General features: G+C 46.5%; 57 protein-coding genes (1 of these 57 running past the window's edge). 15 read left to right on the top strand and 42 right to left on the bottom strand.

Going from position 1 to position 57,671, the window contains the following annotated elements; all coding sequences use genetic code 11:
* The 5 genes from CXF70_RS03695 to acpS form a co-directional block, all read right to left on the bottom strand.
* A protein-coding gene (locus tag CXF70_RS03695; protein WP_101801591.1) for an RsbT co-antagonist protein RsbRA crosses the window boundary here: on the bottom strand, window positions 1-672 show its 5' portion. The gene continues 159 nt to the left of window position 1, outside the view; 672 of the gene's 831 nt are visible here — the first part of the coding sequence; its start codon is at window positions 670-672; its stop codon lies off the left edge, out of view.
* 212 nt (window positions 673-884) lie between these two features.
* Window positions 885-1,235 carry a type II toxin-antitoxin system PemK/MazF family toxin gene (locus CXF70_RS03690; RefSeq protein ID WP_033543552.1) on the bottom strand — a complete coding sequence of 117 codons (351 nt, stop codon included), beginning with the start codon at window positions 1,233-1,235 and terminating at the stop codon, window positions 885-887.
* Between the two features lie 4 nt (window positions 1,236-1,239).
* Entirely contained in the window at window positions 1,240-1,524 is a 285-nt protein-coding gene (locus CXF70_RS03685; RefSeq protein WP_084243029.1) for a transcriptional regulator, read from the bottom strand.
* A gap of 101 nt (window positions 1,525-1,625) precedes the next feature.
* Complete coding sequence (alr, locus tag CXF70_RS03680) at window positions 1,626-2,741, bottom strand: alanine racemase (protein ID WP_101801590.1); 1,116 nt, start codon at window positions 2,739-2,741, stop codon at window positions 1,626-1,628.
* The gene (acpS, locus tag CXF70_RS03675; RefSeq protein ID WP_084243031.1) at window positions 2,725-3,111 is read right to left on the bottom strand and encodes a holo-ACP synthase; all 387 of its coding nucleotides are present in this window, start codon (window positions 3,109-3,111) and stop codon (window positions 2,725-2,727) included. The genes alr and acpS overlap by 17 nt, the downstream gene beginning before the upstream one ends.
* A 68-nt stretch (window positions 3,112-3,179) precedes the next feature.
* Between acpS and CXF70_RS03670 the strand changes: the two genes are divergently transcribed.
* A complete protein-coding gene (locus CXF70_RS03670; RefSeq protein WP_084243032.1) occupies window positions 3,180-3,788 on the top strand; it encodes a rhomboid family intramembrane serine protease in 609 nt (202 codons plus the stop codon).
* A gap of 26 nt (window positions 3,789-3,814) precedes the next feature.
* On the opposite strand, the gene CXF70_RS03665 is transcribed toward CXF70_RS03670, so the two are convergent.
* The 7 genes from CXF70_RS03665 to CXF70_RS03635 form a co-directional block, all read right to left on the bottom strand.
* Window positions 3,815-5,344: a PH domain-containing protein gene (locus CXF70_RS03665; RefSeq protein ID WP_101801597.1), complete on the bottom strand. Its 1,530-nt coding sequence runs from the start codon at window positions 5,342-5,344 to the stop codon at window positions 3,815-3,817.
* A complete protein-coding gene (locus CXF70_RS03660; RefSeq protein WP_101801589.1) occupies window positions 5,337-5,816 on the bottom strand; it encodes a PH domain-containing protein in 480 nt (159 codons plus the stop codon). Before CXF70_RS03660 ends, CXF70_RS03665 begins: the two co-directional genes overlap by 8 nt.
* A 171-nt stretch (window positions 5,817-5,987) precedes the next feature.
* A complete protein-coding gene (cshA, locus tag CXF70_RS03655; protein WP_101801588.1) occupies window positions 5,988-7,493 on the bottom strand; it encodes a degradosome RNA helicase CshA in 1,506 nt (501 codons plus the stop codon).
* A 334-nt stretch (window positions 7,494-7,827) separates the two neighbouring features.
* Window positions 7,828-8,526, bottom strand: coding sequence for an alpha/beta hydrolase (locus CXF70_RS03650; protein WP_101801587.1), 699 nt, complete (start codon window positions 8,524-8,526; stop codon window positions 7,828-7,830).
* 14 nt (window positions 8,527-8,540) lie between these two features.
* Window positions 8,541-9,902, bottom strand: a complete 1,362-nt coding sequence (locus CXF70_RS03645; RefSeq protein ID WP_101801586.1) for a UDP-N-acetylmuramoyl-tripeptide--D-alanyl-D-alanine ligase — start codon at window positions 9,900-9,902, stop codon at window positions 8,541-8,543.
* A gap of 13 nt (window positions 9,903-9,915) precedes the next feature.
* The gene (locus CXF70_RS03640; protein ID WP_101801585.1) at window positions 9,916-10,986 is read right to left on the bottom strand and encodes a D-alanine--D-alanine ligase; all 1,071 of its coding nucleotides are present in this window, start codon (window positions 10,984-10,986) and stop codon (window positions 9,916-9,918) included.
* 150 nt (window positions 10,987-11,136) lie between these two features.
* Window positions 11,137-11,907, bottom strand: a complete 771-nt coding sequence (locus CXF70_RS03635) for a hypothetical protein (RefSeq protein WP_084243037.1) — start codon at window positions 11,905-11,907, stop codon at window positions 11,137-11,139.
* A 159-nt stretch (window positions 11,908-12,066) separates the two neighbouring features.
* Here CXF70_RS03635 and CXF70_RS03630 point away from each other — a divergent pair, with 159 nt between their 5' ends.
* Entirely contained in the window at window positions 12,067-13,254 is a 1,188-nt protein-coding gene (locus CXF70_RS03630; protein WP_084243038.1) for an FtsW/RodA/SpoVE family cell cycle protein, read from the top strand.
* Window positions 13,255-13,786: 532 nt separating this feature from the next.
* On the opposite strand, the gene CXF70_RS18310 is transcribed toward CXF70_RS03630, so the two are convergent.
* Window positions 13,787-13,927 carry an Lmo0850 family protein gene (locus tag CXF70_RS18310; RefSeq protein ID WP_165850170.1) on the bottom strand — a complete coding sequence of 47 codons (141 nt, stop codon included), beginning with the start codon at window positions 13,925-13,927 and terminating at the stop codon, window positions 13,787-13,789.
* A 293-nt stretch (window positions 13,928-14,220) separates the two neighbouring features.
* Here CXF70_RS18310 and CXF70_RS03625 point away from each other — a divergent pair, with 293 nt between their 5' ends.
* Window positions 14,221-15,396, top strand: a complete 1,176-nt coding sequence (locus CXF70_RS03625; protein ID WP_084243039.1) for an MFS transporter — start codon at window positions 14,221-14,223, stop codon at window positions 15,394-15,396.
* Between the two features lie 24 nt (window positions 15,397-15,420).
* Here the strand turns inward: CXF70_RS03625 and CXF70_RS03620 are convergent, their stop codons facing one another.
* The gene (locus CXF70_RS03620; RefSeq protein WP_084243040.1) at window positions 15,421-16,278 is read right to left on the bottom strand and encodes an SDR family oxidoreductase; all 858 of its coding nucleotides are present in this window, start codon (window positions 16,276-16,278) and stop codon (window positions 15,421-15,423) included.
* A gap of 96 nt (window positions 16,279-16,374) precedes the next feature.
* Window positions 16,375-17,673, bottom strand: a complete 1,299-nt coding sequence (locus CXF70_RS03615; protein ID WP_101801584.1) for an MFS transporter — start codon at window positions 17,671-17,673, stop codon at window positions 16,375-16,377.
* Between the two features lie 118 nt (window positions 17,674-17,791).
* Between CXF70_RS03615 and CXF70_RS03610 the strand changes: the two genes are divergently transcribed.
* Window positions 17,792-19,012: a helix-turn-helix domain-containing protein gene (locus tag CXF70_RS03610; protein ID WP_101801583.1), complete on the top strand. Its 1,221-nt coding sequence runs from the start codon at window positions 17,792-17,794 to the stop codon at window positions 19,010-19,012.
* Between the two features lie 25 nt (window positions 19,013-19,037).
* Here CXF70_RS03610 and CXF70_RS03605 read toward each other — a convergent pair whose 3' ends face one another.
* Together CXF70_RS03605 and CXF70_RS03600 are read right to left on the bottom strand one after the other, a co-directional pair.
* Window positions 19,038-20,573 (bottom strand): aminotransferase class V-fold PLP-dependent enzyme, encoded by a 1,536-nt coding sequence (locus tag CXF70_RS03605; RefSeq protein WP_101801582.1) that lies wholly within the window; start codon window positions 20,571-20,573, stop codon window positions 19,038-19,040.
* A 15-nt stretch (window positions 20,574-20,588) separates the two neighbouring features.
* On the bottom strand, window positions 20,589-21,707 hold the full coding sequence (locus tag CXF70_RS03600; protein WP_101801581.1) for an NAD(P)/FAD-dependent oxidoreductase: 1,119 nt from the start codon (window positions 21,705-21,707) through the stop codon (window positions 20,589-20,591).
* Between the two features lie 153 nt (window positions 21,708-21,860).
* On the opposite strand from CXF70_RS03600, the gene CXF70_RS03595 reads away from it, so the two are divergent.
* From CXF70_RS03595 to cls, 5 genes are all read left to right on the top strand, one after another.
* Window positions 21,861-22,703 carry an MBL fold metallo-hydrolase gene (locus CXF70_RS03595; protein WP_101801580.1) on the top strand — a complete coding sequence of 281 codons (843 nt, stop codon included), beginning with the start codon at window positions 21,861-21,863 and terminating at the stop codon, window positions 22,701-22,703.
* A gap of 208 nt (window positions 22,704-22,911) precedes the next feature.
* Window positions 22,912-24,174, top strand: coding sequence for a glycosyltransferase (locus CXF70_RS03590; RefSeq protein ID WP_084243045.1), 1,263 nt, complete (start codon window positions 22,912-22,914; stop codon window positions 24,172-24,174).
* Complete coding sequence (locus CXF70_RS03585; protein ID WP_233208531.1) at window positions 24,119-24,838, top strand: HAD-IIB family hydrolase; 720 nt, start codon at window positions 24,119-24,121, stop codon at window positions 24,836-24,838. Before CXF70_RS03590 ends, CXF70_RS03585 begins: the two co-directional genes overlap by 56 nt.
* Window positions 24,839-25,041: 203 nt before the next feature.
* Window positions 25,042-25,872, top strand: coding sequence for a squalene/phytoene synthase family protein (locus tag CXF70_RS03580; protein ID WP_101801579.1), 831 nt, complete (start codon window positions 25,042-25,044; stop codon window positions 25,870-25,872).
* A gap of 139 nt (window positions 25,873-26,011) precedes the next feature.
* Window positions 26,012-27,466 (top strand): cardiolipin synthase, encoded by a 1,455-nt coding sequence (cls, locus tag CXF70_RS03575; RefSeq protein WP_101801578.1) that lies wholly within the window; start codon window positions 26,012-26,014, stop codon window positions 27,464-27,466.
* A 174-nt stretch (window positions 27,467-27,640) separates the two neighbouring features.
* Here cls and CXF70_RS03570 read toward each other — a convergent pair whose 3' ends face one another.
* Window positions 27,641-28,516, bottom strand: a complete 876-nt coding sequence (locus CXF70_RS03570) for a M15 family metallopeptidase (RefSeq protein WP_101801577.1) — start codon at window positions 28,514-28,516, stop codon at window positions 27,641-27,643.
* A 120-nt stretch (window positions 28,517-28,636) separates the two neighbouring features.
* Here CXF70_RS03570 and CXF70_RS03565 point away from each other — a divergent pair, with 120 nt between their 5' ends.
* A complete protein-coding gene (locus CXF70_RS03565) occupies window positions 28,637-29,788 on the top strand; it encodes a 3-phenylpropionate MFS transporter (RefSeq protein ID WP_101801576.1) in 1,152 nt (383 codons plus the stop codon).
* A gap of 511 nt (window positions 29,789-30,299) precedes the next feature.
* Here CXF70_RS03565 and CXF70_RS03560 read toward each other — a convergent pair.
* The 4 genes from CXF70_RS03560 to CXF70_RS03545 form a co-directional block, all read right to left on the bottom strand.
* Window positions 30,300-30,545, bottom strand: coding sequence for a hypothetical protein (locus CXF70_RS03560; protein WP_101801575.1), 246 nt, complete (start codon window positions 30,543-30,545; stop codon window positions 30,300-30,302).
* Window positions 30,546-30,599: 54 nt separating this feature from the next.
* Complete coding sequence (gene yidC, locus CXF70_RS03555; protein WP_084243051.1) at window positions 30,600-31,400, bottom strand: membrane protein insertase YidC; 801 nt, start codon at window positions 31,398-31,400, stop codon at window positions 30,600-30,602.
* Window positions 31,401-31,573: 173 nt separating this feature from the next.
* Window positions 31,574-32,359: a helix-turn-helix domain-containing protein gene (locus CXF70_RS03550; RefSeq protein ID WP_101801574.1), complete on the bottom strand. Its 786-nt coding sequence runs from the start codon at window positions 32,357-32,359 to the stop codon at window positions 31,574-31,576.
* A gap of 282 nt (window positions 32,360-32,641) precedes the next feature.
* Entirely contained in the window at window positions 32,642-33,547 is a 906-nt protein-coding gene (locus tag CXF70_RS03545) for a diacylglycerol/lipid kinase family protein (protein ID WP_084243053.1), read from the bottom strand.
* Window positions 33,548-33,652: 105 nt separating this feature from the next.
* Between CXF70_RS03545 and CXF70_RS03540 the strand changes: the two genes are divergently transcribed.
* Window positions 33,653-34,780 carry an MFS transporter gene (locus tag CXF70_RS03540; protein WP_101801573.1) on the top strand — a complete coding sequence of 376 codons (1,128 nt, stop codon included), beginning with the start codon at window positions 33,653-33,655 and terminating at the stop codon, window positions 34,778-34,780.
* A 35-nt stretch (window positions 34,781-34,815) separates the two neighbouring features.
* Here CXF70_RS03540 and CXF70_RS03535 read toward each other — a convergent pair whose 3' ends face one another.
* Window positions 34,816-35,202: a hypothetical protein gene (locus CXF70_RS03535; protein WP_084243055.1), complete on the bottom strand. Its 387-nt coding sequence runs from the start codon at window positions 35,200-35,202 to the stop codon at window positions 34,816-34,818.
* Between the two features lie 58 nt (window positions 35,203-35,260).
* A complete protein-coding gene (locus tag CXF70_RS03530; RefSeq protein ID WP_101801572.1) occupies window positions 35,261-35,734 on the bottom strand; it encodes a GNAT family N-acetyltransferase in 474 nt (157 codons plus the stop codon).
* A gap of 94 nt (window positions 35,735-35,828) precedes the next feature.
* Here CXF70_RS03530 and CXF70_RS03525 point away from each other — a divergent pair, with 94 nt between their 5' ends.
* Window positions 35,829-36,320 (top strand): GNAT family N-acetyltransferase, encoded by a 492-nt coding sequence (locus tag CXF70_RS03525; RefSeq protein ID WP_084243057.1) that lies wholly within the window; start codon window positions 35,829-35,831, stop codon window positions 36,318-36,320.
* 23 nt (window positions 36,321-36,343) lie between these two features.
* Here CXF70_RS03525 and CXF70_RS03520 read toward each other — a convergent pair whose 3' ends face one another.
* The 6 genes from CXF70_RS03520 to mntR form a co-directional block, all read right to left on the bottom strand.
* On the bottom strand, window positions 36,344-37,036 hold the full coding sequence (locus CXF70_RS03520) for a DUF4064 domain-containing protein (RefSeq protein WP_101801571.1): 693 nt from the start codon (window positions 37,034-37,036) through the stop codon (window positions 36,344-36,346).
* Window positions 37,037-37,460: 424 nt separating this feature from the next.
* On the bottom strand, window positions 37,461-37,742 hold the full coding sequence (locus tag CXF70_RS03515; RefSeq protein WP_101801570.1) for a GNAT family N-acetyltransferase: 282 nt from the start codon (window positions 37,740-37,742) through the stop codon (window positions 37,461-37,463).
* A gap of 16 nt (window positions 37,743-37,758) precedes the next feature.
* Window positions 37,759-38,730 (bottom strand): ring-cleaving dioxygenase, encoded by a 972-nt coding sequence (locus tag CXF70_RS03510; RefSeq protein ID WP_101801569.1) that lies wholly within the window; start codon window positions 38,728-38,730, stop codon window positions 37,759-37,761.
* Between the two features lie 697 nt (window positions 38,731-39,427).
* Window positions 39,428-40,312 (bottom strand): DUF1002 domain-containing protein, encoded by an 885-nt coding sequence (locus CXF70_RS03505; RefSeq protein WP_084243061.1) that lies wholly within the window; start codon window positions 40,310-40,312, stop codon window positions 39,428-39,430.
* Window positions 40,313-40,364: 52 nt separating this feature from the next.
* Entirely contained in the window at window positions 40,365-41,228 is an 864-nt protein-coding gene (locus tag CXF70_RS03500) for a CvfB family protein (RefSeq protein ID WP_084243062.1), read from the bottom strand.
* A gap of 20 nt (window positions 41,229-41,248) precedes the next feature.
* Window positions 41,249-41,671, bottom strand: coding sequence for a transcriptional regulator MntR (mntR, locus tag CXF70_RS03495; protein WP_084243063.1), 423 nt, complete (start codon window positions 41,669-41,671; stop codon window positions 41,249-41,251).
* A 163-nt stretch (window positions 41,672-41,834) separates the two neighbouring features.
* On the opposite strand from mntR, the gene CXF70_RS18050 reads away from it, so the two are divergent.
* The gene (locus tag CXF70_RS18050; RefSeq protein ID WP_117313425.1) at window positions 41,835-41,990 is read left to right on the top strand and encodes a lmo0937 family membrane protein; all 156 of its coding nucleotides are present in this window, start codon (window positions 41,835-41,837) and stop codon (window positions 41,988-41,990) included.
* Window positions 41,991-42,047: 57 nt separating this feature from the next.
* Here the strand turns inward: CXF70_RS18050 and CXF70_RS03490 are convergent, their stop codons facing one another.
* From CXF70_RS03490 to CXF70_RS03480, 3 genes are read right to left on the bottom strand one after another with little or no spacing between them, the layout of a single operon-like run.
* On the bottom strand, window positions 42,048-43,166 hold the full coding sequence (locus CXF70_RS03490; protein WP_101801568.1) for a GNAT family N-acetyltransferase: 1,119 nt from the start codon (window positions 43,164-43,166) through the stop codon (window positions 42,048-42,050).
* Between the two features lie 25 nt (window positions 43,167-43,191).
* Complete coding sequence (locus tag CXF70_RS03485; protein WP_145990702.1) at window positions 43,192-45,288, bottom strand: heavy metal translocating P-type ATPase; 2,097 nt, start codon at window positions 45,286-45,288, stop codon at window positions 43,192-43,194.
* Window positions 45,254-45,610, bottom strand: a complete 357-nt coding sequence (locus CXF70_RS03480) for an ArsR/SmtB family transcription factor (protein WP_084243066.1) — start codon at window positions 45,608-45,610, stop codon at window positions 45,254-45,256. Before CXF70_RS03480 ends, CXF70_RS03485 begins: the two co-directional genes overlap by 35 nt.
* A gap of 175 nt (window positions 45,611-45,785) precedes the next feature.
* Between CXF70_RS03480 and CXF70_RS03475 the strand changes: the two genes are divergently transcribed.
* Window positions 45,786-46,205, top strand: coding sequence for a universal stress protein (locus CXF70_RS03475; protein WP_084243067.1), 420 nt, complete (start codon window positions 45,786-45,788; stop codon window positions 46,203-46,205).
* A 50-nt stretch (window positions 46,206-46,255) separates the two neighbouring features.
* Here CXF70_RS03475 and CXF70_RS03470 read toward each other — a convergent pair whose 3' ends face one another.
* The 5 genes from CXF70_RS03470 to murB all read right to left on the bottom strand — a co-directional run bounded on the left by CXF70_RS03470 (window position 46,256) and on the right by murB (window position 51,923).
* A complete protein-coding gene (locus CXF70_RS03470) occupies window positions 46,256-46,591 on the bottom strand; it encodes a fluoride efflux transporter FluC (protein WP_084243068.1) in 336 nt (111 codons plus the stop codon).
* Window positions 46,588-46,932: a fluoride efflux transporter FluC gene (locus tag CXF70_RS03465; protein ID WP_233208532.1), complete on the bottom strand. Its 345-nt coding sequence runs from the start codon at window positions 46,930-46,932 to the stop codon at window positions 46,588-46,590. The genes CXF70_RS03470 and CXF70_RS03465 overlap by 4 nt, the downstream gene beginning before the upstream one ends.
* A 44-nt stretch (window positions 46,933-46,976) precedes the next feature.
* Window positions 46,977-49,343 carry a penicillin acylase family protein gene (locus tag CXF70_RS03460; RefSeq protein WP_101801566.1) on the bottom strand — a complete coding sequence of 789 codons (2,367 nt, stop codon included), beginning with the start codon at window positions 49,341-49,343 and terminating at the stop codon, window positions 46,977-46,979.
* Between the two features lie 91 nt (window positions 49,344-49,434).
* Window positions 49,435-50,913: a potassium/proton antiporter gene (locus tag CXF70_RS03455; RefSeq protein ID WP_101801565.1), complete on the bottom strand. Its 1,479-nt coding sequence runs from the start codon at window positions 50,911-50,913 to the stop codon at window positions 49,435-49,437.
* Between the two features lie 92 nt (window positions 50,914-51,005).
* A complete protein-coding gene (murB, locus tag CXF70_RS03450) occupies window positions 51,006-51,923 on the bottom strand; it encodes a UDP-N-acetylmuramate dehydrogenase (protein WP_101801564.1) in 918 nt (305 codons plus the stop codon).
* Window positions 51,924-52,127: 204 nt separating this feature from the next.
* Here murB and CXF70_RS03445 point away from each other — a divergent pair, with 204 nt between their 5' ends.
* On the top strand, window positions 52,128-52,652 hold the full coding sequence (locus tag CXF70_RS03445) for a YceI family protein (RefSeq protein ID WP_101801563.1): 525 nt from the start codon (window positions 52,128-52,130) through the stop codon (window positions 52,650-52,652).
* A 662-nt stretch (window positions 52,653-53,314) separates the two neighbouring features.
* Here the strand turns inward: CXF70_RS03445 and CXF70_RS03440 are convergent.
* The 4 genes from CXF70_RS03440 to CXF70_RS03425 all read right to left on the bottom strand — a co-directional run bounded on the left by CXF70_RS03440 (window position 53,315) and on the right by CXF70_RS03425 (window position 57,471).
* Window positions 53,315-54,856, bottom strand: a complete 1,542-nt coding sequence (locus tag CXF70_RS03440; protein ID WP_101801562.1) for an FAD-dependent oxidoreductase — start codon at window positions 54,854-54,856, stop codon at window positions 53,315-53,317.
* Between the two features lie 115 nt (window positions 54,857-54,971).
* Window positions 54,972-55,601, bottom strand: coding sequence for an FMN-dependent NADH-azoreductase (locus CXF70_RS03435; RefSeq protein WP_101801561.1), 630 nt, complete (start codon window positions 55,599-55,601; stop codon window positions 54,972-54,974).
* A 104-nt stretch (window positions 55,602-55,705) separates the two neighbouring features.
* A complete protein-coding gene (locus CXF70_RS03430; protein WP_101801595.1) occupies window positions 55,706-56,416 on the bottom strand; it encodes a DsbA family oxidoreductase in 711 nt (236 codons plus the stop codon).
* 128 nt (window positions 56,417-56,544) lie between these two features.
* Window positions 56,545-57,471 (bottom strand): manganese-dependent inorganic pyrophosphatase, encoded by a 927-nt coding sequence (locus tag CXF70_RS03425; RefSeq protein WP_084243076.1) that lies wholly within the window; start codon window positions 57,469-57,471, stop codon window positions 56,545-56,547.
* Window positions 57,472-57,671: the final 200 nt, after the last annotated feature.

Here is a 57,671-nt window from a genome sequence, read left to right as displayed (position 1 = left end):
CGCTCCGACCAAGCGGACAGCGTCAGCAGCCTGAATAATATGGTGGGCAACCATTGTATCAACTACAGGTACACCGGTGATATCAAGCAGAATCACTTCTGCCCGATGCTTAACTACACCCTCCAGAAGATTCTCCATGATGAGGCGGGCCCGTTCCGTATCAATTGTCCCTACAAGCGGCATAACCGAAACTTTATCAAAAACCGGAATTAATGAAGCGGAAAGTTCCTGTAAAGCGATCTTCTGAAGGCTTACTGTACGTTCCCAAGTTTTCGAATATGTATCGATGGTGCTGTCGCGGATAGGTGTGATCCACTTATTGAACTCTTTTACAAAAGCGCGCAGATTGTCGCTATTGATAACACCGTCTCTTTCCATTCCAGCAAAAACAATTTCACCGAAGTGATTGATCGCTTTAGTGACGAATGTGATCGACCAGCCATAACGGACAACTTTTTCTGCAAAATCATTTAAGCGGCTTTCGTATGCCTGGTGGCTCTCCAATAGATTGGACGTCATCAGTTCTGCAAATTCACGGCTTGTTTGATCCATCAATTCCGCAGGCATCACTTCGAATGAACGCTCGCCTTTTTCGTTTTTCATCATTTCTTGCCAGTTGGAAATAATTTCAGTCATGTTCTCTTGAATATATCTTGCCATTTGCTTATTCATGTTTTTAAGGATCCTCCTTGGACTCTTGCAACTCTCTTTTAAGTTCCCCTGCATTGCCAACTCTTCTATTTTAAAGTTCTCTATCTTTTATTGTATCGGAAATATGCATTTTGCACATCTTTTTTATATCCCCGACCGGTTTTGAGCAGGCGATATTGCAAAAAACATCCGAAGAATAGGACTCTTCGGATGCTTTCATGGTGTATGTATACTTAGAACTTAACAAGTCCAACACTGATTTCTAATGCTTCATCCACTTTTTCCATCAATGCTTCATCAAGTTGGGTAATTTTATCCGTCAGCCGGGATTTGTCGATCGTCCGCAATTGCTCAAGCAATATTACCGAGTCCCGCTCGAAGCCATATTTCTTGGCATCGATTTCCACATGGGTAGGAAGTTTGGCTTTTTGGATCTGAGCTGTAATCGCCGCTATGATGACGGTCGGACTGAACCGGTTTCCTATATCATTTTGTATTACCAGCACCGGCCGGGTGCCACCCTGCTCTGACCCGACCACTGGTGATAATTCAGCAAAAAAAACGTCTCCGCGTTTTACAATCAAGTTGTCACCCTCCGCTTACGAGTCGCACGGTCATATGCTCCGCTTCGTACTCCGCATGAGAACATTCACAGGAAATCGAAAGATTGATCTGTGACATCTCGACGTAGCCCTTGATCATTGCTTCCCGAATATGATTTGAATCATACATGTTCTTCATGACACGCTGAGTGGAAACGTAAATATAATCTCCGTCTTCCTGAACCCGTTCATCTGAATGTGTAGTAAGTTCTGAAATCAATTGTTTCGGCAGTTTCACGACTACCTCTTTTGTCTTGGATCTCTCGTACACAGCTGACACCTCCGGAATACCGTTGTTCTCTCTGTTCTATATTTCTATTCTATAATCTTAACATCCCTGATGCCTTAAGGAAAGACAATTCTAGAAGTTCTTTATACCCCAATATAGAGTCTGGGCACCCGTTTTGTCAGGATACAGGGGATTTCATAAGGAATTGTCCCTAGTTTTTCTGCCCATTCATCTATTAGAATTGCTGTGCCTTTTTGGGAACCGAGCAGCTGCACTTTTTCTCCCACAGGTAATTCGCCGGACAGTCTGATCATACATTGATCCATGCAGATGCGCCCAACTATCGGCATACGCTTGCCGTCCACCAGCACTTCCTGTCCTTGAAGGCCACGGATCAGCCCATCCGCATAGCCGATCGGCAAAGTGCCAATCCACTCATCTTCAGAGCAGGTGTAAGTTGCGCCGTAACTGAGTGTTTCGCCTTTCATCACTTTTTTCACGTGGACGATTTCCGTCTCGAGGCTCATCGCCTGCTTCAATTCGAAGGGCATTTCATGTTTCACAAAGCCTGACGGGGCAATTCCGTACATAGAAATACCGATTCGCACGGCATCGTATGCCAATTCCGGGTGCATGATTGCCGCGGCACTGTTTGAAACGTGAAAAATCAAGTTGCCGCCATTCCATTTTTCTTTAATCGCATTAATCCTTTCGACCTGTTTCAGAAATAAAGGATTCTGAGCTTCATCTGCCGTGGCGAAATGGGTATACAGCCCTTCCACTTCAAACGGATGCCCCCCGACAAATTCAAAAGCCGCTTCAGCCTCTTCCGGCTGAATACCGATCCGCCGCATTCCTGTATCAAATTTCAAGTGGATTTTCAGCGGACTGCTGCCGATAATCGCTCCAAGCTCCTGTGCGGCTGTGTTTAGCCATTCCATTGAATAGGCAGTCAGGTTCACATCGTGCTTTATCGCCGCTTCAATGAAATTCACCGGCGATGCGCCCAGCACCAAAAGTTCGGCGTCGATATGATTCTGCCGCAGATATAGTGCTTCGTCCGGCGTTGCCACAGCAAGCATGGAAGCACCGCTCTTCAATGCCTGGCGCGCAACTTCCAGCACGCCGTGGCCATAAGCATCCGCTTTGACGACAGCCATCAGGGCTGCACCGTTCGCCCGCTCTTTTAAATTACGCAGATTATGGTCGATTGCTGTTAAATCAATTATCGCTTTTGTCGGTCTATAGTTGGTCTCCATCTTTTTCCTCCGCCTGTATCTTTGACTGCAGCAGAATTTGCGCTGCCGCGTATTCTTTCGTATGTGTAATGGAAATCAAACCTTCTTCTTCATCTTTAAAATAAACGGAAGGCTTGCCATTCAAGTCTTTTCTTATCTCGATGTCCTTGAAAGAACAAATTTTACCGATTCCTGTCCCTTTCGCTTTTCCGAAAGCTTCTTTTGCAGCAAAACGTCCGGCAAGGAATTCTGTTTTCCTGTTGACTGATAAAAGTTCATATTCCACCAATTCGTTGTCCGTCAAAACGCGTTCACGAAATTTCGCGGACTTGCCGTCCAGCCGCCTGATGCGACCGAGTTCGACAATATCCAAGCCGATTCCAGTAATCATAGATGCTTCTCCTTTCAATCATAAACAGGAAAAAGGTATAATATTCAGTATGAAACAGAGGTGACGAAATGTTTATTCGCAGAGAAAGTTTTTCAGAGTATTTACGCTTGTATCCTGTTGTATCCACATTGATCGCGATTAATGTTTTGATACATATTTTATCATGGATTCCTATTCTCGGCCCTACTATCTTCAATTACGGCGTCGGTTACAACCGATTGATTGCAGAAGGTGAATGGTGGCGCTTCATCACACCGATGTTCTTGCACGGCGGCCTGATGCACTTGCTGTTCAATATGTTCTCGCTGTTCCTGTTCGGACCGGAGCTTGAGCGATTGACGGGCAAAGTCCGCTTCATCACAGTCTATGGGCTGGCTGGCCTATTTGCGACTGTTGCAACATACTTCCTTCAGCCGCTTGATTATCTGCATGTCGGCGCCAGCGGAGCAATCTTCGGCGTGTTCGGAGCTTACGGCGCATTATTGTATTACGGCGGCCGCGCACTGCCGCAATTAAAGCAGATCATTCTGCCGATTCTGGTCATCAGTGTCATCATGACGTTCCTGACACCGAACATAAATGTTACGGCGCACATAGCCGGGATGATCACAGGCTTCCTGATCGGACTTGGATTCTTCCACCCGAAACGGATAGTCAGCTGGAAAAATAAAAGATAGACAAAAGGAAAAAAGGTCAGCCGGAATCATTCCGGCTGACCTTTTTGTTTAACTGAAATCGGCAATGGATGATACCAGTCGAGAATGCGGGTGGCATCATCTTTCTCCATATAATTGATGCGGGCTGAATAGCCAAGCATTCCGGATTTGATCGTCGCCTGGATGGAGGCGAGATCTTTCTTCCGCTGAAAATATGTTTGCAGCACATTGACCGCCTGCACTCTTTTTTTCCATACGTAGAATGTATGCTTGCTGAAGCCCCGGAACTCCATCGTCAATTGCCGGCCCGTGAGCGCATAACCTGTTGTGCGGTGCTGCCAAACGCCAATTGCAATAACCGGCGGCACAATCAGCAGCGACAGCAGCCCGTACGGGAAAAAGAAGTAACTCATGAGGCAGATCACCGGCAGCAGCCATAGAAAATCAAGCCGATAGTAAAAATGGACGCTTCGTTTTGGCGCTTTCGTCAGTTCGGGCTGAAATTGCATATCAGGGAATAAATCCGCCAAAATCGGCAGCATGTGGGCTTGTTTGACCAGCGGGAACAAGCGGATCTTTTCATCTTTTCCGCCCATAGACCCTCCTGCACTTTCAACTGTCACCACAGCGTAGCCAAATAATTCCCGCAGCGGATTTCTTGAAACTTTTATTCCTTGGATGCGCTTGAAAGGCACTGAGATTTTCTTCTTCTCAAGGAGGCCTCTTGTAATGTAAATGTGGTCGTCATCCACCTGGATGGTGAATTGATAATTCGCCAGCACGGTCAGGATCACGGAAATGATCCAGGCGACCAGAAGTCCGGCGAACACCGCCAGAGCTGCGATAAGATAACCGAAACGCAGAAACAGCATCACTTCTTCATAGATTGTTTCATAAGGGATCAAATCGCTGAACTGTGATAAAAAAACAGCCACAGCTGAAATCACGACGCCTATTCCACCTGAAGTGGTCGCAAGAATCAATAACTCCTTCATCGACATGCGGTAAAGAGTCTTCACTTCTTTTTTCGCCTCACCAATTTCTTCAACGAATTCTTCAACCGCTTCATGCGGGCCCATAGTGGGTACAACCCGATGTTTAGCATGCTCCATTTCCTTTTCGATGCGATCCGCATCTTCACGGTTGATTGCCGTAAGTTCCGCTTCCGCCTCACCGATTTTGCCGGATCCCGCAGTTTCAACGCGGACCTTTACTAGATTGAACGGCCGGTGGAAAATTCCTTCTGTATAATTCAGGCTTTGAATCCGTTCAAATGGTATGTACCTCTTCTTCTTCACAAAAAGACCATATTCGATGCGCAATTCCCCGTCTTCAAACCAGTAGACAAATCTCTTCCACTTGATGATCCCGATAATCAGCGAGAATAATACAACTACCAGCCCGATCAAAAGAGGCAGCAGACCGATCCATCCCTGACTGAACATGGCGCTCATGCCGCCGTCTCTGAAAATATTGACACCAAAAATCACGATGAACGGAATGATTAATTCCTTCAGGCTTTTCATGAAATTAATAAAAGCGGAAACCGGATGAAGTTTATAGCGAGTATCAGACATCATCTTCCGCCACCCTTGCCAAAGCCGAAATCATTCCACGCAGTTCATCGGCTTCAGCCGTAATCAAAGCTGGAATCGTATGTGTGGTTGCAGCTGTGGAAATGGAAATTTCAGCCAAATCATATCGTCGCAAAATCGGTCCCTGCTCCGTATCCACGTGCTGTACGCGCACCATCGGAACTAAAGTGCGTGTAACGATAAAAAGGCCATGCTGCAATTCGATTTCCTGTTCCCGCACTTCATAACGCCAGCGCTGCCAACGGATTTTCGGGAAAAGGTATATCAGCAAAAAAGCGAATAACAGGAGCGCGCCGCCATAAGCAGCATAAAGCCACACCGGCCATTCAAAGAAATAAGTGAGCGCCGCGGCACCACCCGCCAATAATGCCAGAACAGCGGTTTCCATTATTCCATAAAGCCGCCAAACCGTTAGCCCTTTTCTTGAAATCCTGTTTTTAGGCTGATTATCCATATCCGATTCCCCATTCCATTCTTCTTATTCACAGTCTTTCATATTCTTCTATACGTTTCAATAGCAGGAAAGATTCGGGAGGTTTTATTTTCCGCCAAACTCTTTGCTGGGACAACGTAAAAAATAGCCCGCCAGCAGTTTCCTGCTGACGGGCTATTTGAAAAGTTGATCTTAAGATTCGTGACGGCGAGTGCGTCCTGGACGTCCTCCGCCAGAACCGCCTTCACGGCGGCGGCTAGCGCCTGAGCTTGCGCCGCGGCTTGCCGGACGGCCTGAGCCTGAAGAACGGTTGCCTTTATAACCGCCGCCTCCACTGCTGCGTCCGCCTTTTCCTTTGTAGCCTCCGCCACCGCGTGATGGCAATGGACGCTCTTCGGAAATTTGAACTGGAACATCTTCCGGTTCTTTCGTCAAAGTTTTAAGAGCTGCTGCGATCAAGTCAACTGCATCATGCTTTTCAAGCATTTGCGTCGCGAAATCACGGTAGTCTCCAAGATTGTTATTGTCTGTCATTTCAATCAATTGTTCCATAGCGACACGCTTTTGGCCAAGTACGGCTTCATCAGCAGTCGGTGGGACCAATGCTTCCATTTTCTTCTTAGTCGTGCGTTCAACGATGCTCAAGTAGCCCATTTCACGTGGTGTTACGAACGTGACCGCGACTCCTTTTTTACCTGCACGGCCAGTACGGCCGATACGGTGAACATAGCTTTCCGGATCTTGAGGAATATCAAAGTTGTATACGTGTGATACGCCTGAGATATCAAGTCCGCGGGCTGCTACATCAGTTGCAACCAGAATATCGACTTTTCCTGCTTTGAATTGCTTCAATACAGACATACGTTTCGCTTGGCTCAAATCGCCGTGAATTCCTTCAGCTACATAGCCGCGGATATTCAAAGCTTTCGCCAACTCATCAACACGGCGTTTAGTACGGCCGAAGATGATTGCAAGTTCCGGTTGCTGCACATTCAAAAGGCGTGAAAGAACGTCGAATTTTTCGCGTTCAACAGATTTAACATAGAATTGCTCGATGTTTTCAACTGTCATTTCTTTTGATTTGATCTTAACGATTTCCGGTGTTTTCATGAATTTCTCAGCAATGCGGCGGATTGCATCCGGCATAGTTGCTGAGAACAATAATGTCTGGCGTGTTTCAGGAACACTTGACATGATTGTCTGGATGTCTTCGATGAAGCCCATGTTCAACATTTCGTCAGCTTCGTCAAGGATCAATGTGTTGACATTGTCCAATTTCAGCGTGCGGCGGTTGATATGGTCCAAAAGACGTCCTGGCGTACCAACGATAATTTGCGGGCGGTTTTTAAGCGCGCGGATTTGACGTCCGATTTCCTGTCCGCCATAAACGGAAAGAATACGTACGTTTTTGTCCTGTCCGAGTCTGTAAAGCTCTTCAGAAACCTGAATAGCAAGTTCACGAGTTGGCGCAATGATCAATCCCTGTACGTTACCATCTTTAGTGTCGATCTTTTCGATCAACGGAATACCGAAGGCAGTTGTTTTACCAGTACCTGTCTGTGCCTGGCCGATGATGTCCTTGCCTTCCATACCAAGACGGATCGTACCTTCCTGGATTGGTGTTGCTTCTTCAAACCCCATGCGTCTTACGGACTTTAAAGTTGTTTCGCTGATATTTAACTCTGAAAATTTAACCAAATTTTTTCAATCTCCTTTTGTCTTCATCTTATTTACAAATGGTACACATTTTAGATGAATTCGTGACAAGGTCGAGCCTTTATGAGGAAGTTTCACGTCGAAAATCATACTCTGTAGTTTTAAGTTCAGAGGGATGTGTGAACAGAAAAAGCTCGGGCTTTGCCGAGCGGTCTGATCGGCGGGTGTTTCATGCCCAAAATATAGAACAAACCGTTTTGCTCAAAAAAATACTCTTCACAGGGAAGAGTGTTTCAAAAATGTATCCATTGCTCTAAATAGAATAACACGCTTCATATGCACTTGCAATCAATACGCAAAGGTTCCATTAATCAGTTTATTCATGTTCTTTTGCCATAAAAGCCAAAACATGGGCAAACCATTCTTCACAATCGTCACTGTAGCATATGAGGTGCTTGCCGTTATCGGAATGGTAAATCTCCTTTTCCACAGAACCGATTTGATTGTAAATATGTTCAGCGGCGCTCAGGGGCACGATGCCGTCTTTTTTCCCCTGAACAATGCAAACCGGCAGCGTCAGTTTGTCGTAGTAAGGCTCGACCATCTTCACTACGCGCAAAAATTCGAAAGCCGAGCTTACCGGGGTATTCAATAATTTATATTCATATAAATGAAATAACGGATTCTGTGCAATCTGGCCTTTTACGGCATCCGCAGCTGCCAGCCTGATTTCCTCAAGCATCTGGCCCGCGCTGATGTACTTTACGGCTGCGCTCAATAAAACGATCTTCTCGATTTTATAGCGCATCGCCAAGTACATGGCAATAAGGCCGCCCATCGAAAAACCGACAATCATCACTTTGTCGGTCTGCTTCTTCAATTCCTTTAAAGCCAGTTCAGCAGCCATCATCCACGACTCCGCAGTCTTATTGCGGAGATCGAGACTCTCTCCGTGGCCAGGCAAAGTCGGAATTTTTACCACCCAATCCGTTTTTTCTTCTATATAATCAGCAAACGGCTGCACTTCGAAAGGGCCCCCAGTAAAACCATGGATCATCAATACTCCGATTTTCAAAGTGCTTCCTTCTTTCAATCAGTTTCGATAAAGGGTTCGATAATATTTTCGAGAGCCATGCCGCGCGATCCTTTTACTAAAATGACGGATTTCGCGGATATCGATTTGTCGAGAAAATCGATAATCGGCTGATAATCATCTTTGCTCCAAATCAGCTTCCCTTCAAACGTATCCTGAAGTTTGGTGTAAAGCCATTCCATACGCGGACCATATAAGCAGACGCCATTGATCTCCGAATTGATGGATTTGGCGATCGCTTCATGGTATTCCTGTTCCTGGTCGCCGAGTTCAAGCATGTCTCCAAGTACGATCCACTTATCGTCTTTCATCGTTGTTTCGCGGATGAAGTTCAATGCCGCTTTCATGGAAGAAGGCGCGGCGTTATAGGCGTCGTTGATGAAAGTGGCTCCGTCTTTCGCGGGAACCATCTGCATGCGCATATCAGTCAGCGCGGCATCTTTCAGAGACTTTCGGATATCTTCCTCCGTCAATCCTGCCTCGAGCGCTATCAAAATTGCCGATAATGTATTTTTCACCTGGTGGTCTCCGAGAACCGGAATGGTGAATGTCGCGTCAATAATGCCGCTCACCATGAATGTGCTGCCGTTCTCCGTCGCCCGTATATCCGTCACTGTCAATTCATTATTATCATCAAAGCCGAATGAAACAGCTTGCGGGAAATTCTCGACAAAAGGTTTCAGCAGCGGCTCATCACCGTCATAGAATAATTTGCCGTGCGTTTCAAGGCCGGCTGTAATTTCGAATTTCGCCTGGGCGATTCCTTCTCGGGAACCCAGATCCTGCATATGCGCTTCACCAATATTAGTGATGACCGCATAGTCAGGACGCGCCAATTCCGACAAGAACTCGATTTGCCCATATCCGCTCATTCCCATTTCAAGGACAGCGAATTTCGTATCTTCTTCAAGGGACAGTATCGTAAGCGGCAAGCCCAGTTCATTATTGAAATTACCTTGGGTTTTCTGCACTTTGAAATAAGGCTTAAGCACGCTTGCCACCAGATCCTTAGTCGAAGTTTTGCCGTTCGATCCAGTAATCCCGATCACTGTCACAGGCAATTCGTCACGGTACGCCCGCGCCATTTCCTGCAGCGCTTTTTGACAATCATCGACGATCAGAATCGGCAGGTCGTCCGGAGGCGAAGGTTCATCGCGCTGCCATAGAGCCGCAGACGCGCCAGCTTCGATCGCATGGCGTACATATTGATGGCCATTGACTTTTTCGCCGAGGAACGGCACAAAAAGATCGCCTTTTTTAAGCGTCCGGGTGTTGATCGAAACGCCGGTGATTTCAATGCCTTTTAAATTTGTTTTAACATCCAGCCATTTGGCTACTTGTTCTATCTTCTTTTTCATTAGGTTTCTCCACTCAATCCATTTTTACTTGTAGTAATTGTTTTTCCTCATAGCGTTCTATTGCAAGTTCGATCAGCTTTTCAATTAAATCCGGATACGCCAGACCGGTGTTTTCCCACAATAACGGGAACATGCTGAAAGGCGTGAATCCCGGAAGGGTGTTGACTTCATTGATCAGGATCTCGTTGTCCGCTGTCACAAAGAAGTCTGCGCGCACAAGACCCGAACAATCCAATATCTTGAATGCCTTCTTCGCCGAAACCACCAATTGTGCGTAGACTTCTTCCGGAAGTTCAGCCGGGATGATCATCGCCGTATTGCCGTCTTTATATTTCGCCTGGTAATCGTAGAATGCTTTTAATGGCTTGATCTCACCGGCAACTGAACATTCCGGTGCATCATTGCCCAGTACGCCGATTTCAATTTCGCGTGCAACGACTCCTTGCTCAACGACGATTTTACGGTCGAATTTCAAAGCTTCGTCGATTGCCGCAATCAGTTCCTCTTCGGTTTCAGCTTTGTTGATGCCTACGCTCGATCCCAGATTGGCCGGTTTTACGAATACTGGCCATTCCAGTTCAGACGTGATTTTTTTTACTAATGCCGCCTGGCCGTTTTTCCACTCTCTTCTTATAAAATACACGTAAGGCGTTTGTTTCAAACCAGCGATCTCGAATAATTGCTTCATCACCACTTTATCCATGCCGGCAGAAGAAGCCAGTACACCATTTCCAACATATGGAAGGTTCATCACTTCGAGCATGCCTTGCACTGTTCCGTCTTCGCCATTTGGTCCGTGAAGAAGCGGAATGATGACATCAAGGCCTTTTTCAGATTCCGCCGGAAGAAAACCGGAGATGTCGTTAGGTGCCGAGCCGCCTTGTTCGAGCTGCAATTGCTCGATGCTTCCTGCCGGTCCTTCAAGAGAAGCGCCTTTACGCCATTCCCCTTCCTGTGTAATGTAAACCGGATAGACTTCGTATTTTTCAAAATTCAAGGCTTTCGTTACCGCCTGTGCCGTTGAAAGGGAAACTTCATGTTCCGCTGATTTTCCACCATATAATAAACCGATTCTTTTTTTCATCCCAATAAACCTCATTTCGTTTTCCAATATGCTCTAGTTTATCACGAACAGGATTAGACGAAAAATTTTTACCTGCATGTATCGAAAGAATTTACACTTCAGCAAAATGAAAAAGCTGCCGATATCGATCGGCAGCACCAGGCATTACTTTTACTTCCACTGTTTCAGTTTACGGTCATAAACCACTTTCCGTTCAATCTTCTGCTTGGTGTATTCACTGATGTCCGTCCAGAAATCATCCATAAAAGAGACCTCTTCTATCTGACGGATATGCAATTCCACCGTGTTCTTGGTTTTTTCAGGATCAGCCAGGGAAATCAGGATCCCTTCGCGGTAATACCCCTTCATTTCCTTCAGGATATCCACCGGCAATTCAGGAATCATATCTTTCGATTTCCGCCGCCAGAAATTCTGGCCGTGATCTTCGCGTCGAATCGATTGGATAAAGTAATTGCCCACCAATTCGTTCAGACGCTCCATGTTTCGGAAATAGATTTTGGTGGTCTGCTCATCTTCACTCGATAAGTATACGAAATCATTCAATAAAGTTGAGTAAAAAGGCGGCCGCATCGGTTCTTTCTTATGGCCTATATATAGGAGTTCGGCCTGTTCCTGCGGGGTCAGAGAATTGACTTGTTTCTCACTGCGGAAATCAATCCAGCAGAATTCACCTGTTTTAGCGGCCCGGGACTTGCGCAGTTCCGGAAATTCCTCCTGAGAAGCAAACTCCATTTGAGTGTGCATATTATAGGAAGCATCCTGATACGAATGCTTCAGTAACAGCAGATTCTTGGGCATCCGGACAGCATCCATAAACTGGGCGAAGGTCAGGCCACTGAACAAGGCAAATTGGTCAGCATCGTTTAGATAGATGTAAAGATGCTGAACATAATGTTCTGTATTATTCACTTTCTTCACCATTTCCTTCACTCCATTCTTCCCTCATTATACGGGCAGTCATATTAAATATGAAACATCTAAGCTCGAGCGGCGTCATTACTTTTGTAATGCGCATAAACTGTAAGAATAAGTTATAATGTAAATCGACTCTCAATAATAAAAAAGTACAGGTGAATCTAAATGCAGACAAATAAAAGCTTTGCCGACCGGATCGACTGGTCGCTCGCTTTCATATTATTCCTTTTTTTCATTGTCAGCCTGATTGCGATCTCTTCCGCGCAGACTTCAGGCCAATACGCTGTTAATTTTGTGCCAAGACAAGGTTTATTCTATATTATTTCCATCGGCATGATCGGTGTCCTTATGTATTTCGATCCGGAACAGTATAAGAAAATGGCTTATTACCTCTACGGCTTCGGTATTCTTTTACTGATCCTCTTGATGCTTGCACCGGCAGGTCCGGGCCAGATCGGCGAACCGGTCAACGGCGCGAAAGCCTGGTTCCATACCCCTTTTGTCAATATACAGCCGGCCGAATTCATGAAAACCTTCTATATATTGGCTTTGGCCAAAATGATTTCAGCGCATCATGAGAATAACGCTTTGAAAACAATTAAAACTGATTTATTTTTATTGGGGAAAATAGGTTTTTTCCTTATGGTTCCGCTCGCCTTCATCCTTCAACAGCCCGATATGGGTACAGCTCTCGTGTTTATCGCGATTACGCTCGCAATTATTGTTGTCGCGGGTATATCATGGAAAATCATCCTGCCGAGTTTCGGCGGAGTCGCTGTTATCGGTGCAACTTTATTGTGGATGACCCTCAATATGCAGGAATTTTTAACCAATACATTCGGCATACAGCGGTATGCCTTTGCCCGCATCTACACCTGGCTTGACCCATACTCTTACGCGGACGGAGAGGGATATAACCTGATTGCGGCTATGAATGCCATCGGCTCCGGCGAAGTTTTCGGAAAAGGTTACCAGGGGCGCGAAGTTTATGTGCCCGAAAATCATACCGACTTCATCTTTACCGTAATTTCCGAGGATTTCGGCTTTATCGGCGCCAGCGCTGTCATCATCCTGTTCTTTATGCTGATTTATCATCTGACAAAAATCACCCTCCAACTGAAGGATACGTTCAGCACATATGTCTGCGCAGGGATTATCGCCATGGTGACGTTCCACGTATTCCAAAACATAGGGATGACAATCCAATTACTTCCGATTACTGGTATCCCGTTGCCATTCATCAGCTACGGGGGAAGTTCACTGATCGGGAATATGCTCGCGATCGGAATTGTCTTCAGCATGAAGTTCCACCACAAAACATATATGTTCGGCAACGATAAAGAAGACCAATAAAAACTCCGACGCTGCTCGCGTCGGAGTTTTTAAGCTTGTTGAGAAAGACAAAATTTTTAACTTCGATATTCCGCAAAACAGCTTCGCTTTCCGGTGGGCTCGCACTGAGCTAACTCGGTCTCGTTCCACTTCGCCCGAGTGGATCTCAGCACTTCACTTGGTCCACCAGGGGTCTTCGCTGTTTTGCTCCATATCTCAATTCGCTTTCTACAATAGAAAAGTCTTTTACTTTTAGTATCTGAAGAAGATGACCCTTCAGTTCAGACAAAACAAAAATGAAGCGCCAGGCGGCGAAGGGCAAAGATGTGCTCCTGCATCGCTGTGCTGCTTCGTCGCAAAGACTTGTCCTCGCAAGCTTCGGCCAATGTCTTTCCTGCGGGAACCAGAGCGTGTCCTGAGACCCCGGAGCGAGCAAAGCGAGTGAGAAGGCTCTGACCGCTCCCCGCGGAACGCGTCCGCCTAAAGCATAATGAGTTGAGAAGTGTCGGTTTCTCGACAGCCTGAAAAACTCCGACGCAAAAGCGTCGGAGTTTTACATTTCAGATTGAGCTCTTGGGGGTTGTGGTAATGCAAGTGCTTTCAGTAATTCGGTGCGTGATTTAGTGATTTTTGCTTGGATTCCAAGTTTCGATAAATTTGAAACAATATTGCGAACCTCTACTTCCTTCGCCATCCATATCACCTCTCCGTAGTCATTCATTTATAATAACGTATGTAACTCCTGAAAAGATTCATCTAAACAGGTAAATAGTTGACTTTTCTGTGTCTATGTATATAATACCATCTTTTCAAGCTTTTAAACTTTTCATTTTCATTACAAAATTGCACTTTTGTAAATCTTCCAGTTCTCTTGATCAAGGGGTCAGGATCATAATTTGAGATATCGGTGCCATTCCTTCATTTACCTTCTCAGCGAACAGGAGTAAACTGAAAGCACAGCCTTTTTAGAAAGCGGGAAATTATTTTATGAAGAAAACTATTTTGTTGCTGATGTCCGTCCAGTTTTTCGTGTATCTCGGATTCGGTATTATCATCCCGATCCTGCCTGAAGTGATCGTCCAGCAGGGCTACAGTGAGATCCATGTCGGCGGCCTCATAACCATCTACGCGCTCTCCTCTTTTTTTACAGCTCCATTATGGGGGAAACTGTCAGACCGTACCGGCAGAAAGAAATTGATTTTGACAGGTCTCGCCGGGTTCAGCTTGAGCTTTTTCCTGTTTTCGCTGTTTCTGGATAATCTCACGCTTTTATATCTATCACGTATTGTCGGGGGACTTTTTTCCGGTGCCTTGTATACAGCGGTAACAGGTTATGTTGCCGATATAACAACCGATGAAGAACGCAATAAATACATGGGCTTCCTCGGGATGTCAATCGGCCTGGGATTCATTTTCGGCCCGGCTATCGGCGGTTTGCTTGGAGCAGTTTCACTTTCTCTGCCGTTCACCGTCTCGGCTGTGCTGATTTTGCTTCTCATGGCCTACGCGAGCTTCGTATTGAAAGAGCCTGTCCGGCAAGGCGAAGCGACAAAACGCGCTTTGCTTCCGAAAGGCGCCAGCACTCTTTGGCAGTTCCGGGTCCGTTACCTGTTCCTGATGTCGTTCATGGTGACTTTCCTGCTTGCCGGCCTGGAATCGACGTTCCAGCTGTTCCAGATCGATCAGATTGAAATCACGCCGCTTCAGCTCGGCTATCTGTTCATGGCGAGCGGGTTTGTCGATGCGGCAATCCAAGGCGGTGTTGTCCGCAAGATTAAAGACGGCGCTGAAACGAAATGGATCATCGGAGCCCAAATCGTTACGGCTGCCGGTTTGCTGCTGCTGCCTTTTACCACAAGCCTGCTGTTTGCAGGAGTTGCTTTAAGCATTTTCACAGCCGGCAATGCACTTGCCCGGACAGCATTGGTTTCATTGACTTCAAAAGAATCCGGCGGCAAATATGGAACAGCTGCCGGCATGACCTACTCTATGGATAATATGGGGCGCATCATCGGTCCTTTGTTCTTCACTTGGCTGTTGACGATGCAAGCCGGCGCCATCTATTATTTATCCGGTGCATTGGCGATTGCCAGCATCCTGCTGATCGTCCTTTACCGTGGTTCTTCGAAAAGCGCATCAGAAAAAGCAAGCACCCCAGCGTAATGGAGGTGCTTGCTTTTTTTATGGTTAATAAGGTGTGCCGCCGTTAATGTGCAGAACCTGCCCTGTTACATAGGAAGAATCATCGGACGCCAGGTAAACGTAGCCCGGTGCAAGTTCATCGGGCTGGCCAGGACGCCCAAGCGGTGTCTGGCTTCCGAATCCTTCGACTTCATCAGCCGGGAACGACGCCGGAATGAGCGGCGTCCAGATAGGACCTGGCGCCACGCCGTTGACACGGATGCCTTCTTCCGCGAGTGACCCTGATAAAGCTCGGGTGAATGCGAGTATCGCGCCTTTTGTTGACGAATAGTCGATCAATGTCGGCTCACCCCGGAAAGCGGTGATTGATGTAGTATTGATGATCGAGGCTCCGCGTTCCATATGTTCAAGCGCCGCTTTCGTCAAATAGAACATACTGAATACATTTGTGCGGAAAGTGCGTTCCATCTGTTCAGCGGTGATATCTTTCAATGACTTTTGGACATGCTGTTCCGCCGCATTGTTCACTAGGACGTCCAATCCACCGAATTCATCCACCACTTTTTGCACGCTTTCTTTACAGAAGGACTCATCACCGACATCCCCCGCGATTAAAATACATTTCCCGCCTTCTTGTTCAATCAGGCGTTTTGTTTCTTCCGCGTCTTCATGTTCATCCAGATACAGAACAGCGACATCCGCCCCTTCTTTGGCAAAGGCAATGGAAACCGCACGGCCGATTCCGCTGTCACCGCCCGTAATCATAGCTTTTTTGCCGGGTAGGCGCTGCGCCTGCCCCGCCAGATTCTTGGCAAAATCAGGTGCGGGATCCATCTCACTTTCAAATCCGGGTTGCCGGTCCTGCTCCTGGCCCGGCACTTTTTTCGGCTTATCCTTATCCATCGCGAATCATCCTTTCCAGATTTATATGTCTTTGTGGATTTTCCCCTTTTGGATAATCGTAAACATGGCCAGCCGTCTTAGCGGAGCACTTCTTTTTTATTTCTGCAGGTCAGGAGTTGCCGGAATAAAATCCTGATCGAGCTCCGGATGAGCCTGTTTCAAAATGGAAGGACGCATCATGAAGCTCGTCAATACGATCAGGCAAAGGCTGCTGCCGATAACGACGTACTCGGCCGGCACGAGATCATACAACAATCCGAAAATCAGATATCCGAGCGGCATCATCGCCATGGCCATCGATTCCAGGATGCCGAAAACACGACCGCGGTATTCTTCTTCGACATCCTTTTGCATCATGACGCCGATCGGTGTGTTGACAAATACATTCGTGACACCGAAAACCAGCATCAGCACCAGAAAGAAAACGACGGATCCGGTGTAGGACAGGTCAACCATCAGCGGCAAGGCAAGTCCGGCAAGGAGAACCGACATGACCAGTATCCCCCTTTTTGAAAAGCGCAACGGAAATTTCACTTCTTTGCCTACCGAGAAATAGATGGAAGCTAATAGCATCCCTACTGCAATCATCGCTTCGATAAAGCCGAAATGCGTCGCCTCGATTTTCAGTTCCTGGACCGCGATAAACGGCAGCCCGATCATCAGTGCGGAAAAGAAGAAATTGATTCCGACAGCAACCGTCACGATCACCATGACCACCCGGTTCGATTTCAAATAGACAAAACCTTCTTTCATGCCGGCAGCCATCGATTTTTTAACAGCTCCAGCGGTTTCTGCAATCCGATTCGTAAACAATTTGAAGTTCATCGTAGACTCAAGAACCACAGCCACTAAATAAGCGGCCACCTGGATGATCAGAAACACGTTCATCGAAACGAACCCGAACAGGATCCCTCCGACAACCGGTCCGCCGATCGTAGCGATTGCGATGGCCGATTGATTGAAACCCATCGCTTTTTGAATACGGTCAGCATCGATCAGGTTCGCGATGGCCGAAGAGAATGTTACACTCGCAAACATGGAACTTACAGAAATCAGAGCAGTCGTCGTGTAGATCGCCGGCAGCGACAAACCTCCATAGATGCTGTAGACCAGCAAACCGGCAACTGCCATAGCACTGGCGAGCTGCGCTAATATGACGATCATTTTCTTCGAGTAATTATCCGCGGTATACCCGGCAAATGGCGCAAGCAGCGTTCTCGGCAAAATGCTGCAGATCAAATTGAGCGCAAAATTGGCGGCTGATCCCGTGAGCGCAAGTACATATAAACTGATGCCGAAAGCGTAAACGGAACTGCCGAACGTCGAGATAAGCTTACTGATGGTAAACGTGTACAAATGATAAGTAGCTTTGCTGATTTTTGCTGCTTCGCTCATTTTTTTCACTCTCCATTTTCAAAAGTTTAATTTAATTAAACAAAATATATCATGGTCCTTCTGGTAATGCAAGAGAAAGTTTAATATAATTAAACTATACTGAAAAGCAGGTGATGAAATGGCTTCATTAGGTGAGCGCATACGGAAATTGAGAAAAGAAAGAGGCCTGACATTGCAGGCTTTGGCCGGTGAAGAACTGTCCAAAGGCATGCTCAGCCTGATAGAGAACAATAAAGCCAATCCTTCTATGGAAAGCTTGGCTTATATTGCCAAACAATTAAATATCCATATAAATGAACTTCTCGAAGAAGTTTCCCCCTCAGAGCTGCGGGAGGTTTTACAGGAAGTTGAAAATATCTACCTAAAAATAACGGATGATATGACAAGCGGCTTCAAGAAAATTGTTGAACTGGTCACTCCATTCATCGATCAATTGCCTTACCGCTATGAATCTGCCCGCCTCCTCGAAATCTACAGCCGCTGTCTTTATTATATGAAAGAAGACGGCTGGCAAAAACATCTTGAACAGGCAGAAGAAATGTACGAAGGCCTCCACCTTATGAACAATAGTGCAGATATCCAGTTATTCCGGGCTATGCTCAAATTTAACGACCATCAGTACGAAGAGTCTTTGAAAATGCTGAAGCATTCACGGAAAGTGTTTGATGAACGGGGAATCATTCTCGACTCACTAAAAAAATTGGACTTCGACTTTTCGGAAGCGATTCTTCACATGGCAATTGCTGAAGATGAAGATGCTCTGAATATTATTGAAGACGCAATCAATTATTCGAAAGAACACCAGATTTTTTATAAAATCGATGCTCTATACAGAGTTACAGCTTTCCACTCCATCTTAAATAATGATGAAGAAAGAAAGAATTATTACATCGATAAATTAAGAGTGTTCGCCGACTTTACAGAAGATCCCAAAATCGATATCGTTCTGGATCTGCTGGAAGCCCATTACCTCAATAGCTTTAAGCATGACTTTGAAGGAGCCTTGAAGTTAATAGACAAGAACATGAAAAAATATAATGATGAAGAGACTTCCCAATTCTACATCGAAAAAGGGAAGGCATTATATGGTATGGGGAAACTTGATGAAGCATTGCCATGGCTTGAGAAACACCGCCTTTGGGAGTTCATGCATCACCCTTACGACTTGTTGATGAATTATGAAAAAGATGCATATCTTGCATTAATCTATGAAGAGCAGGGCAGACATGAATTAGCCATGAAACACGCAGAAATAGCGAAGAACAATGCTGATCCCATGCCCGACCTGCCCTATAAAAAATTCATCATGAACGTCTATAATGAAATAACTTCAAAATAAAACCCGCCGATAACGGCGGGTTTTTTCATTCCTTCTGGTAAGTGAAATAGATTGTGTAAAACTTCTGCAGTGCAGCCCAGTCTTTTTCAAAACCTGGCTGGATGCAGGAAATCTGAAAGATGCCGCGCCGGCGAAGATAGCCGCTTTGGGCATGGAGTTCATATCCTGATAAATGGGCATCTTGCGGAAAATCCGCAAATTGTTCAATCGACCTGATTGTGATTGCGGTAGGAAATCCTTCTGCCATTAATGGCCATGTGCCAATTTCCCCTTTTACATATTCAAACCGCTCCTGCAGCAATTGATAACGTTCCGGATATTGCTTCAACGCAATTCCGAAGCTTTTCAGCAAGCTGTATGGCAAGGTGAAAGGGATGTCATGCTGATACATCCCGAGATCCAGATAGCTTGGCAATGAGTAGTCTGCAGTTATTTCGTGATCAGAAAATACGACAGCGAGTCCGCTCATTGTGCCAACTGCTTTACCGCTGGTCGCCGTCGCCAGCCAACAGGCTTCAATTGAAAATGGTATTGCCCCAAAACTGCTGATGCAATCAACGCAAAGTTTAATATTGTATTCTTTGCACAGCTCACGGATAGCTTCAAAATCATTCACCATGCCGGTCGAAGTTTCGCCGTGCACCATCAGCAGCCAGCCATATTTTCCGCTTCCCAGTAATTCTTGGATGGAATCCATAGAAAAACTTTCGCCCCACTGGTTTTCTTCACTGTCGAATTCAAGCTGCCACCGCGTTGCCTGCCTGATCAGCCGCTCACCGAATTCTCCGTTCGACAAAATCAGACCGCGTTCATTCCGCCTGGAAAGCTGGGCCACCATCGCTTCATTGGCCAAGGTGCCACTCCCTGACAACAGGTAGGGTGAAGCACCGGACATGACTCGCAATTTTTCTTTCACTTCCTGATAGATCGCCTGAAAGGTGGATGACCGGTGAGACATCGCTTCTTCAGTAAAGGGGCGTCCCAATTCTTCCGTCAGTTTCAGAGGGCCCGGCAAAAACAATCTTCGTTTTGCCTGCAGCCTTGCAGCTACAGACTCCGCATAATCAGCGCGCGTGGTAATCATGGGAATAAAAACGGCGTCCCCGCTGCCTACAGGCTCTGCAAATTGACGGAAGCCGAGCTGTCCATAAAGTTTCAATTCACGGACTGTGCCAGAAATTACTGCGGCATCAAACCCTTCTTCACAGCAATAATCGGATAAAGCACGCGCCAGCAGAAAGAAGACGCGGCCATTGCGATGTTCTTTCCGAACAGCGAGCAATCGTATTTCGCAAAGTTTTCCCGGATTATCGAGATGTACTTCAACTTGGCCAATTTTTCGATCCAGGGAAAACGGCCGGTCGGAGCGAACGGCAATCATGCCCACCAATTCCTTATCGGACAATACCACCAGATATGTATTCTGTTCATGATAAGGATCCACTCGCATCGCTGATTCATGGGCTTCATGCTGGGGAATCTCTTCCACGAATGTGGTGTAGTTCAGTTTTGCTATTTCATCGAATTCCTTTTTGGAACGGGCAATTTTACACCAGTACACGAGTCTCTCCCCTTTCTATACTTTTCGGAAAACTTCATCGATCGAGTAGTCACCCAATTCGATATCCGGTGGAATCCCCATCGCTATTTTAGCCAGCTGCGAGCCCAGAAACGGCCCTGCCGTCAGCCCCGAAGATCCCAAAGCATTGGCGGCGAAAAGATTTTCGTGTTCCGGAACCTGGCCGATAAACGGCAAAGCACTTAAAGTCGATGGCCGAAAGCCGGTGCTGGCGCCTGTCAATTCTGCGGCAGCCAGCCCAGGAACAACGTCCAGGACTTTATCAAGTACATGGTGGATACCCCCTGCCGTCAATTTAGTATCAAAACCCGCATTATTTTCATGTGTGGCTCCGGCTATGATGCGTCCATCCGAAAATGGGACGATATATTGTCCAAACGGCACCATCGCCACCGGCCATTCGCCAGTCGCATTGTCATCCAGCTGCAATTGGAGAATCTGCGCTTTTTGCGGCACCACATCCATCTCCAGTCCAAGGGCTCCGAATAATTCAGGCGCCCACGCACCTCCTGCCGACACGATGCTGTCAGCGAATATTTCCTGCTGCTCCGTCTGTACGCCGACCACTTTATCGTTTTCAACAATCAGCTTCGCATCTCCTGCGATAATTTCTGCGCCCAGTTTTCTGGCGGCGCTAATCAGTGCATCCCGAACAGCTCTGCCATCCACTCTTGCCGCGCCGCTTACGTAAAGCGATCCATATTCATCGCCTGCATGCGGAAATAAAGCTTTAGTCTGCCCGGCATCCAGCCTTTCAATGACACCCATTTCAGGTGCATCTTCTTTTCGCTCACGGGCTTTGGCTTCCATCTTATCCAATTTGCTGTCTTCGTGGATGCTGACAATGCCCACTTGCTTATAACCCGTCTCCGTTTCACCCAGTTCCACCAGTTCCTTTATCAATGCAGGATAGTATTTCGCTCCACTTTTTGCGAGGTGATACCAGGCTTTATTGCGGCGCTGTGATATCCATGGACACACGATTCCTGCGGCTGCTCCGGTCGCCTGGCCGGGATCTTTGCGGTCAATCAACGTCACTTCCGCTCCTGCTTTCGCCGCTTCATATGCAGTCGACGCTCCCAGGATCCCTCCACCAATAATGATCAATGACTTCATATCTTCACCTTTTTTCTGCTTCTTATGCATTCCATTCTAAAGCACAACCGCACCATACTCAACTTCGTTCCAAATTGCAGCGGCCTGATTCAATTTTTGTATTTGCGGGTAAAGCAAGAAATAGAAACGATACGAGAACAGGAGGAATAGACAATGGAAAAAAGCAGAAGCACAGAAGCCATCCTGCCGATGACTTCCGTTAAAAGCGGCTCCGGAGTGGAAGTTGCCCCGGATGTTTATTGTTACACCAATCAGATCGTCAATCTCTTTTTCATCGGGAACCCAAATGTAAGCAGTGATTATATTTTAGTGGATGCCGGCATGCCCCGCTCCGCTGATAAGATTCTCCAGGAAGCCGAAAATCGGTTTGGCCCGGATCACAATCTGAAAGCGATCATTCTTACCCATGGCCATTTCGACCATGTCGGCAGCATCATCGATATTCTTGAAAAATATCCCGTTCCCGTTTACGCACACCCACTGGAATTCAGCTATTTAAAAGGGATAACCAATTATCCTCAGCCTGATTCATCGGTTGAAGGCGGTCTCGTCGCGAAAATTTCAAAAGCATTCCCTGCGGAAGCCATCGATATTTCCGCGCATCTGAAAGAACTTCCAACAGATGGATCAGTGCCTGGCATGCCGGGCTGGCAATGGATCCATACTCCCGGCCATTCGGAGGGACATGTTTCATTGTTCCGAAAAGCGGGCAAACTGCTGATTGCAGGAGATGCTTTCGTGACCGTCAAACAGGATTCCCTCTATAAAGTATTGACGCAGAAAAAAGAAGTCTGCGGTCCTCCTGTCTACTTGACCACCGACTGGCGGGCAGCCTGGGAATCGGTTGTAAAACTGACTGATCTGCAGCCGGCAATTGCGGTCACCGGCCACGGCAAACCGATTTACGGTTCTGCGCTTGCGGAAGGGCTTGTTGATCTCGCGAAAAATTTCCAGGAGAAAGCAGTGCCTTCCCACGGCAAGTTCGTCGACCGTTAACTTTACTATGAAAAAATTAAATTAAATATTTTGCTTCAGCCTTTAAACGCCAGCAGCAACTGGCGTTTTTTGTGCTGGTCTACCAAAGATTTACAAATATATTAATTTTCAGATTTAAGGTTTATGGTTCCATATCTTGGGGTATACAAAAACGAAGTCCCAATTTTTTTAATAAGGATTTATGAATATAGAAACGGAGATGAACTCGATGATTAAGAAAGTGCTGTTTGTTTCGGATCATGGAGATCCATTGGCAAAATTGGGCGGTAAGCAAGCCGGAGGCCAGAATAATTATGTAAAACAATTGGCACTTGCAATGGAAGATAAAGGACTGCAGGTGGATGTCGTCACGCATTGGTGTGAAGAATCGGCACCCCGTATCGAAGAATTCGGAAAAGCGTGCCGTGTAATCCGCATAGAAGCCGGATACAAAGGCTTCGTCTCAAAAAATGAAATGCATTCAATGCTCTCTGCATTTTATAACGAATTGAAAGAGACACTTCCACTCGAAACTTATGATATTGTCCATACCCATTACTGGCTGTCAGGTTTAATCGGGATAAAATTGAAGGATGAGTTCAATCTGCCATTCATCCACACATCCCATTCCCTTGGCTGGGCAAAAGAAGAAGCCACAGGAATTGAAGATGAACGGCGGACAGAAGCTGAAACTGAGATCTTGCAAAAAGCCGATCACGTTTTAGCTACTACAAACAGTGAAAAACATTTGATCAAAAAGAATGTCGACTCTCCTTCTCCCATCAGCGTAATCCCCATTGGTGTTGACGAAGCGTTTAAAGTACGCGGAAGCCGGACCCATATTCGCAAAAAACTTGGATATTCCAGTCCATTATTCGTTTTCGCGGGAAGATTGGAAGAAACCAAAGGCATCTTCACCTTGCTGAATGCATTTAAGCTGCTCGCCGAAAAGACGACAGATACGTATCGCCCCCGCCTTGTGCTCGCTGGCGGCGAACCGGATGCAATTGACCCTGCGACAAAACTTCCAAAAAACCATAAAATCCGGAAAGCTTTGCGCGGTATAGAAGATCACGTGGACTTTCTCGGCCCTAAATCACAGGAAGAACTGGCATTGCTCTTCAATTCCGCGACAGCAACCATCGTCCCGAGTTTCTATGAATCCTTCGGAATGGTTGCGGCAGAAGCCCAGGCTTGCGGAAGTCCTGTTATCGCTTCGAATGTGGGCGGACTTAAAAATGTCGTTCAGGATGGGGTTACCGGCCTTCTTGTGGAAACGAAAAATGCAGTCGATTTGGCTGTAGCGATGGAGGTTATTTCGGTTAATTCCCTTCTTGCCCAAAAACTCAGCAGACAAGCTGTAGAACTGGCTAAAAAAGATTTCCATTGGCCGTCGATTTCTGAAAGAGTATTGAAAATGTATGAGGTGGTAAGCAGTGAAAGAAGCAACACATATACTGGCAACCGATTTAGATGGAACATTAGTCGGTGATCGTAAAGGGCTCGATGGACTTCTGGAGTTCTATAATAAACAGAAATTCACCGTGTCTCTTATCTACATCACCGGACGCCATTACCAATCGGCTTTGTCACTGATTCAAGAGGAAAATTTGCCTGTCCCTGATGTACTCGTTACGGATGTCGGGACAGAAATCCATATCGGAGCACCGCTCAAAAAAGACCTGGAATGGGAAAACAAGATGCTCGGACAATGGCAGCCTGAAGCAATTGATGGACTTGCCGCGACATTTGAAGGTTTGCAGAAACAGGACCTGCCGGTTACTAACCGGTGTTCCTATTACGCTGAAGATATTAAAATTGTGGAAGCTTTTGAAAACAGTCTTACAGAAGCAGGAATTCCTCACAGGCTGATATACAGTGGCGGTCGTGACCTCGACATCCTGCCAGCCGGCAGCGGCAAAGGCTCAGCGCTTGAATATATCCTGGATAAATTCAGTGCACGTGAGGCCAAAATACTGGTGGCCGGTGATTCGGGCAACGATAAAGAAATGCTGACTTTGGGCCATCCATCTGTAATGGTTGGCAATGCCCAGCCTGAATTGCTTGAATGTCCTGAAAGCAAGATGATTTTCAGAGCTTCGAAAGCTTGTGCCGGAGGCATTCAGGAAGCCTGGACGCATTTTCATCCGGAATAACCCTCCCTTTCCAAACCTCGTGTTCTGGAAAGGGATTTTTCTTTCGGTTTAGCGTCAGTCCCCGTTATCATTTGTTTTTTCCGTCAGATGGTTTATATTTAAGGGGAAGGCAATTTCATTTTCAGGAATGGTTTACGCCAAGAGAATATACATAAATACATAAATGCACGATGGAGTATCCAAGCGAAAAGGAGGAATTTGAGATGAGTAAAGTTGCGAATCTGCAAAAAGAGTCAATGGTCATGCTGAAAGAAACGAGCCGTACCTTCTTCATTCCCATCAGTTTTTTGGAACCTGCTCTGAAAAAGACTGTAGGCTCAGCTTACCTTTGCATGCGCGCAATCGATGAACTCGAAGATCATCCGGAACTGGACGATGAAGTTAAAAGCAGGCTGTTACGGGAAACCAGTAAAATGCTTCATATGCCCTTCGATCGGGAAGCTTATGAAGCGCTGCTTAAACCTTATGAACACATGCTTCCGGAAGTTAGCCTCCGATTGGCTGATTGGATCAGTGTCTGCCCGCCTGAAATAGCGCCGAAAGTCTTGGAGTCGACAGCGGAAATGGCCGACGGAATGGCCAAATGGGTAGACAGAAAATTTGTCATCCGCACCCGTGAAGACCTCGATGATTATACGTATTATGTCGCGGGACTGGTCGGTACGATGCTTTCCGATCTCTGGAAATGGCATGATAATACGGAAACAGATCCGCAGCTTGCGATTGGTTTCGGGCGCGGCCTGCAAGCCGTCAATATGCTCCGCAATCTGGATGAGGACCGGGAGCGTGGTGTCAGCTTTGTACCGGAAGGCTGGACACGCGACGATATGTTCAATTATGCAAATGAAAATCTGGCACAAGCCGATTTGTATGTAAAATCGATCACCAATAAGCGGATTCTGATGTTCTGTAAAGTCCCGCTTGCTTTGGCACACAGCACATTAAAAGCATTAAAATCCGGCAGAGAGAAAATGAGCCGTACAGAAGTTGAAGGCATCGTTGAACAATTGAAAGAACAGGAACAAATCAATTAAACCGGCAAGCCCGTTTCTTTTGAAGCGGGTTTTTGCTTTAAGAAATAATTCCAAAGTCATGTTTTACAATTTCTTCTTTTAGAGAAATAAATGGTTTATACTGTAAGTACAATGCAGTTCGCACAAAAGGGGCAGTAAAATGACACTCACCATCATCAGCGTCTTATCCGTCGCCATTTTCATATTGAATATTTTCCTTGCCGCAGCACTGGTTTTTCTTGAACGCCGTGATGCTTCTTCAACATGGGCTTGGCTATTGGTGCTGTTTTTCATTCCGATTGCCGGTTTCTTTGTCTATCTTCTGCTTGGACGGCGCCTCAGAAAAAAGACCTTGTTCAAATGGGAAGGCCGTACTCGTGTAGGGATCGAGAATTTAATCGCCCATCAGATGAACGAGCTTCATGATGATACGTTCTTTTTCAGAAATGACAATACCAAAGAATATAAAGACCTGATTTATCTTCACCTGCGAAATAATGGTGCTGTTCTGACTCAAAATAACGATGTTCAGATTTTCAATGACGGCCGCGATAAATTCGAGTCGCTTATAAAAGACATCGAAAATGCCAAACATCACATACATATCCAGTACTATATCTTCAGGCTTGATCAATTGGGCAACCGGCTGTTGGAAGCTTTGACAGCAAAAGCGAAGCAAGGTGTGAAAGTCAGGCTGCTGTATGATGATATGGGTTCCCGGACATTAAGTAAAAGGCATTTCAAAGAGTTGATCAGGTATGGCGGAGAAGTGGAAACGTTCTTTCCTTCCATACTCCCGCTCATCAACCCTCGTTTAAATTACCGCAACCATAGAAAAATCGTCGTTATCGACGGATGCATCGGATACATCGGCGGTTTTAACGTCGGTGACGAATATATCGGTCTCAGCCGGAAATTCGGCTATTGGCGCGATACACATCTCCGGCTGGAAGGCGGAGCTCTGCATCCGCTTCAAACCCGGTTCATCCGCGACTGGAACCAGGCTTCCGTTCGCCAGGATATTGAGTATGATGAGATTTATTTCCCTGCCATAGCTGAAAAAGGGACGACATCCATGCAGATCGTATCAAGCGGCCCGGATGAGGAATGGGAACAGATCAAGGACGGCTATATGAAACTGATCAATATGGCCGATGAATACATTTACATCCAGACCCCATATTTCATCCCGGATGCCAGCTTCTACGACGCGATCCGAGTGGCGGCTTTATCAGGGATCGATGTTCGGGTGATGATCCCGAATAAACCCGACCATCCCTTCGTCTATTGGGCGACGTATTCTTATGCCGGCCAGCTGCTGCGTGCAGGGGCGCGTGTTTTCATTTACGATAACGGTTTCCTGCATACGAAAATGATCGTCGTGGACGATAAGGCATCAACTGTCGGAACCGCCAATATCGATGTCCGGAGCTTTAAATTGAATTTCGAGGTGAATGCATTCATCTATGACAATGAAATTTCGAAGGAACTTGGCAGACTGTTCCATCAGGATATGGAATTGTCGAATGAACTTACTATGCAAACCTATTTCGAAAGAACAAAAATGATCAAAACAAAAGAATCGATTGCCCGTTTGCTGGCTCCGATTTTGTAAGAAAAGCGGAAACGGCCGTTCAGCTCCGACAAGCGTAAGACGATTTGGCGAAGTGGCGTCTTTTCAGCCGCACAGCCAAAGTGGCTTACGACTCGAGGAGTTGGCCGTTGGAGTCTGGACAATAAGAAAAGCGCCGATCAGCAATAATTGCTGATCGGCGCTTTTTCGAATCATTTATTGTTGTTCAAGATATTCTTCCAAAGTGATATCCGCATCGTAAATCTCTTTCGCCGCTTCTTTTCCGACATAGCGGAAATGCCACGATTCGTGCATATAGCCGGTCAATTGCTCCTTGCCTTCCGGATAACGCAGGATAAAACCAAAACGATGGGCATTGTCAGCCACCCATTTTCCAGCTTCCGTATCACCAAAACTGGCCGCCGCCCAATGCTGTTCCGCTCCGGATTCACCTATGTCAAAGGCCAAACCTGTCTGATGTTCCGAAAAACCGGGACGGGCACTGTACCGGTCCGCTTTTTCCTGACCGTCTTTAGCGACATAGCCTTCATATAATTCTTTTTGGCGGGCAAAGTCACGGAATGTACTGAATGCGGTTAAATCGATATTCGATTTCAGCGCTTCGGCACGCATCGCTCCAAAAGCATCCTGCGCATCAGGATTTACACCTGGAGCATAATCCGAAGGCAGCGGATTCTGTTTGTTCGCAAGCAGGATGCCATCGATTACGGTCGGTTCATCCGGCAATTCAATCGATTCCGGATATACGGTAGCATCCTTGACTTCCTCTTCCACTGCTTCTTCATCAGGTTCCGGTGTTACCGGCAGTTCTTCTTCGACTTCTTCCTCTTTTTCTTCCGGAATGACCACGTCTTCTTCCTGCACATCCGCAATCTGCTCTTCCGCCTCAGATTCAACAACGGGCTGCTGGCTATTTCCGCCTGTTAACGCGTTGAGACTCCGCTCCATATCCCAGTCGTGAAGATAGAGCCACACAGTGATGGATGCCGCAATAAGCAAAGCACCGATGATCAAGATCCATTTTATATAAGGTTTCTTATCTTTTTTATTCATTGAATAACGAGATTGCATAGTTCTCCTTCTTTCTCTCAAGTTCTTTATCATTCTATCACCTTTATGCTTTAAATTCTCCCTAAATCAATGAACTTTCGATATACTTGAAATGACTTTTAACGATTAGAGGGTACACGAATGAATAATCAAAAATGGCTGTCACTCAACTTCTTCGCTTTCTTCTTTACGTGGGGCGTATTCCTTCCATACTGGACCGGATGGCTAACAAACGATAAAGAACTCAGCGTTTCCGCCGCGAGCATCATCATGGGAGCCGGCATGATTGCCCGTTCTTTATCCACCTTGCTGTTTTTCCCGATGCTCACCCGCCTGTTTTCCCTTGGCCGGCTGATGCAGATCCTGGCCATCGCTTCACTCGTCAGCATGGCTTTATACATACCGGCAAATTCGTACATCATGTTGTTTGCCATTACATTCATCTTCAGTTTGGTCTATCCGAACATTCTGCCCGCCATGGAAAGCGGCGCCACTGTGTTGATGCAAAGTGACCGCATCCATTATGGCAAAAGCCGTTCTTTCGGTTCCTTAGGCTATACCATTGCGTTGCTGATTGTCGGAATGGCAACCGCCGTCTGGCAGGAACAAGCGATTCTTTGGGTGATGCTTGCCGGTCTGCTTTTCATGGCAATTACACAATCGGCCGTCTCTCCAGCACCTTTATCAATAAAACCGGAACCCAAAAATCAGGCAAGCAAAGGCGCTGTCAGTGAATTGCTGAAGTCGAAAGCGTTTCTGACCGTCTTGATCGTTTCGATTTTATTGCAGGGGGCCCACGCGGCTTATTATAATTACGGTTTCATCTATTTACAGGATATCGGCGTCAACAGCTTTTATATCGGCCTCGTACTCAATGTCGCCATCATTTTTGAAATCATTTTCTTCGCTAAAGCGGATACTTGGTTTGACAGATGGAGTGTGTCTTCAATGTTTCTTCTGGCAGGCATCGGCTCAACTGTGCGCTGGATCCTGATATTCATGTTCCCCTCTGTTTGGGTATTCATTTTTTCACAGGTGCTGCACGCGCTGTCTTTCGGCGTCGCCCATTTTGCTTTCATCCGCTATATCTTTGAAAAACTGGATCCTCTGCACATTCCGGCTGCCCAAGGAATGTATGCAGCGATTGCCATGAGCCTGAGTGTCGCCTTGCTGACATTCATCGGCGGATTCCTGTATGAAATTTCACCTGGCTTATCATTCCTGGGCATGATCGCGTTTTCGTTCCCGGCAATCATCGTTATTCTGATGACCCGAAAAAAATATTTGTATTAATTTTTATTCCACCCCCAAAAGCCTCAGATGCCAGCCGAATAAATAGGTATCAAAGCTACAAGGAGATGGGCATAATGAAACAAATTTCACAAAGCGATCTTCTCAATCTTTTAAATCGATTGGATCATTTGCTGAATGAACGAGAACAGGATAAACGGCAGGCTCAAAATACCGCAGCTACCGCTTAAGAAGACAACAAAGGAACATGATATAGCAAGAAAAAACAGCGCCTCCCATTATGGGTGGCGCTGTTTTTGCTTATTGAGATTTCAGCAATCGATATTTCGCAAAACAGCTTCGCTTTCCTGGGGACTCGTGCTGAGCTAACTCGGACTCGGTCCCCTTCGTCCGAGTGGATCTCAGCACTTCGCTCGAATCGGAGTTGGAAACCGAACTCCGATTCTAATCCCCTGGGAGTCTCGCTGTTCTGCTCCATATCTCAGAATCGCTTTCTAAAAAGAAGTAGTCTGATGCGCTGTTTTACGTTTAGCAGCAGCTTTCAATCAGTCGATTAAAGCAGGATGGTCCCCAGTACGACGAAAAAGAGGATACCGAAGATGACTGCCATCCCCATCATCCATTTCGCTTCCCGGTCCATGCCCTGCGCTTTCATCTGACGGTATCTGAATGTGTTCGTGAGAACGAACAGCACAGTCATGAAGAGAACCGCGATGTCCATATATCCCATGAACAGGAATATGACGGCCAAAATACTGAGTGAGGCAATGCCGATTCCTTGCATCATTTTTGAATTCATTTGTTTCGCTCCCTAAAAAGAAAGCCGGCATCCAATGCCGGCAAGCTTTCATGATTATTTCTTTTCCAGATCCACTTTTTCATCTGATTCTACTGCTTCCAAAGCGATTTCCGGATGGTTGGAATAAAACTTGCGTCCGATGAACGTCTGGATGATCAGCAAAATACCACCGACTGTCCAGTAAACCGGCAGAGCGGCCATGGACGTGAAAGAGATGAACATGATCATGATCGGTGAAATGTAGATGAAGAGTTTCATCTGCTTCTGCTGCTGTTCCGGCATAGTCCAAAGCGAAACTTTTGCCTGGAAGAAGTAAACAGCACCGGCAATCAAGGTCATGATGATATCGGGTTCACCAAGATTGAACCAAAGGAATTCGTGCGAACGGACTTCCGGCGAGTAAAGGATGGCGAAATACAGACCCATAACGATCGGCATCTGGATAACAACCGGAAGACAGCCCATATTCAATGGGTTGACTTCGTGTTTCTTGTAGAGCCCCATCATTTCCTGCTGGAGCTTCATCTGTTCTTCTTTATCTTTCGTGCTCTTCAAGCGCTTTTGGATGTCTTCCATTTCAGGGCGCATGGCATCCATCTTCACTTTCATCCCCTGCTGGCGCTTATAAGTGCGCAGCATGAAAGGCATCAATACGAGTCGGATGACAACTGTAATAGCTACAATCGCGAGCCCGTAGCTGCCGCCAAAAAGATTACCTAAATAATCGAGGGAGAAATCAAATGGCGCGACAAAAATGCTATAGAAAAACCCTTCTTTATTCTCTACAGCCGAACAGCCACTCAGGAAAAGCACTGCTGCCGTAAGCATTGACATTAAAATAAATTTCTTTTTCAAATTAGTCACCTTCACCTTTTTAAACTATTAAGAAGTATACCGCATTCTAAGCGCATATTTCAAACCGCGAAAAGTCTCTGCCTTGTTTTTTACAAGGGATTTGACAGGATTGTGGCTTAGCGTCAGCCGCAACAACTAAAAAAAACCAGAAAAAAAAGGAGAATTTCTTCTCCTTACTTGGCGTTTGGCAATGTATATCTGAAATAAGGGATATGCTGGCTGTCGCGGAATTGCTTCGGCGTAACCGTCGTATATTTCTTGAAAATGCGGGTGAAGTAACTTTGGTTGCAGAAATGGAACTGCTTCGAGATTTCTGAAATCCCTTTGTCTGAATGGCGAAGATAATGCTGAGATTCCTCAACACGGCGAACATTCAAGTATTCCACCAACGTAATGCCGGCATGCTCACGGAAAATCCGCGACAAATGGCTTGTTGAAATATGGAAATGCTTGGCTACATCTTCAACTGACAAATCGCGTTCCACTTCGTCGTTGATGAACATGACCACTTTGTTTACAGTCTGATGCCCAAATGAAGGCTGTTTGCGTTCTGAGATAACTGAAATGAAAAATTCAATCAGTTCATCCGCTACATATAAAAACTCTGAATCATTCATGCGGTTGTCGACAAGCTCGATGCAGGCATTATTGAAAGCAAAAGCTTTTTTAGGCGGCACGCGCATTTCGAAAAGTTTTCTTGCCATCACCGAAGAAAGTACTATGTAATAGTTTCGGATTGCACGGATCGTATCTTTGCCTGCATGCAGTGAAATCATATCGATCAAAGCACGAAGCGTCTCTTTCGCTTTCTCTTTTTCCAAGTGATGGATTTCGTAGATTAATTGGGTTTCGGTCTCATAAAACTTTTCCAGGCCATCATATTGGTTTAAGTTTTCACTTTCTGTCATGAAAATCTTGGAAATGGTTTCTTGAATTGTTGGTACAGCAATTATATTCATCTTTTCCCCGTCTTTCTTTTCACAAGTTTTTGCAGTCACTATGTTAACTATATACTGAAACAATAAATAAGGACACAGTTTTGCTCAAAAATATATAATTTTTTAAGCAATATGGTCTACTACCTATGCCCTACCCGAGAATTTTTTAGGAAATATCTTCCCTAAATATATACTAAACATACCGCAAACATTATAAAAAATCTCGCTTTTTCTCTAAAAGTAACATACATTTAATATTTCTGAAATGCGTCACACCTTTCCCGCTATAATGATTTTATTATTCTACTCTTCTAATTCTTCTTTGTCTGGCGGAATGAGCGCACGAATATGCCGTGGCAGGACTTCAATCTTAAATGGTGTTGCACATCCTTCATCACCGTCAATATTACAAATTAACGGCTCTTTTGTCCGGATGACCACTTTTGTGGTATGGATGGCTTCAACTTCAGGGTCTTCCTCCAGTTTCCCCCGCCATAATGCTCCTGCCATTCTGACAAAACCGGCAAGTTTTGCGTGTTCTATGATATATAGATGAAGCAGCCCGTCATCCGTCAATGCTTCCGGTGCCAGCTTTTCAAATCCGCCCACCGAATTGGTCAATGCGACCAGAACCAGTTTGGCGTCGCCTTTCCAAACGCCATGATCATGTTCAACTTCGAAATAAGTTTCTTCATCCGACGTAATCGCTTTGATTCCTTCGATAAAATAAGCAAGTGCTCCAAGGCGTGTCTTTTGCTCCGGCGAAACGGAAGAAGTGGATTCCGCGATATCACCGATAGCCAAAATATTCATGAAGTACATATCGCCTACTTTCGCGATATCTACAGCTTTCTCGGTCCCTTTCTTCAGTGCTTCGATAGCTTCTTCCGGGTCCAGGGAAATTCCGAGTGCCCGTGCAAAATCATTGACAGTCCCAAGAGGGATGAGGGAAAACAACGGTTGATGAGACTGCTCCGCCAGACCGGATACCGCTTCGTTTATCGTCCCGTCTCCACCCATGGCCACAACAAAATCATATTTCTGCTCACAGGCCTCACGAGCAAAAAGGGTTGCGTCCCTTTGTTTTTCCGTCTCTTTAGTATCGACAATATATCCCATTTCTTTAAGGGTTTTCTCCACATTTTCTCTATAATCGGCAGCTTTTTCTTTTCCTGCCGACGGATTCAGTATAAACATCGCCTTTTTCATCTTTCTACCTCCAGATGGTATAATAGTTTCATTATCTCTATTTACCCTTTAAACACTCCATCTTAATCCATAATCTTTTATTATTTCAGGGAATGAGGAACAGCAATGCAGCTATTCATCTATATCATCATTTTCTTCGCGTTCTTCGATCTTTTTGCTCAATTACCGATCATCAGCCCTTTTGCGATTGAATTGCAGGCAACGCCATTTTTGACGGGATTGGCCGTCGGCATGTATTCACTGTCCAATACTTTCGGCAATATCGTTTCAGGCATATTCTCCGACAGAAAAGGACCCTTCGCCATTTTAGTGGCCGGAATGCTGCTGACAGCTGCCTTTCTTTTCACTTACTCACTCGCGGAAGGTCCCTACAGCTTGCTCGCCATCCGCTTTCTCCATGGTTTGGCGGCCGGGTTGATTGTTCCGGCAGCCTTCACTTATCTGGCCAACCGCACAGACCATAGCCGCCGCGGCAAAGGAGCTGCGGTTTCAGGCGCTTTTGTGGGGCTTGCCGCTATTATCGGCCCCGCATACGGCGCGATATTCTCCAGTCGCACCAGCGTGCCTGAGACCATGGCAGTGACAGGAACTTTACTGCTGATTCTCGGCATTTCATCTTTTTTCCTGTTGAGCCGCACTGTCAAAAAAAGAAAGGAATTGCCTGCCGAACCGCTTACTTTTAACATGATCATTCTTAACTCAGGTTTATTGCGGGCTTTTATGGGCGCCTTCTTCCTTATGTTTTCACAAGGCGTACTGGCGTATATGCTGCCGTTGAAAGTGTCCGGCCTTGGACTCCCCGCTGAAATGAGCGGCCTGCTATTAAGTGTTTTCGGTATTGCCGCCATTCTCGTGTTCCTGCTTCCGGTGAATCGCCTGTTCGATTTGATCAAGCCTGTTTATACTTTAATAGCCGGATTCTTTCTTATGGGCAGTTCCTTGTTTTTATTGAGTTCTGTTTCTGCGGCTCCTTTGCTTTACACCAGTATGATTACTTACGGCATCGGCTTTGCGTTCCTGTTCCCCTCCATTAATTCATTATTGATCGATTCAACAACCGAACGGTCACGGGGCAAGGCATACGGCTATTTTTACGCCTTCTTTTCGATTGGCGTTGTAGCGGGTTCTTCCTTTACAGGCGCATTGGCATTAAGCGCCGACCGCGGATTCATCACCAGCGGTGTGCTGCTGTTAAGCGCCGCTGCAGTGAATCTGGCGACGTTAAGAAAATAAAGAAATGAAAAAAGGGTGGTCCGCAGACCGCCCTTTTATATATTGTCCGTATTTATTTTTGGTTCAGGAGATGCGGATTCGGTATCTTCCGTTTTTTCCTTGCTTGTATCATTCGGTGATAATTTTGTTTTCTCTTCGTTTGCGCCTTCTTTTTGCTGTTCTTCTTCATTGTAATATTGAACCGAAGTCATTGCGCCCTCTGAAACCATTTTGTTTTCACGCGGTTCCTGTGGTTTCGATCCATCGTGCGCCGTTTTTTTATTGTCGTCCAGGTTTTGTGATTCCATATATGAATTCACCTTCTCTTTCGCATTATTGAAAGCCAATGTAGCTTTTTCACGGTTTTCGGGGTTTTTGAAGTAAGTGTAGGCACCTACTGCAAGGCCCGCCAATAACAATCCTCTGCCTTTTCCTTTTGCCATTCCATCCACTCCTCCACAAATTGATATCTTCTATCCTATATACCCTTATTCATATTATTTAATCTACTTTGAGCTGTTTGGACTGTACCTCTTTGTCCAGCTTCATATCTACATGCGGGATGCCGTCTTCATCGTAGACATCCGATATCGGATCAAAGCCGAATGATTGGTAGAATTCCTTTAAATAGACCTGTCCCTGCAGCCGGATCGCTTCAGGCTGCCATTCATTGAAAATAAATCCGATGCTTTTGTTCATCAATTCACGGGCAAGGCCGCGACCTCTGGCATCCGGGCTGACGATTACACGCCCTATTGAAGGAACGCCATATTTAAGTTCTCCGGGCACAAGCCGCGCATAGGCAAGGATCCGCCCATCTTCCTTATATGCCAAATGGATCGATTTTTGGTCCAGACCGTCCAGTTCGGGATATGGGCAATTCTGCTCAACTACAAAGACATCCACTCGCAGCTTCAACATTTCATAGAGTTCAGCTGCAGTCAGTTCATCAAAATCATAAAATTTCCAAGTCAACTCCACTCACTCCTTTAGTCTCTATTATTCCACAACAGTGGCTATTCATGGGGAATTTTGATATGATGACGAAAAGAATTTCCGAGGTGATTGCATGATTCGCACAGGTACACCCAAAGATATTACAGCTGTTCAGGAAATTGCCCATATCAGTTGGAATGACACTTACCAAGACATAATCCCAGTGAATATACAGCAAAGTTTCTTAGATAAATCCTATTCCGTCCCAATGATGGAAATGCGCTTGAAAAAAACCATTCTTCTATTGGCTGAACACGAGGGCGAGCCTATAGGCTTTGCCAATTTCACGAAACTCGACGATGATGGAGACGCTGAATTGATTGCCTTGTATTTGAAACCGGAATATCAGCGCAATGGCTATGGAAAAAAACTCCTCGACAGCGGGTTGGCTTATCTGCTCGATGGTTCAAACCTTTTTGTTTATGTGGAATGCGAAAATAAAAAAGGCCGCAGCTTTTATGAAGCGAACGGCTTTGAGTTTGTCGAAGAATTTGAAGAACTGTTTGAAGGCCACCCGTTGCAGACAGCGAAATATGTGTACAATTTGAAAGCACCCGCTCTATGAGCAGGTGCTTTTCTTTGTACTGCTTATAGCGGGCGATACGGTGTATCGTCATCGCGGCGCGTATCATCACGGCGAGTCTCGTCACGGCGGACAGTGTCGTCTGTTCTGCGGACTTCATCTTCGCGATATACAGGCTCATCCGTTCTGCGAACCTCATCTTCGCGATATACAGGTTCATCCGTTCTGCGAACTTCATCTTCACGGTAGAGCGAATCATCCGTTCTGCGGATTTTCTCATTGCGGTATGCACCATCATCTCTCCTGTGCAATTCATCATCGCGCATCGGCGGTTTGCGTACGAAACACATGATTGCAGCAATATAGAAAAGAATCGATGTCAATGACAGGACGCCTGCCAACAGACCGGCAAGTATGAAGAACACCCCTGCAAGGCTTGCGTTACTGGTCTTCTTCAAATTAATGAGGGCCACAATTGCCAGAATCGTGCTGAGTGCCAGCATTGCCACGAGCGCCCAACCGAATACTCCGGTTCCGCCAATGATGAAATCCACTACCATTTGAGCTTCTTCCGGACTTCCCTCAAAAGCGGGATCATTCATGATATCCTGCTCAAACTGTTCAAACTCGGCAGTGCCTTCCAGACCGCTGATACTGGTAATCAGCCATGCCAATAAAATGATCGTAAGAATGTTAAATACAATTCCGATTATGCCGAGGACCCGTTCCCCTGTCCTGCTGATCGTTCCATTATTCATATAACTGCCTCCTCCTTATTTGCAGCCGTCCTAATTTCCAGAACGGGATGCAGAAAACTTTGTTCATAAATAAGATTCCCTGAAAAAATTTGCTGAAACATGTTTAAATTGCTTTTGCCCGGGTATTTATTTAGTAACAAACAAAATTACAAACATTTGAGAGGGGTTCTATAAAATGGAAAAAAACTTAGTATTTAGCCAATCAGATTTCATGTACGGTGTAGGTGGAGCTTCAATTTTGACTGGTATCGTTTTCTTAATGACATTCCTATAAGAAATTGGAGGTAGTTATGAAAAACTACATAACAGAACATTAGAAAAAGCAATCCAAACCATAATGAATGGCGGATTGCTTTTTTGCGTTTCCTTGCAAGAGATGGCCCCAAAATTCTTGGGGCCATCTCTCACTGTCGCTTTTCTGCTTTTATACTTTTACATCCTCATATTCATCATACCGTTCGAATACAGACGCTACGTATGAGCAGACTGGTTCAATCTTGTATTCATTTTCGCGTGCATATTCGACTGCGCGGTCAACCAGCTTTTTCGCCAGTCCCTGGTTGCGCATAGTTTCATTTACAAATGTATGTTCCACGACCATAACATCGGCCATTTGGGTCCAGGTGATTTCAGCATTAACCGTCCCATCATCTTCATTGCGGAATGCAAATTCATCCTGGCCAAGCTCCACCATTTTAAAATCCATCTTCCATCCTCCTCGATTATTGCTTATTAATACTCAACGGACGCAGCGATGCTTCTATTTCAGCTCTCTTTGGTTCCAGGAATGGCGGTAAAGCCAGGTCTTCCCCTAAACTTTCCATTGGTTCATCTGTTGCAAATCCCGGTTCATCTGTGGAAAGCTCAAATAGAATACCATTTGGCTCCCGGAAATAGATGGCTTTAAAATAATACCGATCAACTTCACCGGAAGTCATAAATCCGTTATCACGCAAATATTTATTCCATTTGCTGTACTCTTCAAAGGTCTTCACCCTAAATGCAACATGATGGACACTTCCGCGTCCAGGACGTTCCGGCGGAAGATCCGGACGTTCCTCTACATGTACTTCGCCGGCAGGGCCGCCTTTTCCTGTCGAGTAGACAAAAATATCTGCCATCCCTTCAATTTCCGAAGGATAAGAGCCGACTTCCTCAAACCCCATGATTTCCGTCAGCACTGCTGCGGTCCTGTCTTTTTTACGGACCGTCAGCCGGACATTTCCCAAACCGACAATCGCATATTCTTCGGGAACTCCAGCTTTTGTCCAAGGAATGCCGTACTCAATGCCTGTGCCGTCGTCAACGGTCAGCATTAAACGGGATCCTTCGAAGTCTTGAAATTCAACCGTCTGACGATTGAATCTTTCACGGATTTCACCGTGAGGCACCTGAAATTCCTCAAAACGCTTCAGCCAGTAATGCAGCGCTTCCTCACTTTTTACACGGAACGCTGTGTTGCTGATGCTTGAAACACCGGGATACGTGCGCCCGGCCATCGGAATATCAAAATACGTCATATCTGTTCCAGGCGTGCCCACCGCATCTGCGTAAAATAAATGATAGGATGATGTCGAATCCTGATTAACGCTTTTTTTCACAAGCCGCATGCCAAGGATCCGCGTAAAGAAACCATGATTTTTATCAGCATTGGCCGTGATTGCTGAAACGTGATGAATGCCTTCCAATTTCATAAAAAATGCCTCCTTAAATTATCTTGAATTCGAGATATTAATTAAATAATAACATCCTTGGTCTCCTCCAGCAAGAAAACGGCTTACTGAACTGCGAAGTGCCTTCAATTCAGATTTATTTCCAATTAAAAAACGTACAGCCTTGGCCATCCTTTTTTCAGGCTGTCTAGAAACCATCAACTTCTATAATCATTCCGTTTTAGACGGATGCTTTCCGCGGGGAGCGGCCTAAGCCTCCTCAGTCGCTTCGCTCCCTGCGGGGTCTCAGGACTCGCTCTTTTTCCCGCAGGAGTCACCGTCTGTCACTTCATTTTGATTGCATTCTGAAATAAGACATTCCCTCCTTTACTTGAAACAAGCTGAAGCGAATTTCTTAAATAGAAAACAATCTAAAGATATGGAGCAAAACAGCGAAGACTCCCAGGGGATTAGAAACAGAGTTGGTTTTCCAACTCTGTTTCGAGCGAAGTGCTGAGATCCACTCGGGCGAAGGGGACCGAGTCCGAGTTAGCTAAGAGTTGGCCGTAGCTTGCAAGGCCGGCTCTTTGCGACGAAGCTAGCGCAGCGATGCAGGAGCACGGGTTTTTGCAAGCCCCCAGGAAAGCGAAGCTGTTTTGCGGAATATCGGTTTCCTGCTTTTCTTTCTCAACAGTCTAAAAAAACGGACAGCCTCGGCTGTCCGCTTTTTCAAATTAGATTAGTTGAACCATGAACGCACAGTGTTCGCCAGGTTTCTGAAGAATTCTTTGACACTGTTCCAGAATCCTTCATCGTTAACGATTGTGCCAATCTTGTCTTCGATCGTTTTACTTAAGTCTTCAAGTTGAGTCGACCATTGGGAAAAATCGATATCCAATTGGCGGATCCGATCCATCAAATCGATCAATAATTGACGGTCTTCCGGGCTCAGCTCAATTTGCAGCTTCGACAATTGCTCTTCTACAATCTGTTCCACGTCTTCACGTGAAGCCGGATTCTGTTCAGCAATCTGCTTTTTGATCTCTGTCAGCAACTCGCTTACTTTCGCTTCATCTACACCTTCAGCGAGTTCAGTCGCCACTTCAAGTTCATCGTTTGCAACGTCTGTCCGTTCCGGATCCAATTGTTCGCCGTTTACTTCATAAGCTTTGTAGATGCCTACAAGTGCTGAGTGGCCAGTTACCGGTTTTGGTGCGGCAACTTCAACTGTCGCATTCTCGATTCCAGCCGTCAGCATTGCATTGGCATACATTTCCGTTGTTACTTGTGTGATATTATCCGGCGTTACGATTTGGATGACCAGGCCTTCGCCTTCATCTTTACGGGTGATTTTTGCTGAAGAAAACATACGCGCACGCGCGTCCCCGTCTTTGATATAAGTGACAAGGTCTTCACCCGTGACTTCGATTTCTTCCACTTCCGCCTCTTCTTCGACACTCAGGCTTTCAGCGACACTCGCTTTTTCGTCTTCAGAGAGGTTGCCTCCGTATACCACAATCGGCACTCCGTATTTTTCATTGATGCCGACATTCGCTGCTGCCCAAGTGGGAACGAGCGTCGATACCATTAAAATCATTGCTATGGTTGCTATCAGTTTCTTCATCTTTTTAGCCCCTTTCATAGAAATAATACGATTCCGATTCAGAAAGGTTGCATCAATGCTGCTGAAGTTTGGTCCAGCCGTCTTCCTGTACGATTCGACGGTCTTTGTACAGGCGTCCCAAAGCACGCTTGAATGCAGCTTTGCTCATGCCGAACATTTCCTGGATTTCTTCTGGTGAAGATTTATCGCCGAATGGCATCTGGCCGCCAGATTCCGTTAGATAACGCATAATCGTTTCAGCATCATCCGACAAGCGTTCCTGCTTGCGCGGCAGCAGCGAACCATTCAATGTGCCATCATCTTTCACGCCAATGATACGCACCGTTTTTTCTTCGCCAAGGCGCGGTTCTTCTTCCCGCTCGGTTTCATGGACAAAGATGCGGTACATTTCCGGAACCGAAATCATGAATGTGCCGACCGGCAGCAAGCGATAAGCCCTTGCTTTCAAATCCTGATTATAGACAGACGTCGGTGCATCAACATACAATTCGTTGACCTTCTCTTCAGTTGCAAGGCGTCCGTAAAGATCGCCGTAACGGTCTGTCCGGATTGTCATGAAAATGTGATCGCCCTGTTGTGGCCATAGTTCTTCGAATTGCGGCAAATCTGCCGGCAGCAGGTAGACTTCACGGGTAGTCCCGATATCCACGACTGCTCCTTCGCGCTTGGATACCTTCAATACTTTTGCCCAGCCGTAAATACTTGGCAGAATATGCGGAATCATCGGTGTTGCCGAAATGCCGCCTTGGCGGTTTCGGTAAAGGAAAACTTCAATTTCTTCCCCGATTTCGCGTCCTTCTTCGATTTCAGACTCATTCATCAGAACTTCATCACCTGAACCGTCTGATAAGATCCACTGGGAACCTGAACGGTCCTTTATTTGTAATACTGCTTTTTCACCTGGATGCAATGCCATAATGAAACCTCCTGTTTCTATTAACTATTCTTCTCTTCATTTTTAAGTTTTTCCAGCTTTTCGATAAATTGAGGATTTTCCTCAAGTACCTGGACAAGATCAGCAATCCGGTTGATTGAATTCCAGCTCAAATGGTGTTCAATTCCTTCCACATCATTATAGATGCGTTCCTCATCAACACCAATCAGCCGTAAAAACTGCTCCAGTAAATCATGTCTTTTGACAAGGCGTTTGCCTAATTTCTGTCCTTGCGGCGTCAGCACCAGTCCACGGTAACGTTCATAAATCAGATAGCCGTCCTTATCCAGCCTCTGCACCATCTTGGTGACAGAAGACGGCAGCACGGATAACGCCTCGGCAATGTCCGAAACACGGGCGTAGCCTTTCTGTTCGATTAATGAGTATATGATTTCAATATGGTCTTCCATACTTGGAGTAGGCAAATTTCGTTCCTCCCTAACGTGGCTAACCTTAAGTTTACTATACCCTCACCCCGTGAACAACCGAGCTTTCCCCACACCGATTACAGTTTTTTTCACGATAGGTTTGCGGGGTATTTTTTGAGGGTACATATTACTATCTAAGCAGAAAGGTCGGTGAAAACACATGGCTCGTATTTTATGGATTATTCTTGTAGTTATTTTAGCAATTTGGCTTATCGGATTTTTAATGGACGTAGCAGGCGGATTAATTCACCTATTACTAATCGTAGCAGCAATCATTCTTATCGTTAACTTGATTTCCGGTAGGAAAGGGATATAGAAGAAGAGACGGCGAGGGTCAATCCTCACCGTCTCTTTTTCTGTTTATCCATATTTGCTATTCTCTGATTTTCGAATAGATGCATGTATCACGCAGTTTATTGTCGAGGCGGGAGATCGTCTCATTGCGGAGGATGCCTTCCAGTTTAAAATCAAGCCTTTCCGCAACAGCACGGCTTCTGACGTTGTCAGGATCGCATTTGATTTCCACCCGGTTTGCCCCGAGTTCCTCGAACGCAAAACGCGTTATGCGCTCAACCGCTTCAGTCACATACCCTTTTCCTTCAAAACGATTGTCGACCCAGTAGCCGATTTCGAACTTCCGCACTTCCCAATCGATGCGGTGCAGCCCGCTTGACCCAATGAATTCCCCGGTTTCTTTCTGGAAAAAATGAAGGCGGAGATCTTTTCGCAATTGGAAATCAGCAGCCGCTTCGATGAGATTCGCTTCAATCTGCTTCAGGTCAGGTTTTTTCTGCGCAAACGGCATCCAGGGACGCAGCGATTCAATGGAATGCTTGATCGCTTCATAACTGTGGACCGCATCTTCACGACGCGGCGCGCGGATCAGCAAACGCTCCGATTCGAATTCTTCCGGAAACTCGAGCAGGACAGGATTAAAAGGTGTCCCTGATGGTTCCGCAATCGTATCTTCCCATAAAACAGGCGTCGTAACACCCTGCTGCCAGTCTTCTCGGGTCATTCCGTAAGTGACCGCATCGAAATAGCGGTTTTCTTTTGCCGAAAACCAGGCTTGGCGGATATGGGCTTCTTTAACGAACCCCGTCCGTTCAAAAGCCTTGCGCATCGCAAAGTTATCGTGGCGCGTATGCCCTTCCAGCCTGATTTTCTTTTCCGGCAATGAGAAAACGAAATCCGCCGTCATTTTCAATGCTTTCGGCCCGTAGCCTTTCCCGCGGTATGGATCGGCAATCCGCAAATCGAATAACGGGATGTCGTCCTGCAGATCAAAGATTTTCACAAGCCCGACCTGTTCCCCTTCATCATTTTCAACCCAGAAGGTAGTTACCTGATCAGACTGGTAACCGCCTTCTTCGATCGTCTTCTGTATTAAGGCACGGACTGGATGTTCCTGTCCGTGATATGGCCAGGAATTCGTCGTCATAAAATGGATCAGCTGTTCCTGCTCTTCCATTGTCCATTCAGTTAATTTCAAAACAAATCCTCCAAGCATGCATTGCTTACTTTTGAACCTTGACCAGGCGCAGAGCATTCAAGATTACGAGCAGGGTCGCACCCATGTCCGCGAAAATCGCAATCCATAAAGTGAGCCAGCCCGGAATGATCAACAGCAAAGCAATTACCTTCAGCCCCAAAGCAAACATGATATTTTCCTTTATTATACGCAATGTCTTGCGGCTTAGTCGAATCGTATAAGGAAGTTTTTCAAGATCGTCAGCCATCAGCGCGATGTCAGCTGTCTCAAGCGCCGTGTCTGTACCAGCTCCTCCCATGGCAATGCCGACTGTGGAAGCCGCCAGTGCCGGCGCATCATTGATGCCGTCGCCGACCATTGCAACGCGGCCGTATTGCTTCTGGAGTTCACGGATCGCCGATAGTTTGTCCTGCGGCATCAATCCTGCCCGCACATCGGTGACGCCGATTTCTCCAGCGATTGCATTAGCGGTCGCTGGATGGTCGCCTGTCAGCATGACAGTGCTGCCGATGCCCATCTCTTTCAATTTACGCACAATGGCCGGGCTTTCATTTCGAATCGCATCAGCCACAGCAATGACGCCGATAAATTCTTTTTCTTTAAAGACAGCCATCACCGATTTACCGCGCTGCTGCAGGCTTTGGGCATGCTCGGGGATTTCAAACCCGAATTCTTCCGCCCACAGCAGACTGCCGATATGGATCCGCTCTCCATTAACCAAAGCATAAGCCCCTTTGCCGGTGACCGAATTAAACCCTTCGGAAGGAAGCATCTGCGTCGCTTCCTTGACGATAGCGCGAGCCAACGGATGCTGGGACATCGCTTCTGCTGATGCAGCCAATTGGATGAGCCGATCTTTCGTATACCCATTTTCCGGTACCGCGTCCGTGACTTCCGGATAGCCTTTTGTCAGCGTTCCGGTTTTATCGAATGCCACGACGTTGATGCGGCCTGTTTCTTCCAAGTGAATGCCGCCTTTAATAAGGACGCCTTGTCTCGCCGCATTGCCGATGGCCGTAACGATTGCGACCGGTGTCGATACGACAAGTGCGCAAGGGCAGCCGACAACCAGGACAGCTAAGGCCTGATAAATCCACAGCTGCCAGTCGCCTGTCAGATACCCCGGCACCAATGCGGTTAGGAAGGCGATGGCGATGATTGCCGGTGTATAGTATTTCGCGAACTGGTCGACGAATTTTTGCGACGGCGCTTTTTCCGCCTGCGCTTCTTCCACCAAGTGGATAATTTTTGCGATGGTTGTATCTTCAACGCGTTTGGTGACGGTCACTTCAAGCGCACCTTCTTCGTTCATCGTGCCGGCAAATACATCAGCCCCAGGTTTTTTGACTTCTGGAATCGACTCACCTGTAATGGCCGCCTGGTTAACCGCAGACTCGCCGCGAAGCACTACCCCATCCATCGCAATTTTCTGCCCAGGTTTGACGATCAGTACATCACCGATGCGCACTTCTTCTGTGTCCATTTCGATCAATTCACCATCCCGCTGGATCAAGGCGCGTGAAGGCGCCAAATCCATAAGGCTGCGAATCGACTGGCGTGCTTTATTCATCGAAAACGATTCAAGCGCCTCACTGATCGCAAACAAAAATACGACAACAGCGCCTTCACGCCATTCTCCGATTATGGCAGCACCGATGACAGCGATGGTCATCAATGTTTTCATATCGAATTCAAGGCGGCTAAGGTTCGTTAAACCGGTACGGAACATATGATAGCCGCCGACCAGCATGGATCCGCCGAACAGGCCGATTGCCCAAGGGTTGCTTTCACTTGTCTGGAAAGAAAGGATGACACCGGCAATCAGCAGCAGGAACGAAATCGCCGTTTCAATCGTCTGACGCCGTTTGTAGAAAGGCGTTTGTTCGATTTTCGCTCTTTCCGGATAGACCCGGATATGGTCGAATGCCCCCGCGCGCTCCAGGTCCGCGATGGAAACGTCACCGTCAACAGTCAGCTTCGAAGCTCCGAAATTCAATTCAACCTCTTTGATATCCGGCAGGCTGCGTATATTCTTCTCGAATTTCGCCGCGCAATTCGTGCAGGACAGATTTTCAAGACGGTATGTTTTAACCAACTTCTTCACCTTCTTTCGCGTGTTCATGCGCAATGGTCACAAGCTGATGGACGTGCTTGTCCGACAGCGAGTAATAGATTTGCTTGCCTTTTCGTTCGGATTTTGCAAGTTTGCGCTCACGAAGATACCGCAGATGATGGGAGGCAGTAGCTGTCGAGCCGCCGATCACCGCCGCAATATCGCAGACACACATCTCTTCTTCTATCGTCAGGGCGAAAGCGATTTTCAGCCGTGTTTCATCAGCCAGCGCCTTGAAAAGAATCGCCACATCAGTGAGATCCGTCATTTGTTTTTGAACATTTTCCACTTTTTCGGGATGATCTTTCGAAATTTCACATATCTCTTTCATGGCTCTTCCTCTTTTCATTCAAATATCCATTTGATTGTTTTCCTCAGTGTAGCCTTTTCCGCCGTTATAGTCAAACCTCCGTTTGAATGATGAGCGCTTTTTTTGCCAAGAGGAAATTAAGCTTTTCACGTCGAATAGAGACACTAAGCTTTTCATAAAAGAGGGGGAGACGTCGATGTATCAGAAAATACTTTTGGCGGCAGATGGTTCTGAGCACTCAAGAAGGGCGGCGGCCGAAGCATTGAAGATGGCGAAGGTGTTCAAAGACGCCTCTGTGACCTTGCTTTATGTAGTCGATTATGAAAAAGCCCGGACGGAAGTGCAGCACGATAAACACAGCGACGAACCACATCATTACCGACGTCAGCTGCTCTTGCCGCTTGAGGAAATCTTCAGCTCTGCGGGTATACCCTATGAAACCACGACCCTTCACGGTACGCCAGGTCCTACAATCATCAAGCACGCCAATGAAAACGATTATGACGTCATCTTCATCGGCAGCCGGGGACTCAATTCATTCCAGGAAATGGTGCTCGGAAGCGTCAGCCATAAAGTGGCGAAACGCGTCCATGCCCCTGTGGTCATCGTCAAATGAAATAAGAGGCTGGAAACAGACGGTCTCCGTCGGTTTCCAGCCTCTTAACGTTAAAAAATCATATATCCTGCTACAAACAAACCCAATCCGCCGATCAGATTTGCAAGCAAGTAAGAAATACCTGCCAGCCATTTGCCGTCTTCAAAATCCTTTACCGCATCCAGCGCCATCGTCGAGAACGTTGTGAATGCGCCAAGAAATCCGGTCATCCAAAAAACGGACAGATTGCCGCTTCCGACAAATGCTCCTAAAGCAAATGAACCCAGGATATTCACCAGCAGCGTAGCAATTTTCGGCTGACGCCACCGGGCTTCAGCGACCAGGTAAAACAGGTAACGGGCCATGGCGCCGAGAAATCCGCCAAGCGCAATTTCAATCCCGCTCATCCACTCACCCCTTTCCGCCCAAGCCACAATCCGGCAGCTGCTGCCGCTGTTGCCGCGATGGTCATTCCGAGACCATATAGAATACCGGTTGCCAGGGAATTCTCAAGCATCCGGAACCAATCATTCGAGAAAGCCGAAAAAGTCGTAAATGATCCAAGCAGCCCAGTCGAGATGAACAGCCGCAGTTCAGCAGATTTTCCGCTGAGTTTCATGACTGCGAAACCGATCAGAAAACTGCCGACGATATTGATGATCCAGAGACTGACAGTGCCCGGAACCGCTGCGTAAATCCAGGCCCGCAGCAAAGAACCGGCCATGCCGCCGAATCCGACCGCTAACATTCTTTTCAAATCAAACGCCCCATATCTTTTTTTCCCATTATAACTTACTCGGCTGTGAGTGTTAAGGTCGATCCTTCCGCCGAACCGTCTATCGGTGTCTCATGGTAATTGCCTTCTGCCCACTTGCCGACTTGATTATGGAAGAAGTCAGATTTCACATGGCCGCTCAGACCCGGTCCCACAATATGGTGTGCACTGGATAAATCGGAAAGGTCTGCTACAAATCGCCATGCCGCTCCGTGGTCGACATTGCCCTGTTCATCAAATGCCGCCGCCTGCACGGTGATATTTGAACCGCCAAGTGCCACCGGATCCGGATTCAGGATACTTTCGAATATAGGAGAGGCTCCTGCGAGCGGATGCGGGAATGTCAATTGATGATATTCTCCCCATTTCCAGTTTTCAGGGTCTCCCGAAAACTCATCTTCAATTTCCGTTAAGCTTGTTTCCAGCGCATCCGTCAGCCACTTTCCGACGCCGCCATATTCACTGACCCATGTTCCGTCATTGCCGGCAAACGAGTCGCGCATCATCGCATCCGTAATGTGATTTTTGCCCGGCATCAGCTCATAGACATCCTCCGGGAAGCTGTCTTCCAGCAACGTATGCGGCAGCTGTTTCATCCATTTATGGAACATCAGCGGCGCCGCCTGGTCTGCAGCATCCACCTGGTCCCATTCAGCGAGAATCGCAAGCTCTTCTTCGTAGTCGTCACTTTCCGCCCTGACTGCTTCGATCATATCCGCCAAAAATTCCTCAGCATAAAGATTTTTCTTATCCATCTGAAGCTCCATCATATCTTCAGCCGTTAAATTATCTGATGCCTCCAGCACTTCCGCGATCCGCTTGTAGCGGTAGGGCTGTGCCCAAAAATCAGTGATGTGGTATTCATAGGAATCGTCGACCACTTCATTGTTCGCCGTGGCAATAAAACCGTTTTCCGGATTCACAACAGTCGGCAATTCGTCGAATGGCACATAACCTTCCCAGCCATAATCCGCGGAATCACCGGGAACCGGCAATTGGCCATCACCTGTTTTACGGATTGGAATGCGTCCGTTCGCTTTATAAGCGATGGTGCCATCCGTTGCCGCAAAAACAAAATTCTGGGCAGGCGCCTGGAAATCTTCCAGCGCCGTTTCAAAGTCCTCCCAGTTTGAAGCTTTATTGAAACCCAGGACTGCCTGCAGTTCAAGAGTCGGTTCAAGGGCCGTCCATTGCATTGAAAACACCGCGCCCGGATCTTCCTCTTCATAGAGCAGTTCAGAAATGACCGGACCATGGCGAGTGACCACCACTTCAAAATCAACGGTTTCGCCGTCTTTCACTTTGATCGGCTCATCCCTTACTTCCGCCTGCTCCCATTCACCTTCATAACGGAATTGAGTCGGATCTTCCGGATTCGGCGTTTCGATATAAAGGTCCTGTACATCAGGACCGACATTGGTGACACCCCAGGCGACTTCTTCGTTGTGCCCGAGAATGATGCCGGGCACGCCAGCGAAAATGACACCGCTGACATTCTGCTCCGGAGACTGCAAATGCATCTGATACCAGATGGACGGCGTACTTAACCCAAGATGCGGGTCATCTGCCAGGAGCGGCATGCCGCTTTCCGTCTTATCACCGGAAACGACCCAGTTATTGCTGCCGTTGAATTCATTCGGCACAAGCGAAGCATCGAATTCGCCCGCCACTTTTACCTGGCTGTTGATATTGGCTTCGATAATTGCCGGTGCATCTTCCGGATATTCGATAAACAACTCCTTGGCTTTCGCTTCAGGAAATTCACCAAGCGCCCAGTGTCTTACGGCAAGCGATGACCAATTGCCCCCAAGATCGTAGGCCATGAATTTTCCGATGGCCAGTGAATCGACCGGTGTCCACTCTTCCGGCTCGTAGCCAAGCAAACTGAATTCGTAGCTTAATGTATCGTTCTCTTTTGCTTCATCAATGAAAGCATTCACCCCTTCAGCAAACCATTCCAGCACTTGCTTCGATTCGTCATCGTAGCCTTCCCATGACTTTTCAGCCGCGTCGCGTAAACTGAAAGTCCGGAAAAATTTATCCGTATCGACTGCAGCAGCGCCGACTGCTTCCGCCAATCTTCCGCTTGCCTGCCGACGTGACAGATCCATCTGGAACAACCGGTCCTGTGCCACGACATAGCCTTGCGCGCGGTACAGGTCTGCATCGGACTGCGCTTCGATATGCGGAACACCGATGTCGTCACGGGTAACCGTCACATCTTCATCCAGTACGGAGACGTTTAATTCGCCATTGATCACCGGTTTTGATTTGCCTATGTAAGCGTTAACATAAATGAGTCCGATAACGGCAATCGCCACCAACACCCCAAGCGTCCCCAACACCCATTTAAGCCATTTTCTCTTTTTCTGCTTTTTCTCCATTTCCACTTTCTCCCCCTTTTCGATGTCTTAATTTTATTCGACCATAGCCACGGCAATTCCTTCAATGTAAAAAAGCCCGCATATTAGCGGGCTAGTTTACGATGTCCTCTTCACCAAGAACCATTTTCACTTTTGACACTTGCTTTTTCTCTGTCAGGACATAGAGTACGTCACCGACTTTGAGCTTCGTTGTGCCGGTTGGCATAACCAGGCGGCCTGAGCGGATGATCGCACTGATCAATGTCTGCTTCGGCAGACCGATCGTCTGCACAAGCTGGCCGGCAAACGGTGACTTGCTGGTCAATTCAACTTCCAGCATTTCTGCATTCGCTTTATCCATCGACACCAACTCCAGTGAGTGGATGCGTTTGGGCGATGGCCGACCATTCAATTTCAATTTATTTGCAAAGAAAGGAATGGTTGAACCTTGCAGCAAAGCGGAGGTTAAAACGATAAAGAACACGACATTGAAGAACAGGAAACTATTTTCCAGACCGGCAAGCATCGGGAACGTCGCCAACACGATCGGCACCGCACCACGAAGCCCTGCCCAGGACATGAACAATTTTTCATTCAATGAATAATCGAAGAAAATTGTCGATGCGAAGACAGCGATCGGCCGGGCGATAAAGATCAGCACAAGCGACAGGACAAGTCCTTTCCAAATGAGATCCCAGTCAGCCAGCTGGCTTGGGAAAACGAGAAGCCCGAGGATGACGAACATCAGGATCTGCATAAGCCATGCAAGTCCTTCATTGAAACTGATGATCGAATAGCTGTGCGTCAAATCGCGCGTTCCGATGACAAGTGCCGCCAGGTAGACCGCCAACAGGCCGCTGCCGCCAAGAATAGCCGTAAAGCTGTAGATGAATATGGCAAAGCCGACAGACAGGACAGCATACAGGCCTGAAGCATTCAATTTGATCCGATTGATCGTCCACGAAGCGAGCAGACCGAGCCCCACCCCTAAAATCCCGCCGACGCCCATTTGCAGCACAAAGCTGCCAAGCATCGTGAAGACAGAGGAGTCAGGCGTCAGGATCAATTGGATAAAGGCGATTGTCAGGAACATCGCCATCGGGTCATTGGTACCGGATTCCGCTTCCAGAGTCGAAGAAATTCGCCCTTTGATGTTTTGTCCCGCAAGAACCGAGAAAACGGCAGCCGCATCGGTCGAACCGACGATTGAGCCGAGCAGTAATGCTTCAAGAACGGAAATGCCCAAAACGTAATAGGCAGCAACCGCCACTACCGCAGTTGTTATTAGAACACCAAGTGTTGCCAGTACCAAAGAACCGCCAAGAACCGGGCGTATATTTTTCCATTGTGTCTGCAGTCCACCTTCGAACAGAATGATGATCAAGGCCACTACACCAACCAATTGTGCAACTTCAGCATTGGAGAAATAGATAAGTCCGGAAATATCACTGCCGAGGATCATTCCGATGATCATGAAGAGAACGAGGGAAGGGACTCCAGCACGCGCTGAAACTTTTGTCATAATTACGCCCATTAAAAGAAAAGCACCACATATTAATATAATTCCGTTAATTGTAAAGTCTATCACCATCAGCTCCCACGATTATTTATTATTCAATTATAGCATGATTTTGCGCCATTAAAAAAACGGGAGCCCCTTATTAAGGGCTTCCCGCTAATTATTCACACTGTGTCGTCGCCGACAATTTTCACTTCAAGCTCCAAATCGATGCCGAATTTTTCCCGGACAGCCGATTTCACCATTTCGATTGTCTGGATATAATCGTTGGCTGTGGCATTGTTTTTATTGACAATAAACCCTGCGTGCTTGGTCGAAACTTCCGCACCGCCGAATCCTTTGCCCTGTAAACCACTTTCCTGGATCAGCTTGCCCGCAAAATTGCCCGGCGGACGTTTGAAGACACTTCCGGCTGAAGGGAATTCAAGCGGCTGCTTGGATTCGCGCTGATGCGTCAAATCGGCCATTTTCGCGTCAATGACGTTTTGGTCCCCTCTTTCAAGACCGAATTCAGCCGACAAAACATAATAGCCTTTTTTCGTTATGACACTCTTGCGGTAATCCAGTTCAAGCTCTTCTTTGGATAGAAGAAGTTTATCGCCCGTATTGGTCAGGACGGTTGCCTGAATAATGATATCTTTGATCTCTCCGCCATATGCTCCGGCATTCATCGCCATCGCTCCGCCGACAGAACCCGGGATTCCGCATGCGAATTCAAAGCCCGTCAACGTGTTCAAAGCAGCGGCTTTAGAAACTTCCTTGATGTTTGCGCCGCCTTGCGCGTAGACATTCAGACCATCGATGCGGATTTCGTTAAGGCTTTTCAGGTTCAATACAATTCCCCTTACTCCGCCGTCACGTACGACCATGTTCGAGCCATTCCCCAACAATAATAGGGGAATATTATTTTCATATGCATATTTTACTGTATAAGCAGTTTCATCTTCGTTTGTAGGTGATACAAAAATATCAGCCGGTCCGCCCATTCTTGTCAATGTATGGAGATGTAGCGGTTCGTCGATTTTCACGTGGCTGTCCGCCACAAATCGGCGAAGGTCTGATAACCATCTTTCTTTCGTCATTCCAAGCAAATCCCTTCTAAACGTTTAACTTCTAATAGTATCCGATTTTATTACCCATTTGACAAGCTTTTATGGTCAGTTACGTTCAAAAGTCCAATAAAATATTTATCTCGAATTCGAGAATAATTAATTAAAGTATATTGACATCATAGTTTTATTGTTTTATAGTTTGGTTAGACATAAAAATATTGGAGGAAATCAAACATGAAAAAATGGACAGTAGACGCAGCGCATTCAGAAATCGGCTTTTCAGTAAAACACATGATGGTATCAAAAGTGAAAGGCTCTTTCGCATCATATGACGCAACAGTTGAAGCCGATGAAACGGATCTTCAAGGTGCCTTGATCGATTTCAAAATCGACGTGGCAAGCATCAATACAAACAACGAAGACCGTGACAACCACTTGCGTTCGGCGGATTTCTTCGATGCTGAACAGCATCCTCATATCACTTTCAATGCAAACGAAATCGTTAAAAAAGGTGACGACGAGTACGAATTGACAGGCGACTTGACGATGAAAGGTGTTACTCGCCCAGCCACTTTCGAAGTGGAATACGGCGGCAAAGGCGTTAACCCATGGGGCGTGGAAGTTGTAGCATTCAGCGGCGAAGGCAAAGTGAACCGCAAAGATTTCGGCCTTACTTGGAACCAGACGCTTGAAACAGGCGGCGTACTTGTAGGCGAAGACATCAAGATCACGTTGGAACTGCAAGCTAATCCAGCATAATTTATAAATCCATAGTAAAAGGAGCTGCAGATTTAATTGCAGCTCCTTTTTCAGGCTGTCGAGAAACATCAACTTCTTCAATCATTTCGCTGCATATCTTTTAATGTCTCGAAGCTAGCGAAGCGATGCAGAGACAGCCGGACGCGTTCCGCAGGGAGCTGCCTGAGCCTCCTCGTCGCTTTGCGCCTGCGGGGTCTCAGGACTCGCTTCGCTCCGTCGCAAGCGCCGTCACTGCTTCCTGCAGGAAAGACATTGGCCGAAGCTTGCGAGGACAGGTCTTTGCGACGAAGCAGCGCAGCGATGCAGGAGCACATCTTTGCACTTCGCCGGCTGCTGCTACACTTTATATCTGTACAAGTAAATGAATATATTCTCAGAAAACAAAATTCTCATACCATGTCTTTATAGAAAGCGATTCTGAGATATGGAGCAAAACAGCGCAGACTCCCAGGGGATTAGAACCGGAGTTGGCTTTTCAACTCCGGTTCGAACGAAGTGCTGAGATCCACTCGGGCGAAGGGGACCGAGCACGAGTTAGCTCAGCTCGAGTCCCCAGGAAAGCGGAGCTGTTTTGCGGAATATCGGTTTTCTTTTTCTACAAATATTTAAAGGAGCTGCAGATTTCCTGCAGCTCCTTTCTTACTTTTTATTTCTATAATTAATTATTCTTCAATCCGCTTCAGCGGTTTGACGGCCGGGCCTTCCAGTACTTCACCTGTGTAAGAGAAGCGCGAGCCGTGGCACGGGCAGTCCCATGAACGTTCCGCGTCATTCCACTTCGTTTCACAGCCCATATGGGTACAGGTCGTATCAACAAGATGAAGCTGGCCATATTCATCACGGTAGCCACCCGCAGCGCCTTTAGCGGTTTTCACGCTGGCACCTTCCCCTTTTTCAAGGGAGTCGGGCGTTCTCGTCGGCCGTTGCAGTTTGCCTTTGACCAGTTCTTTCGCAACCGAGGCGTTGTCTTTAGCGAAACTCGCCATATCGGCAGGCTTCATCTTCGTGCGGGTCGGATTATATAAAGAGGCGTAACGGTTTTCATTGCCAAGGATCTGATCACTTAACAGCATCCCCGCTAGAGCACCGTGGGCCATTCCCCACTTGTGAAAGCCGGTAGCGACCAGGATCTTCTCATAGCCAACCGTACTTGTACCTATATAAGGGACTTTATCAAGCGTCGTCATATCTTGGGCTGACCACCGATATGGAATATTTTCGATGCCGAAATATTCATCTCCCCACTCCGCAAGCTTTTGATAATTTTCCAGTGTATCTCCTTTATGCTTGCCGGAGCCATGGTCTTCCCCGCCGATCAGCAAAAGCCTTTCTCCGTTGCCATCAGTTGCATACCGCAGTGAACGGCTCGGCTTATCCGTGCTGATGTACATATGTTTCGGAAAATCGCCTTTTACTTTTGCCGCCACCACATATGAACGTTCTACTGACATCCTCGCGAAATACATCCCGTCAGCGTCATTAAATGGATAATGGGTAGCCACAATCACTTTCTCACAGGACAGGTGTGACATGTTTTCCGTTTGGACTACCGGATCTTGTTTGCTGAGAATTTTTATAGCCCGTGTTTTTTCATAAACCGTGCCGCCGAGCCGTTCAAATTCCTTCACGAGTCCCGCCAGAAATTTCACCGGGTGAAATTGGGCCTGGTCGCGCATGACAATCGCTTCTTTGATGTCGAACGGCAATTCTGCTTCCGATTTCGCCAAACCGCCGGGCAGTCCAAGCTGTTCATACGCTTCCGCTTCCTGCTCAATCAATTTGGCTCCGGCTTCCGTATTGGCATAGACAAATGCATCATGATATTCAAAATCACAGTCGATGCCAAGTTCTTTTGCCGTGTTTTTGATGAATTCAAGTCCTTCAATGTTGGCATCATAATATTTTTTCGCTTCCACTTCGCCGGACATCTTGATCAAATCAGAATAAATCAAGTCATGCTGGGCTGAAATCTTCGCCGTAGTATAGCCGGTGACGCCGTCAATCAGTTTTCCGGCATCGATCAAGGTCACTTTTTTCCCGGCCTTTGCCAAGAGATAAGCACTGATGATACCGGCAATGCCACCGCCGACCACCCCAACTTCCGTCGATTCGTTCTTTTGCAGCTGCGGATAATTCGGTACATCTTTAAATGCGCGCCAGTAGGATTCTTTCGATTCTGGAATGTTCATGTTTTCATTCGTCATCGCCGCATGATACCTCCTAATATTTTCACTTACTTCCTATGTACCCCTCCGTCTGAAAATTAAGCGCAAAGAAAAACCCGGAAACGCATTTGCGCTTCCGGGTAAGTTCCTTCTGTTACACTCTTATTTTTTCAAGTGACTGAGCCATTTCTTCGACACGGTTCATGCCGTCCTCAATGATTTCCTGCGCTTTGTCAGGATACATGTTATGGCCTTCGATAATCACTTCTTCGATGTCTTCGATGCCGAAGAAGTTCATGATCATGCGCACATAGTTGACGCTCATTTCGCTTGGTGCCATTTCCGGAGTCGAGTAGACGCCGCCGCGGGCATTCAGGATGATGACTTTCTTTTCAGGTACAAGGCCTTGTGGACCTTCTTCCGTATATTTGAATGTCACGCCTGCGCGGTAGATGTAATCGATGAATGTCTGCAATGGCGCTGGAATTGTTTTATTCCATAACGGGAATGCGAATACGACAACATCAGCATCAAGGAAAGCGTCCATCGCTTTGTTCGCAGCTGTCAAAATGCGCTGCTCGATGTCATTCAATTCTTCAGCTTGCGCTGATTTCTGCATAGCGTCGAAGAAATCCTGGCCGAAATACGGCATATCTTCTTTGAACACGTCGAACGTTTTAACGTTCACGTCACTTCCTACATTGTCCATAAATACGTCGTACATTTTACTTGAAACTCCCTCTGATGCGGGACGGTTATTGGCTTTTACTACTAAAACGTTCATGAAAAACAAAACTCCTTTATTTCTTAGTATTATTTATCTCAAATTAAAGACTTCTTAATTCTAATTAATTTTCATGACCTGGTCAATTAAGTTGCCTGGCAGACTCAGTCAGAAGAACAGGAATCTCCAGTGCAATAGCTGGTTTTTTTGCTGCCCAACGGTTTTAAAGCAGGACGCAAGCCTTCTTCATCGGCGATTTGCTTGATGGAATCGACAAAAGCCTCCAAAGGCTGCGCACCGGAAATAGCGTATTTCCGATTGATGACGAAAAAAGGAACTCCCTGAACGCCCAATTGACCGGCTTCCGCTATATCCTGCTCCACATCGGCCATAAATTCATCAGAATCCAGGACGGCTTTGGCTTCATTGCGCGGCAATCCTGCTTTTTCTGCGTGATCCAATAACACATCATGCTTGCCGATATGTTCGGCATTTACGAAATACGCGTTCAGCAGCTGTTCTGTCAAAACTGCTTCAAGGTTTTTCGTTTCCGCAAATTTCACCAGGCGGTGAGCGGCCAGTGTGTTTGCCTGCACCATATTGTCAAAGTCGTAGTGCAACCCGACTTGCTGTGCATGCTGAGCTACACCTTTCGTCATCTCTTTCGCCTGTTCCACGGACTGGCCAAATTTCGCGGCCAAACTTTCATATACTGGCATGCTGGAATCTACCGGAGTAGCGGGATCCAACTGATAAGCTTTAAACGTAACTTCGGCCTGATTATTAAAGCCTGTTTTTAGAAGTGCCTGTTCCAGTGTGCGTTTGCCTATGTAACAAAACGGGCACACGTAATCCGACCAAATTTCAATTTTCAACATCGTTGTTCACCTCGTTCTATACTATAGCAAGCACAAAAGGCATCCTCAATCATTCTGCTTATTAAACTCCATTTACAATTTACTTCTAAATTAATAAATTAAAAAAACTGACTCCCAAAAGGGAATCAGCTTAATGCTTCCGTGATTACCGGAACAATCTGCTTCTTGCGTGAAACGATGCCTGGCAGAAGGACACGATTGTCGACAACACTCGATTTAAATGCGCCTTCGATTATGCCTGAACGCCTTCCAAGTACGATTGCTTCAGAATTGTTGTTCAGAATATCCGTCACCACAAATACAAAGAGGTCAAGACCTTTGTCGGCAACCAGCTGGTTCATCAGCACTTCAATCTCCTGCTGGCGATCCAGCACTTCATTTACATCAATCGCATTTACTTGGGCCACTTCAAAACGGTGATCTCCTGCTTCAAATTCTTTTGAATCCAGCGAAATCAGGTCTTCAAGTGTTTTATTGCTTAAATCCGCCCCTGCTTTCAGCATAGCCAGCCCGTATACCTCAGCATCGACGCCGGCGATTTCAGCCAGTTCGCGTGCTGCCTGGATATCCTGGTCTGTGCAGGTAGGCGATTTGAATAAAAGGGAATCGGAAATGATGGCGGACAGCATGAGTCCCGCAATATTGGCAGGTACCGTTACGCCATTTTCTTTGTAAAGCTTCAACAGAATCGTTGTTGTGCAGCCGACGGGCTCCGCCCGGAAGAACAAGGGATCTGTTGTTTCAAAGTTGGCGATCCGGTGATGGTCGATTACTTCAATCACCTGGACTTCATCAATATCGTCAGCACTTTGCTGGCGTTCGTTGTGGTCCACTAGGATTACCTGTGAAGCTTCCTCCGATACCCGCGTTACAAGCCGAGGTGCTTCAAAACCGAATTCCTTAAGTGCGTAAATCGTTTCGTTGTTCATCTCGCCAAGGCGGATGGCTTCTGCCTCCATCCCTGTTTCTTTCTTGAGATGCGCATAAGATAAAGCGGAACAAATGGAATCCGTGTCCGGATTTTTATGGCCTAATACAAAAACTTTTGACATTTTTATGCCTCCTGATCATTGTTGGTTTCTGTGTAATTCTATCATAACTGTCCGGACAGCTGAACTTTCTGTGTTAAAGTCACTTAAATTCGTCATTTCCTATGGTTTATATAAGCCTGATGAAAAATTTAATAAAAAAAGCCATAGTGATTTTTTCCATTATGTAGTATTATATGACTACGCCTTTATAATTACTAAAA

The organism is Planomicrobium sp. MB-3u-38 (assembly GCF_002836425.1).
Taxonomy (GTDB): Bacteria; Bacillota; Bacilli; order Bacillales_A; family Planococcaceae; genus Planococcus; species Planococcus okeanokoites.
Note: the sequence above shows the minus strand (reverse complement) of the source record. Positions and strands in the feature narration are given on the sequence as shown.

Bases quoted from the DNA above. Each gene is read 5' to 3' on its own strand.
- CXF70_RS03525 (WP_084243057.1), top strand. From the start codon at position 35,829: ATGATTCGCACAGGTACACCCAAAGATATTACAGCTGTTCAGGAAATT.
- CXF70_RS18050 (WP_117313425.1), top strand. From the start codon at position 41,835: ATGGCTCGTATTTTATGGATTATTCTTGTAGTTATTTTAGCAATTTGG.
- CXF70_RS03670 (WP_084243032.1), top strand. From the start codon at position 3,180: ATGTTTATTCGCAGAGAAAGTTTTTCAGAGTATTTACGCTTGTATCCT.
- CXF70_RS03565 (WP_101801576.1), top strand. From the start codon at position 28,637: ATGAATAATCAAAAATGGCTGTCACTCAACTTCTTCGCTTTCTTCTTT.
- CXF70_RS03445 (WP_101801563.1), top strand. From the start codon at position 52,128: ATGAAAAAATGGACAGTAGACGCAGCGCATTCAGAAATCGGCTTTTCA.
- CXF70_RS03595 (WP_101801580.1), top strand. From the start codon at position 21,861: ATGGAAAAAAGCAGAAGCACAGAAGCCATCCTGCCGATGACTTCCGTT.
- CXF70_RS03535 (WP_084243055.1), bottom strand. From the start codon at position 35,202: ATGGCAAAAGGAAAAGGCAGAGGATTGTTATTGGCGGGCCTTGCAGTA.
- CXF70_RS03515 (WP_101801570.1), bottom strand. From the start codon at position 37,742: ATGGATTTTAAAATGGTGGAGCTTGGCCAGGATGAATTTGCATTCCGC.
- CXF70_RS03545 (WP_084243053.1), bottom strand. From the start codon at position 33,547: ATGAAAAAGGCGATGTTTATACTGAATCCGTCGGCAGGAAAAGAAAAA.
- CXF70_RS03560 (WP_101801575.1), bottom strand. From the start codon at position 30,545: ATGAATTCAAAAATGATGCAAGGAATCGGCATTGCCTCACTCAGTATT.
- CXF70_RS03465 (WP_233208532.1), bottom strand. From the start codon at position 46,932: ATGTTAGCGGTCGGATTCGGCGGCATGGCCGGTTCTTTGCTGCGGGCC.
- CXF70_RS03630 (WP_084243038.1), top strand. From the start codon at position 12,067: ATGCAGACAAATAAAAGCTTTGCCGACCGGATCGACTGGTCGCTCGCT.
- CXF70_RS03550 (WP_101801574.1), bottom strand. From the start codon at position 32,359: ATGAATATAATTGCTGTACCAACAATTCAAGAAACCATTTCCAAGATT.
- acpS (WP_084243031.1), bottom strand. From the start codon at position 3,111: ATGATTACTGGAATCGGCTTGGATATTGTCGAACTCGGTCGCATCAGG.
- CXF70_RS03440 (WP_101801562.1), bottom strand. From the start codon at position 54,856: ATGACGAATGAAAACATGAACATTCCAGAATCGAAAGAATCCTACTGG.
- CXF70_RS03625 (WP_084243039.1), top strand. From the start codon at position 14,221: ATGAAGAAAACTATTTTGTTGCTGATGTCCGTCCAGTTTTTCGTGTAT.
- CXF70_RS03640 (WP_101801585.1), bottom strand. From the start codon at position 10,986: ATGAAAAAAAGAATCGGTTTATTATATGGTGGAAAATCAGCGGAACAT.
- murB (WP_101801564.1), bottom strand. From the start codon at position 51,923: ATGACGAAAGAAAGATGGTTATCAGACCTTCGCCGATTTGTGGCGGAC.
- CXF70_RS03540 (WP_101801573.1), top strand. From the start codon at position 33,653: ATGCAGCTATTCATCTATATCATCATTTTCTTCGCGTTCTTCGATCTT.
- CXF70_RS03635 (WP_084243037.1), bottom strand. From the start codon at position 11,907: ATGGTGAAGAAAGTGAATAATACAGAACATTATGTTCAGCATCTTTAC.
- CXF70_RS03425 (WP_084243076.1), bottom strand. From the start codon at position 57,471: ATGTCAAAAGTTTTTGTATTAGGCCATAAAAATCCGGACACGGATTCC.
- CXF70_RS03435 (WP_101801561.1), bottom strand. From the start codon at position 55,601: ATGAACGTTTTAGTAGTAAAAGCCAATAACCGTCCCGCATCAGAGGGA.
- CXF70_RS03615 (WP_101801584.1), bottom strand. From the start codon at position 17,673: ATGAGCGAAGCAGCAAAAATCAGCAAAGCTACTTATCATTTGTACACG.
- CXF70_RS18310 (WP_165850170.1), bottom strand. From the start codon at position 13,927: ATGGCGAAGGAAGTAGAGGTTCGCAATATTGTTTCAAATTTATCGAAA.
- CXF70_RS03600 (WP_101801581.1), bottom strand. From the start codon at position 21,707: ATGAAGTCATTGATCATTATTGGTGGAGGGATCCTGGGAGCGTCGACT.
- CXF70_RS03610 (WP_101801583.1), top strand. From the start codon at position 17,792: ATGGCTTCATTAGGTGAGCGCATACGGAAATTGAGAAAAGAAAGAGGC.
- CXF70_RS03590 (WP_084243045.1), top strand. From the start codon at position 22,912: ATGATTAAGAAAGTGCTGTTTGTTTCGGATCATGGAGATCCATTGGCA.
- CXF70_RS03470 (WP_084243068.1), bottom strand. From the start codon at position 46,591: ATGAGCGGGATTGAAATTGCGCTTGGCGGATTTCTCGGCGCCATGGCC.
- CXF70_RS03520 (WP_101801571.1), bottom strand. From the start codon at position 37,036: ATGAATAATGGAACGATCAGCAGGACAGGGGAACGGGTCCTCGGCATA.
- CXF70_RS03510 (WP_101801569.1), bottom strand. From the start codon at position 38,730: ATGAAATTGGAAGGCATTCATCACGTTTCAGCAATCACGGCCAATGCT.
- CXF70_RS03645 (WP_101801586.1), bottom strand. From the start codon at position 9,902: ATGAAAAAGAAGATAGAACAAGTAGCCAAATGGCTGGATGTTAAAACA.
- CXF70_RS03665 (WP_101801597.1), bottom strand. From the start codon at position 5,344: ATGTCTGATACTCGCTATAAACTTCATCCGGTTTCCGCTTTTATTAAT.
- CXF70_RS03475 (WP_084243067.1), top strand. From the start codon at position 45,786: ATGTATCAGAAAATACTTTTGGCGGCAGATGGTTCTGAGCACTCAAGA.
- CXF70_RS03480 (WP_084243066.1), bottom strand. From the start codon at position 45,610: ATGAAAGAGATATGTGAAATTTCGAAAGATCATCCCGAAAAAGTGGAA.
- alr (WP_101801590.1), bottom strand. From the start codon at position 2,741: ATGGAGACCAACTATAGACCGACAAAAGCGATAATTGATTTAACAGCA.
- CXF70_RS03620 (WP_084243040.1), bottom strand. From the start codon at position 16,278: ATGGATAAGGATAAGCCGAAAAAAGTGCCGGGCCAGGAGCAGGACCGG.
- CXF70_RS03460 (WP_101801566.1), bottom strand. From the start codon at position 49,343: ATGGAGAAAAAGCAGAAAAAGAGAAAATGGCTTAAATGGGTGTTGGGG.
- CXF70_RS03500 (WP_084243062.1), bottom strand. From the start codon at position 41,228: ATGGCATTGCATCCAGGTGAAAAAGCAGTATTACAAATAAAGGACCGT.
- CXF70_RS03455 (WP_101801565.1), bottom strand. From the start codon at position 50,913: ATGGTGATAGACTTTACAATTAACGGAATTATATTAATATGTGGTGCT.
- CXF70_RS03570 (WP_101801577.1), bottom strand. From the start codon at position 28,516: ATGCAATCTCGTTATTCAATGAATAAAAAAGATAAGAAACCTTATATA.
- CXF70_RS03505 (WP_084243061.1), bottom strand. From the start codon at position 40,312: ATGAAGAAACTGATAGCAACCATAGCAATGATTTTAATGGTATCGACG.
- CXF70_RS03660 (WP_101801589.1), bottom strand. From the start codon at position 5,816: ATGGATAATCAGCCTAAAAACAGGATTTCAAGAAAAGGGCTAACGGTT.
- CXF70_RS03485 (WP_145990702.1), bottom strand. From the start codon at position 45,288: ATGAACACGCGAAAGAAGGTGAAGAAGTTGGTTAAAACATACCGTCTT.
- CXF70_RS03580 (WP_101801579.1), top strand. From the start codon at position 25,042: ATGAGTAAAGTTGCGAATCTGCAAAAAGAGTCAATGGTCATGCTGAAA.
- cls (WP_101801578.1), top strand. From the start codon at position 26,012: ATGACACTCACCATCATCAGCGTCTTATCCGTCGCCATTTTCATATTG.